Source organism: Pseudomonas sp. JUb42, assembly GCF_024807945.1.
Taxonomy (GTDB): domain Bacteria; phylum Pseudomonadota; class Gammaproteobacteria; order Pseudomonadales; family Pseudomonadaceae; genus Aquipseudomonas.
Genome location: NZ_JANUFD010000022.1, coordinates 57,342 through 102,978 on the forward strand (window position 1 = coordinate 57,342; position 45,637 = coordinate 102,978).

Below are 45,637 nucleotides of genomic sequence, written 5' to 3' on the forward strand. Positions count from 1 at the left end.
CCCGCTGCCGGATAGACCACGGCCAGGGCATAACCCACTGCTACAGCGGCATCGACGGCATTACCACCGGACTTGAGCACATCGACACCGACATGGGTGGCCAGATGCTGAGCGGTGACCACCATGCCGTTTTCACCGGCAACCGGGGCTACGGAGGCCGCTTGAGAGGAGGAATAGGCAAGGATAAGCGCCGTCGCGATCAGCGACCGGGCAAGGGGCTCGAACTTCATGAGTCGATCTCTTCTTATGGTTTAAGTCAGGATAATCAGAACGGCATGAAGGATGCTTGTAACCCTGATGACTGCGGTCTTGAGCGGCATCCTTGCTGTCGAACGCTGATAACGTAACGTTTCAAAACAATTTTACCTAGAAGATTTTTGTCTCTGTGCTCACGTACCGACTGACAGGTCACACTGGCGATTACCGCTTCACCGGCTACATTTCGTGACAAAAGGTCTATTATTTTCAGGGCTTGTCGGCGTCATCGCGCGCCATGTCGTACGTACAGTGTCGATCCGCCAGGGGCCTTTGCCCGCAGAACGATTGAGATCGCGTACTTTTGCCAGTCAGCCTTCGGCCAAAGGGACAATTTCATGCTTGCACCCCCAGCGAACACGGCGGAGTCCACACGCATCAGGCTGTTGCACGCACTCAATCTGCTCGATACCGATCCCGAACCGGTCTTCGACCGTATCACCCGTTTGCTGGCCCAGACCCTGGACGTGCCCATTGCTCTGGTTTCCCTGGTCGACACCGAGCGGCAGTGGTTCAAATCCGCCGTCGGCCTGAACGTGCGCGAAACGCCGCGCGAGCTTGCCTTTTGCGATCATGCGATCCGTTGCAGCGAAACCATGGTGGTCGAAGACGCCACCCGTGATGAACGCTTCTCCGATAACCTGCTGGTGACCGGCGAGCCGCAGATTCGCTTCTATGCCGGCGCCCCTCTGCGTACCAACGACGGCTATGCCATGGGCACCCTGTGCGCCATCGATTCGCGCCCGCGCACGCTGAGTGTCGAGCACGCGCAGATTCTTGAAGATCTGGCGCAGATCGTCAGTCGAGAATTCCAACTACGCGAGGCGGCCCTGCTGTCGCGCAGCCAGTTGCGCGTCTCGGATCGGCAGATCAAGGCTGCCGAGCGCAAATTTCAAGAAGTCTTCGAGCAGGCCGGTTCCGGCATGGCCCTGGTCGCCCCGAATGGCGGCTGGCTGAAGCTCAATAAAGCCTTCAAGGGCATCATTGGCTACACCGATGAACAGATCAGTGGGCTGACCTTCCAGGACATCACGGTTGCCGAAGACCTTGAACTGGACCTCTCCAATCTCCAACGCCTGAACGCCGGCGAGATTGATCGCTACGAACTGGAAAAGCGTTATATCCGCCACGATCGCAGTATTGTCTGGGTGCACATGACCGTGACCCAGTATGTCGATGAAAACGGCAAGCCCGATTACTACCTGGCCGTCATCAACGACATCCAGGCGCGCAAGGAAGCGGAACAGGCCCGGGAAGAGATCACCCAGCAACTGGAACAGCGGGTCAACGAACGCACCCGCGATCTGCGCCAGCGCGAAGCCGAGCTGCGCGCCGTGCTCGAACACACCAACGATGCCTATGTGTGCATGGATGAAAAAGGCATCGTCACCGCCTGGAACCGCAAGGCCGAGCAGACCTTCGGCTGGGCGCGCAGTGAAGCCATCGGCGGGCAGATCGACAGCATGCTTAGCCCTCAGGGCAGCTACCAACCCCTGCGCGAAGGTATCCAACGTTACATGACCAGCCGCGATGCCCAGCAACTGGGGCGGCGCCTGGAATTTCCAGCGCAACGCAAGGACGGCAGCACCATTCCGGTGGAGGTGCATATCAACGCCATCCATGTGGAGAACAAAACCCTGTTCAACGCCTTCCTGCACGAGATTTCAGAACGCAAGCTCAAGGAGGTCAAACGCGAACGCGAGGCCTTGCAGGACGCCCTCACCGGCCTGCTCAACCGCCGCGCGATGATGGAAACCCTGCCAAAGGCGATCATTGCCGCTCGGGGGGAAAAGCGCTCGCTGGCCCTGCTGTTCATTGACCTGGACGGTTTCAAGGCGGTCAACGATGTGTTCGGCCATGATATCGGTGACGAACTGCTCAAGACCGTCTCCCAACGTCTGATCGACAACCTGCGCGGCAGCGACGCAGTGTTTCGCCTGGCAGGGGACGAATTCACCGTGCTGCTCGACCATGCCGAATCCCTGGACCACGCCCGCAGCGTTGCCGACAAGCTGCGCATCGCCATCAGCGCGCCGCTGCATTTGCGCGGCAATACCGTACATGTCCAGGCCAGCATCGGCCTGTCACTGTTCGGCAACAAGGACCCGCGCACTCCGGAACAACTGGTCAAGGACGCCGACAGCGCCATGTACCGGGCCAAGCGTGGCGGAAGGAATCAGGTGGAGGTGGCCTGAAATCGCTTTTCGTGGGAGCGTGGCTTGCCCGCGAATTATTCAATGCGGTGTGCCTCGCATTGTATATCGCTCGCTTCGCGGCAAGCCTCGCTCCAACGGTCATGACGGCAACATCTGCGCCAACCGCCAAATTGGAAAAACTGTACAGGCCGCCGATGCATAAGAAGTCGCCCCTGCCCAGGCGCTTTGCAGCCTGCGCTGATAACTCCAGTGCCAAAGAAAGTGTCTTTTGTAAAAAAATGTAGTGCTTTAAATATTTCACTACAAAACTATTGACGACGCTTCGTTCCCCTTGCATGATGCAGACGTCTTCCCACCGGAAGCATTGAAAAGAGCATCACCAGTGACTTCGACGAGCTGTCAGGTCACTACCGGGAATTTGTACTGCCCACAAGGCAGATTGATGAAGCAGAACCGGCCTGAACCGTCTGCAACGACGAGAATAGCTGGCGAAACGTCCTCAAGACGCTTGTGGCTGACCCTCAGTGTCACCCGCCGCCAACCCTCGCCTTTGCCTGACAGAACCCTGTAGTCACAAAACCAGTGCACTACATCGGTGAATGTTCAATCCGTCTTCTGCCCTCGACAAGCAACTACGTGTCGTCTCAATTTGCAGCGCCACGAATCAATTCAACGAGTGGTAAAGGGGCATGAACATGGAACTGAATCTGAACAACCAACCGACCGTCGACGAACTCGCTCAACTGTTCGCCAAGCAGAAAGACACCCTGGACGATCACGTTCTCTGGGTCTGCGAGGAAGGCGGCATTCACATCGACCGTCTGGCACCAAACACCGACGAAACCGAGCTGGAGCGGGTTCATCCGCGCATGCGTGCCCGTCTGCGCACCTACCGTCGGGGCAAGGGCTACGTCGGCAAGAAGGCCGCCGCTGACCACGAGTTCATGGGCCGCGTATTGCGCACCCTGCAAAGCGAATGGCCGGAAGCACAAAAGCAGTCCGAGGTTCGCATCCTCGACCGTTACTGCTGAGTGCCAGGCGTGACTATGTAGTCACTGAAAAATCCACTACAGAAATCGCCGACGGCCCCCGATCGGGGCACGAAAGCACAGGAACCAGCAGGTCGACGAGCCGTCCGCCTGCTTCTGCAAAGGTGCTGCCCACAAGGCAGATTGAAGAAACGGAACCACTGGCACAAGCGTTGTGTAGCAGCCGCCTACCCCGGCTACATGCAATGTCCAAGGCCCGGTTCTGCGCCATTACGGCGCCACGTATCCACTCAATCCGTAAACAAGGGGCAAGACCATGATCAATCTGAACAACCAACCGACCATCGACGAACTGGCACAACTCTTCGCCGCGCGCAAAGACACCCTGGACGATCACGTTCTGTGGATCTGCGAGGAAGGCCGCGTGCATATCGACCCGGTAGCACCCTGCTCGCCGGCCAGCGATTCGGGCAGCGTGCACCCGAAGATGCGCGCCCGCCTGCGCACCTACCGCCGCGGTCATGGCTACGTCGGCAAAAAGGCCGCCGCCGACCGTGAATTCATGGGCCGTGTCCTGCACACCCTGAAGTCCGAATGGCACCAGACCCAGAGCCAGAAAGACGTGCGGTTTGTTGATCGGTTCTGTTAATCCGGGCAACCGCAGACTCCGTTGGAGCGTGGCTTGCCCGCGAATCGAACACCTCGGTTTATCTGATGAACCGCGTTATCGTTCTTCGCGGGCAAGCCACGCTCCAACGGGTTATGCATTCGTTAGAAAAACGCCACCGCATAAATCCCATACAGACTCAGCCCCCCAACCCCCGCCCCCAGCAGCGCAATCTCCAGCAGCGGAGCCGACAGGCGTTCCTCACGAATACCGGTAATGCTGCGTCGGTAGCGCCAGCGCAAGCCCACCTGAATGCCCAGGCTCAATAACAGCGCGACAACTATGGGCAGCACCGCAAGAATGCCGAACTGAGGAATCCAGCGCAGGAACAGCGTGCAGGCCACCACCAGGGTCATCAGGGTGCGGCGCCAGGCCAGCAGGGTCCGCTCCGGTTGCAGGCCGGGGTCGTTATGGGCGACGAGTTCGGGCGTAGCGCGACGGTTCACGAGGCGCGATAAGTAAGGAAAGCGATCAGGCCCGCCGCTACCAACGCACCGCCCAGGGACAGGATCGGCACCAGCAACGGCAAAGGCAGGGGTTTGCGCTGACGCATGGCGCGCTCCACCCGCAGCCAGCGTACGCAGGCGCTGGCACTGAGCAGCAGGGCCAGGACCAACAAGGTCAGGGCCACGGCCTTGCGCAGCCCCGGGTCGAAGACCTCGGCGGTAAAGGCTTCAACGGCGATACCACCGGCCATCAGCGCCAGGGCGGTACGGATCCAGGCCAGGAACGTGCGTTCGTTGGCCAGAGTGAAGCGCGGATCCGGCTCGCAGCCGCCGCCCAGCAAGGCGCTGGAAATTTTGTCGCGATCAGGGGCCGTTGGTTTTGGGTGATCCTGTGAGTTCATGTCGCACCGCAGCTGGATAAAGGCTTATGCACATTTCGTTGGATAAGCCACGAAAAAGGCATTTGCCCACCAGTCTGCATGCCTGCGCGACATTAGTCGATGTCAGCGTCGCTCCCTGCAACGCCCCCGTCGCACTTGAAAATATCAGGGAATCAGCCGTTGCGCGCGCAGGGTGGCAAACACCTCGAAGAACGCCTCGTCACTGGCCTGATAGTCGAGGAAACCCAGCTTGCGGCTCTTGGACATGTCCGTCACCACTTCAATAGGACGGCCCAGGTCGGCATCGGTATGCCAAGGCGAGACCAACCGCTCCAGTTTCGGCTCGAGCAAGCCGTGTTGGGCTACCAGCCCGTCCCAGATCGGCTGATCATTGGCCATTTGCGGCTCCAGCGGCTGGATCTGGCCGTCGAACGGTGCCGCCTCGATGCCGAACCAGTTGGCGATTCGTCCCCACATCCAGCTCCAGCGAAAGACATCGCCGTTGACGACATTGAACGCCTGATTGGCGGCGGCCGGGGTGGTCGAGGCCCACAACAACTGTTTGGCCAGTTGGCGGGCATCGGTCATATCGGTAAGGCTGTTCCACTGCGCGGCAGAACCGGGGAAGCGGAACGGCCGACCGGTGGCGCGGCAGATCGAGGCATGCACGGCCAGAGTGGTCGCCATATTCATGGCATTGCCCACGGCGACCCCGGTAATGGTGTGCGGGCGATGCACGCTCCAGGTAAAGCCGTCGCGCTCGGCGGCGGCGAATACCTGGTCTTCCTGGGCGTAATAGAAATTCTCCACGTCCAGACGACCCTGCTCTTCGCGGAACGGCGTCTGCGGCAACGTACCTTTGCCGTAAGCTTCGAACGGCCCCAGGTAGTGCTTCAAACCGGTGACCAGCGCGACATGGCGCAGGCTGGCTTTGGGCCGCAGGGCGTCGAGAACGTTTTTCACCATCGCCGCGTTGACCCGAATATTTTCCGCCTCTGTAGCCTGGCGCGACCAGGTGGCGAGAAACAGGTGCGTCGGCGCGATATCGGCCAATGCCTGGCGCAGGGACTGCGGATCATTAAGATCAGCCGCTACCGGAATCACCGATGCTTCGACCTGGGGATGCCGTGCCAGACCGGCGACGGTCCAACCCTGCCCAACCAACAGCGCGCTGATTGCCCGCCCGACGACGCCGCTGGCGCCCACTACCAATGCAATATTCGACATGATTTGCCTCCCAACGAATTCAGGGCGCACCATAAAGGCCCTTTCACATCAGGCCAAGAAGGCACCAAAAGGTAACCAGACCCACATGCACCCCGGCACACCCGAAGAAAACTGGCTGGAAGACTGCGCCCCGCGCCGCGTACTGGAACTGTTTGCCACCAAGTGGACCAGCATGATCCTGCACACCCTGCATGCCCGCCACGGCGGCATTGCCCGCACGGGCGTATTGCAGCGCAGCCTGCCCGGCATCTCAAAAAAAATGCTCACCCAGACCCTGCGTGAACTGGAGGCCAGTGGCCTGATCCTGCGCCAGGTGCACGACACCGTACCGCCAGGGGTCGACTATAGCCTCTCGCCCTTGGGCCAGCGCATGATCGAACCCATCGAGATGATCTACGACTGGGCGCGGATCAATGCGGCAGCCCTGGATGACCTCAAGCCACGGCAGACATCGCGACGGGCGAACCAGAGAACTAGTGATTGAAACGGATTCCGTGGGGACGGATTTGTCCGCGAAGGCGGTATTTCGATTGATGGAGATGTGACGCCCGTGCCGGCCTCTTCGCGGATGAATCCGCTCCCACCTGCCCCCCTTATAGCCTGTCGCCTTATGGTTCGACCTTAAAGAACAACTCCCGCATCAACTCGAACAACGTCACCTTGACCGCCGTATCCAGCCCGGCCCAGGCCAGCCCCGTCGCAGCGCGGTGATCGCCCAGCGCCAACGGGCGGGCAACCACGTTGGGCGGCACCGCCAGGGCCGCATGGGCAGGTAGCAAGCCGACGCCCAGCCCCGCCGCAACCAGTGCCAGCATGGTGGTGAATTCGCCCAGTTCCGAGGTCAACGGCAACGCCACGCCCTGTGCGCGCAGGGCCTGCATCAGCTCGTCGTAGAAACCCGGCGCATAACGGCGCCCCAGCACCAGAATCGGCAGGGCTTGCAGGTCGTCGGCAAACAGACACTCCCGCTCCGCCAACGGATGCCCGACAGGCAGGGCCAGCACAAAGGACTCATGCAGCACCACTTGGGTCTGAATCCCGGTATAGACAGCAGGCAGGCGCATCAGGCCAAAATCCAGACGGCCTTCCTGCAGCGCTGCCGCCTGATCCGGGCCGGGCATGTCCTTGAGTTGCAGTTCGATACGGGGGAAGCGCTCGTGCACGCTGCGGATCAGCGTCGGCAATAACTCAGGCAATACCGACGAGACAAACCCCAGACGTACCCGGCCAATCTCGCCACGCCCGGATGCCCTGGCCATATCGGCGGCATGGGCGGCCTGATGCAAGGTTGCCCGGGCTTCCGGGAGAAACACTCGTCCCGCCTCAGTCAGGCTGACGGAGTGGCGATTGCGCTCGAGCAAGCGCACCCCCAACTCCTGCTCGAGGGCTTTGATCTGCATGCTCAACGCGGGCTGGACAACGGCCAGACGCTGCGCCGCACGACTGAAATGCAGCTCCTCGGCGAGCACGATAAAGGCGCGTAAATGCTTGAGTTCCATGCTCGCTCATCAATGGTTATCAAAATCCGTGATCACCCTATCATCAATGAACATTGGCCGTGAGCCTGAAACTAGGCTGAACTGGGCGGCACTCGAGCCTGTATGGCTCTTCTCAGGAGATCACTGCATGTCCAACGTTAGCGAGCGCTTTCGCCTCGATGGCCGACTGGCCCTGATCACCGGCTCCAGTGCCGGTATCGGCCTGGCCATCGCCCGTGGTCTGGCTCAGGCCGGCGCCCGAGTGGTGCTCAACGGCCGCACTGCACAAACCCTCGAAGCCGCTGCCGAAGTCTTGCGTGGTGAAGGCCTTGAGGTGCACACGCGGATTTTCGACGTCACCGACACCGATGCCATCCGTCACGCTGTCGCCGATATCGAAAAGCAGCTCGGCCCCATCGAGATTCTGGTCAACAACGCTGGCATGCAGCGCCGTGGCCCGTTGGAGGAATTCAGCGAGGTGCACTGGAGCGAACTAATGCGCACCAACCTGGACAGCGCCTTTCTGGTCGGCCAGGCCGTAGCGCGCTACATGATCAATCGCCAGCGCGGGCGCATCATCAATATCTGCTCGGTGCAGAGCGAACTGGCCCGCCCCGGCATCGCCCCCTATACGGCGAGCAAGGGCGCGTTGAAAATGCTGACCAAGGGCATGGCTGTGGACTGGGGTCCTCATGGCCTGAACGTCAACGGTATCGGCCCCGGCTACTTCAAGACCGAACTCAATGCCGCGCTGGTCGCCAACCCTGATTTCAGCAGTTGGCTGGTGCAGCACACCCCCAGCCGCCGCTGGGGCGATGTCGAAGAACTGGCGGGCGCCGCCGTGTTCCTCGCCTCGGACGCGGCCAGTTTCGTCAACGGCCATATTCTCTATGTCGACGGCGGCATCACCGCCTCACTGTAATTTTCGGAGTCAGTCATGAACGCAATTGTTTGCCACGCAGCCAAAGATCTGCGGGTTGAAGCGCAAGATGAATCTGCCCTGCCCGCTCCAGGCCAACTGCGGGTGCGTGTCGCCCGTGGCGGGATCTGCGGTTCGGATCTGCACTACTATCAGCATGGTGGTTTCGGTACCGTGCGCCTGCGCGAGCCCATGGTCCTGGGCCATGAAATCTCCGCGGTGATCGATGCCGTGGGCGATGCCGACAGTCCTTTCAAGGTCGGTCAGGCCATTGCCGTGTCGCCCTCGCGCCCGTGTGGCGGTTGCCGCTTCTGCCATCTCGGCCAGCCCAATCATTGCCTGAACATGCGCTTCTACGGTAGCGCCATGCCGTTCCCGCATATCCAGGGCGCGTTTCGCCAGAGCCTGATGATCGATGCCAGCCAGGCGCATATTCTCGCCGACGGCCTGAGCCTCGGTGAAGGTGCCATGGCCGAGCCGTTGTCGGTGGGTCTGCACGCCATTGCCCGCGCTGGCGGGGTGTTCGGCAAGAAGGTTCTGATCACCGGCTGCGGCCCCATCGGCAACCTGTTGATCGGCAGCCTGCGCGCCGCCGGAGCCGCCGAAATCATCGCCGCCGATCTCAGCGATTCGGCCCTGGCCTGCGCCACCCGCATGGGTGCCAGCAGCACCCACAACCTCGCGACAAACCCGCAGGCTCTGCAAGGCTACACCGCACAGAAAGGCTATTTCGACGTGATGTTCGAAGTGTCCGGCAGCGCCAAGGCCCTGCATGACGGCCTGCAATGCGTCGCCCCGCGCGGCGTGGTGGTGACCGTCGGCCTGGGCGGCGATGTTGCGCTGCCGCTGAACCTGATCGTCGGCAAGGAGCTGGACCTGCGCGGCACCTTCCGCTTCCACCCGGAATTCGCCCAGGCCGTGGACTTGCTCAATCGTCGGGTCATCGATGTGCGGCCGGTGATTTCCCACTCGGTGCCCTTCGGCGAAGCGGTCAGGGCCTTCGAACTGGCGGCGGACAAGAGCCAGGCTATGAAGGTCCTGCTGGATTTCGGCGTCGCCGACCGCTAAGGCTCTGACATCCTTGCCTGATCCTCTGAGGCGGGTTGTGTTTTGTGCGTGTCGCGCGCAGATTCGGGGTCTATACCGCTGCCCGGTGTGAGATCCATGACTGACCGCTTCGATGACGACCCGCACCTGTCCCGCCAGATGGTGGCGCTGCTGCAACAGCTCGCCCCCGTCGAGGGCTACAACCTCACGCCCCTGGCGGATGTGCGCCTGCTGCGCTCCAATCGCCCCCTGAGCCGCACCCCGGTGCTCTACGACCCTGGCATCGTCATCGTCTGCCAGGGCCGTAAACGCGGCTACTGGGGTGACGAGCTGCTGGTCTATGACGCCCGGCATTATCTGGCCGTGGCCGTGCCTGTGCCCTTCACTATGGAAACCGAGGCCAGCGCCGAGGAACCACTGCTTGCCATCTACCTGCATCTGGATTTCACCGTGGCCGCCGAGGTGCTGTTGGCGCTGAGCGAACAAGGCAGCGATGAGCATTACGAGCCCAAGGGCTTGTATGCCTCGCCCATGGAGAAGCCGCTGGAGCAGTCGGTGCTGCGCCTGCTGGAAGTGCTGGGCTCGGAAGTGGAAAGCCGGGTGCTGGGGCCGGCGCTGGTGCGGGAGATTTACTTCCGGGTGCTGACCGGCGCCCAGGGCGGTTCTCTGCGCGCGGCCCTGGGTCGTCAGGGCCAGTTCGGCAAGATCTCCCGGGCGATCCGCAAGATCCACACCTGCCTGGGTGAGGCGCTGGACGTGGAGCAACTGGCCCGGGAAGTGAACATGAGCGTGCCGACCTTCCACGCGCACTTCAAGAATGTCACCCAGACCTCGCCCATGCAGTATCTGAAATCCACCCGTCTGCATCAGGCACGGCTGCTGATGCTGCGCAAAGGCCTCAACGTCTCCACTGCTTCGCTACAGGTCGGCTACGAAAGCCCGTCGCAGTTCAGCCGCGAATTCAAGCGCCTGTTCGGCCTCACACCCAGCGATGAAGTCATCCGTATGCAACAGTCCTTCGCCTTGCCACCGCCGGCCGCGGCGTCGATTTATGTGTCGTCGCATTAACGGTAAGGCTATTACCCGAATTGGAACGATATGTGGGAGCGAATTCATTCGCGAAGGCGGTTTTACAGGCGACAAAAATGCGCCGGACGTACTGCCCTGTTCGCGAATGAATTGGCTCTGTCCGCGTTAGGTGTTGCAGTTAGTGATTTATCGAGTGGATTCAGTCAGTTGCAGCGCCATCATTCTCGAATCAGGCTCAAATGTTGTGGGAGCGGATTCATCCGCGAAAAGGTCATGATCGTGCAGACTTCTTCGCGGATAAATCCGCTCCCACAAAATCCGCGATACTTCGTACGCAACACGTAACGCAGACAGAGCCAATGAATTCGCTCCCACTGAATGCGCTTCCACAGGATTTACGCGCCCCTGCCAACGATATGCAAAGAGTGCTTATGCCTGCTCAAACACGGAAACGCGAAACCAGCGTCTGCAGATGCGTGCCCAGTCGCGCCAGCTCAACACTGGAGGCCGCCGTCTTGTCACTGGCCGTCGCGGTCTGTTCCGACACGTCGCGCACGCTGATCACACTGCGGTTGATGTCGTCGGCCACGGCGGTCTGCTCCTCAGCAGCGGTTGCAATCTGCTGGTTCATCGACTGGATAGCCGCCACGCTGCGGGTGATGCTTTCCAGGGATTGCCCGGCCTGACGAGCCAGTTCGACGCTGCTGTCGCTCAGGGCACGGCTGTTTTCCAGAGTGGTGGAGACCTGCTGAGTACCCGATTGCAGGCCGGAGATCAGCCCCTCGATTTCCTCGGTGGACTTCTGCGTGCGCTGAGCCAGGCTGCGCACTTCGTCAGCCACCACGGCAAAACCACGCCCGGCTTCACCGGCACGGGCAGCTTCGATGGCGGCGTTAAGGGCCAGCAGGTTGGTCTGTTCGGCCACCGACTTGATCACATCGAGCATGCTGCCGATCTTGTCGCTTTCGCGCTTGAGTTCGCTCATGGCATGGGTCGAATGGCCGACTTCCGTGGCCAGGCGATCGATCTGGGCAATGGCCTTGTTGACCACGTCGTCACCGGCACGGGCTTCACGATCGGCACCGGCTGCGGCCTCCGAGGCCTGTTCAGCGTTGCGCGCCACTTCCTGTACGGTAGCGGTCATTTCGTTCATGGCCGTGGCCAGTTGATCGGTTTCGATCTTCTGGGTATTGACCCCGACACTGGTCTGCTCGGTCACGGCCGACAACTGCTCGGCGGCGCTGGAGATCTGCGTGACGCCATCACGAATGCCGCCGATCAGACCGCGCAAATTAGTGGTCATGCCATGCACACTGGCCTGCAGTTTGCCCAGCTCATCACCGCGCTCGGTGCGAGCGTGCTCGGTCAGGTCACCGGCCGCGACACGCTCGACCACCAACAAGGTTTCATTCAACGGCGTGACGATCTGCCCGGTAATCAACATGGCCGCAATAACGCCCAGCAATAGCGCCCCGATGGCCGCACCAATCAGGATGTAGCGAGCCTGTTGGGTATCGGCTTCGCGCCACTGAATCTGGTTTTGCGTCATCTTGTCGCTGAGCGACAGCATCGCGACCATATCGTCGCCCAGGGTCTTGGCCGCCTGCTCACTGTCCACTTGGGCAGCGCGGAACTGGTCAGCCGTCGAGCGATAACCGACCAGGGCCTGGTCCAGACGCGCAGCGCCATCGGCCAGCGATGGCGGCAAAGTGTCGGCCAGTTTCTTGATATTGGCCCGTGCTGCGTCGATGGCCGCCAAAGCGCCGGGGTACATGGAAATCTTGCCGCTGTAGGTGAAGCCGCGCAGGGCGAAACGCGCGCCCTGGAACAGACGTTCCTGCTCGACCACGGTTTTCTCCTGGATTTCCCGCTGCAACAGGGCATCCGGGTCGGTCGGCAGCTTGGCCAGACCGCTGTTCATCTGCTCAAGTTCGGCAGCACCAGCGTCGGCATATTTACCAAAGACATCGCGGGTAGCTTCACGGCTATCAATCGCCTGACGGTATTTACCGAAGACGCTGCGGTAATCATTGAGCTGCTTCTGCGCCTCGCTCAGTAATTTAAGGTCTTCAGGAAACGCCAACTGGGCCTGTAGTTTACTGAGGTGCGGATCGAGGGCATCCATGATCTTGACCACAGCTGTCGCATGTTCGGCGTCGTAATTGAGGGTGTAGGACAAGCGCGCGACCCGCAGGTCGCGGTACATTTCCGCCATCTTGGCGATACTGACCAACTTGTCGCTGCGACTGGTCAGCGCACTCAGGCTGCTCCACCCGGTCAGGCTTATCATCAGGGTCAACAACAGAACCAGAGCAAAACCGAATGCCAGCTTTGCACGCACACTGATATTGCCCAGCACACTGCCTGCGGGACGAGCCATGGGTGAATCTCCAGAAAACGCACGATGAACGACTACCAGCCAGGCGCACCTCGGCGCCTGTCACAACTGGACATGTTCTCGCTGCATCGGCCATGGGCGACGTATCTTGAAGGCCCGTCCGATATTTCATGAAGACAAATCTTGTTACTTATTCAGCAATTACCAGTGCGCTACGCGGCTTGAACAGCCAGGTAGCGACTGCACAGGCAGCCAGTAACACACAGGTGCCGAGAAAAACCACGCGCATGCCAAAATGCCCACCCAGAAAGCCGCCGGCCAAAGGCCCCAGCACCTGGCCGACATATTGACTGGAGGTGGAATAACCGAGCATGCGCCCGGCCACGTTTTCCGGCACGGCATGACGGATGATCGCGGCGATGCACGGCAACAGTCCACCCAGGGCCAGCCCCATGAGAAAGCGCAGCAGCACCAGTTGCCATTCCTGAGTGACGAAGGCTTGGGGGATCAACAATAGCGAGGCCACGGTCAGGCACCCGGTAACCACTGTCCAGTGACCAATCCGGTCGGCCAGCTTGCCCAGGCGAGACGCTGAAATGATACTGCCCAGCGCCGTGGCCGACATCACCAGCCCCGCCGCCACCGTCACCTGCTCGGCCTTGAGCTGGATCAGGTAGACGGTGATGATCGGCTCGATGGACATCACCGCGAACATCAGCAGACTGGGCACCACCAGCATGATCAGCACCGGCCTGCGGTCACTGATACCGGCCCAGACACTGGCCCTGGCGGCAGCCTTGTGCTCTTTGCTGCGCGGCGGCCGGGGCGCTTCCTTCATCAGGAACAGCGTGGCAAGGAAGGTCACGAAGATCGCCGCCCCGGCCAGAAAAAAGGTATTGCGAATGCCAATCAGCGGCGGCAGCGAGCCACCGATCAAGGGTCCGGCGAGATTGCCTGCCATGATCCCCGACGAGAGCATGCCCAAAGCCCAGCCAGATCGCGCCTTGGGCGTCTGGGTAGCAACCAGGATGGTCGCGCCGGAGGCATAACCGCCCAACAGACCGGCCAGCAGACGCAGCAGCACCAGTTGCCAGACATTCTCGGCCAGGCCGATCAGCGACATCGCCACAGCCATGCCCAGGCTCGCGCGAATCAGCATCAGCTTGCGCCCGTAACGATCCCCCAGACGCCCCCACAAAGGCGCGGTGAAGGCTGCGGAAAGAAAGGTGGCACCAAACGCCACGCCGGACCACTGGGCAATTTCAGCCGGGTCGCTGACCCCCAGTTGCTCGACATACAGCGGCAGAAACGGCAGCAGCAAGGTCATGGCGATGATCGTGGTAAATGAGCCCAGGGCACAGACCGCCAGGTTGCGTTGCCAATGCTGCTCGACGGGGTTCAAGTCCGGTGCTGCGCTCATGAATGCTCTCCAGGGATGCAAGCCGGATACGCTAGCGCTTTGCCTTCCATAAATAAAATTCATGTTTTTTATGCAGTGCATAACACCTAGGAATATCAACAAAGCGTCGTTGGAGCCGGGCTTGCCCGCGAAGACATTGTGTCAACCTCAGGAGATGTGTCGAATATGCCTGCCTCTTCGCGGGCAAGCCCGGCTCCCACAATAAATCGTCGAAATTCCTCTAAGATGTGCAACTCGGACAGCCAAGGAATAACAACAATGAACTACTCCAAACCGTCCCCCATTGCCGTCGTTGGCGATCGTTGCGGTGAAGGTGCCGTGTGGTCGGCGGCGCAAAGCGCGGTATTTTGGGTCGATATCAACCGCTTTCTGATTCACCGCCTGGACTATCCGTCCCGGCAGTTGCAGACCTGGGTCTTCGACGAACCGGTGGTGGCCCTGGCACTGACGGAAGATGACCAGCGCCTGCTGGTGGCCCTTGGCTCCAAGTTGATCTGGTGGTGGCCGCACACCGACGAACGTCTGGATCACGGCTTTACCCTGCCCGCCTCGCCCCAGGCACGATTGAATGACGGGCGCTGCGATCCGCTGGGCAATTTCTGGGTCGGCTCGATGTTCAACAATGTCTCCCCTGAAGGCGAGAGCATTGGCGGCAGCGGCAAGCCGGGAGTGTTGTACCGCATCAGCGCGGACGGCACGGCCAGCCCTAGGGTTGATGGTTTGCAGATATCCAACACCCTGTGCTGGAGCCCGGACCGCACGACCTTCTATTTCGGCGACAGCCCGACCAACGAAATCCGCGCCTACAGCTACGACGCCGAGAGCGGCGATATCGGCCCCGGCAGGGCTTTTTTCAGCGGCTTCGAGCGCGGCGAACCGGACGGTTCAGCCATCGACCGCGAGGGTTATCTGTGGAATTGCCGCTACGGTGGTGGTGGCATCGCCCGGATCGCCCCGGACGGGCAACTGGACCGATTCATCGAAATGCCCACCCTCAACCCGACCACCTGCGTGTTTGGTGGGCCGGACCTGAGCACGCTGTTTATCACCTCAGCCGCCAACGACACCCTGCCAGGGGATCGCCTGGCGGGATCGTTGTGGATGATCGAGACGGATGTGGCGGGGTTGCCGGAGAATAAGGTCAAATTGACAAGCTGACAGAGCCTGTGGGAGCGAGGCCTGGTCAGGCCTTTAGTCATCCAACCCTTTCGGCGCAGCCGCCGCGCCCTTGCCCGGTTTACCGCCCTTCTCCGCTGCGGCAGGCTTGGCTTCCGGAACCGCAGCCGGTGGCGGCGGTGCCGAGGCCTGTTTTTCCGTGGCCGGCAACTGGTCGATGGTGTTGAACAATTCCTTGGGTTCGATGGCGCCCGCGTGCTCCATTTTCTTTTCGCCATCCTTGCCGACGAGGATGATCTTGGTCTGGGCACCGGCGCCCAGTTTCAATTCACGAATCAGCGCCATGGTCGACTGTGCATCGAGGTCCTTGCCGTTGCGCTGGCCGATGGTGTTGATCACGGTGTAGAGGACCATGTTGCGCTCATCGAAGGCCTTGCGATTGTCCGGTTCGGCCAAGGCCTTTTTCAGGCTGACCAGGGTGGGATCCACCGTGCTGGGGGCAATCACGATCAAAGGACGAGAACGACCCCGATCCTGATTCAAGGGGGAATCGCTGTCGGCCGCCAGTAGAGGACCGGCAAACGCCAGGGCGGTGATCAGCGTCAGTGATCGCATGAACATGGGGATCTCCTTTTCGTCTTCTTGGTTGAAGCATTGCGCATTGTGAACAAAGCGCCAGCTTCAGACTGCAAAACCAGCCGATATATCCCGACACTAAACCAGCCGAGGCGTTAACGGAACATCGGCGCTGTATCGGCCAGCGATTTCAGGATAACTTGGCGCACCGTCGTTACAGGAGTTCCCCCATGATCGATAGCCAGGCCGTCCTTACCGTGTTCATGGTGTATATCGCCGGGGTACTGATTCCGGGCCCAAATTTTGTGGCCGTGGTGCACAAAGCCGTGTCCGACACGCGACAACAGGCGCTGGCACTGGTGGCGGGTATCGTTGTGGTCAATGTGTTCTGGGCCAGCTGCGCCATCGGCGGGATCAGCGTGGTGTTCGCCGCGTTCCCCTGGGCGGCATTGACCATCAAACTGCTGGGCGCCGCCTATCTGATCTGGTTCGGGCTGCGCCTGCTGCTCAAGGCCGGAACAGGAGCCGCTGCAACGCCTGCGCAGGCCGCCGTCGGCAGTGCCGGCCGCGCCTTCATGCAGGGTGTGATCACCAATATCGGCAACCCCAAATCCATGGCGTTCTTCGCGGCGGTATTTTCCTCGGCAGCACCGGCCCATGCTTCGCCGGGAACCTTTCTCTCGATGCTGGCGGTGGTGGCCATGGTCTCGTCGAGCTGGTACACCCTGGTCGCCGTCGCCCTGTCACAACCGACCGTGGCCGCTGCCTATCGCCGCAGCAAGAAAACCGTCGACCGGCTATGTGGCGGCCTGATCGTGTTTCTGGGCATCCGTCAGTTGGCTCACTAGGCCGATCAGATGGCCTGCTGAGCCCTGGCCGTCAGCCAGACTTCCAGATCGCTGGCCGACAATGGCCGGGAGAACAGGTAGCCCTGGGCCACATGGTAGCCCTGGCGCTTGAGAATCTGGTATTGCGCCTCGGTCTCGATGCCCTCGGCCACCACCTTCAGGCTCAGGCTTTCGCCGATGTGAATCACCGCATCGCTCAAGGCCTGGCTGGTCGGGTCGTTTTCCAGGTCCATGACGAAACTGCGGTCGAGCTTGAGCTCGCGGATTGGCAAGCGGCGCAGGTAACTGAGGCTGGAGTAGCCGGTGCCGAAATCGTCCATGGCCAGGCCGACGCCCAGGGCATGCACTTCATTGAGCACATTGAGTGTGCTGGGGTGGATGTCCATCAGCACGTTTTCGGTCAGCTCCAGCGTCAGGTCACTGGCCGCAAGCCGGTAGTGCTCAAGCGTGCGGGCGATCATGCCGGGCAGCTCGATATTGTGGAAGTTGGTCGGTGACAGGTTGACCGAAATCATCGGCACCACCAGACCCCTGCTGCGCCAGGCCGCCAGTTGCCGACACGCCTCGCGAATCGCCCACAGCCCCAGGTCCCCGATCAGGCCGCATTCCTCGGCCAGGGGAATGAAGCGCACCGGGGAGATTTCGCCGAACTGCGGATGGGTCCAGCGCGCCAGGGCCTCGACGCCGTGCAGGGTGCGCCCCTGCATATCGACCTGAGGCTGGTAGTGCAGGCGAAACTGGTTGCAGGACAGCGCTTCGCGTAACGCCTGCTCCAGCGCCTGACGCTCCTGGGCCTTCTGGTTGAGCTCATGACTGAAGAAGCTGAAACGCCCGCGACCGGCCTTCTTGGCCTGATACATCGCCATATCGGCGCGATGAATCAGCACGCCCATGTTGTCGCCGTCGTCGGGAAACACACTGATGCCTATACTGGCCGATGGCGACAGGGTCTTGCCTCCAATGCGACACGGCTCGCCGAGGGTCAGTTTCAGGTGCTCGACCACATCGGTGACATGCCGACTGCCGCACTTGGGCAGGATCATCACGAACTCGTCTCCGGACAGGCGCGCGACAATGTCATTCTGACGCCGCTCGAAACACAGACGCTTGGCGACGACCTGCAACAGCTCGTCACCCGCCGGATGGCCCATGGAATCGTTGACCTGCTTAAAGCGGTCCAGGTCGATGAACAACACGGCCAACTCCGTGTTATTGCGCTTGGCATCGCTCAGGGCGTGCTCGGCATTAGCGTGGAGCAGACTGCGGTTGGGCAGCTCGGTGAGGCTGTCGTAGAACGCCAATTGGCTGATGTGGGCGCGGATCTTCTCCCGCTCCAGCGCCAGGGCGCATAACGGCACGATGACATCGACCAGCTGCTGATGAAATGCCGAGGGGCCACGCACGTCTTTGTAATAGAGCGCCAAAGTGCCGATGGCCCGGCCTTCAGTGCTCATGATCGGCGTCGACCAACAGCTTTTCAGACCCAGCGGCAGCACCACACTCTTGTAGTCGCGCCACAACGGGTCATTGGCGATATCGGTAGAAATCACCGGCTTGCCACGAAAGGCTGCCGTACCGCAGGCGCCGACTCCTTCGCCGATTTTCAGGCCATCGATCTGGCGGCAGTAGTCACTGGACAGGCGTGGAGCGGCCAGGGTGTGCAGACGGTCCTGCTCATCGATCTGCAACACCGAGGTGATGACATCCGGCGCAATCCGTTCGATCTCCCGGCACGCCAGCTCCATCAGGGTTTCCAGGGGCTCTTCCCGGACCATGGCGCTGAGCATGCGATGCTGCAGCACTTCATGCATTTTCGAACGCGAGATATCGGTGAGGATCCCCACCGCATTGGTGATGAGACCTGCGCTGTCGCGGATCGGGTTGATGGTCACGCTGCACCAGATGCGCTCGCCACTCTTCACATAGGTCAGTTCCTCGGCCTTGATCGGCTGACCGATGCTCAACAGTTCCCGAGCCCCGTCGCGCACTTCCCGGGACAGATGCGGCGCCAGCAAGGTATCCGGGAACTGGCCGCGCACCTCATCCAGTGAATAGCCGAACATGCTTTGGAAACCGGCGTTGACGTAGACGATCCGCCACTGGCTGTCGGTGATGATGATCGAGCTGTCGGTCTGATCGGTCACCAGTGACAGCAGGCGCAGGCGTTCGCGCTCTGCATGCTGTTCGGTGACATCCTTGATAAAGGCGGTGTAGAGAATCTGCCCTTCGCTGACGATGCGCGAGATCGACATGGCGCCCCAGCGCTGGCCTCCATCGCCGCGCATGATCGGCACGTCGCGGCTGACACCGACGTACTTGTCGATGCCGGTGACACGATTGTGGTTTACGTAGGCGTCGTGATGGGGGCGAATATCGTGGGGGATGAGCACATTGACGTTATGCCCCAGCACTTGCTCAGGGGACAGCGCCCACAAGCGTTCAGCGGCCGGATTGAACAGCACCACGTTATTGTCGGCGTCGATGACCACGACGCCATCGATGGCTTGTTCAAGGGTCTGAACGAAAATTCCGGAAAGACTGCTGGTAATGCCCATGAGACTGGACCACGTGCGAGTAAGACCGCTGAAGGGCCGGACACCAGCACCTTCGTTGCCCACCTAATAGCACAAAGCCATGCCCACGAGAAGTTCTCTGAGACTAAAGCGTCATTGCGTCACGTCGCCCCGCCGCTGATGCACATGAGCATGTCGCGGCTAGTCCCGGGTGCGCCACATCACCGGCCACGGCGACGGGTTGCCCGCACAACTGCTCATCATCGCAAACGAGCGTGGGCGAAAGCCTTTGCCGTCGTAGCGCCAGCTCTGACTCGCGCCGCAGTCACCAATGCCGCGACCCTTGTCATGGCTGCTCAATACACCAGTATCGGCGTCGTACTCGACATAGCCGGTCAATTCATCGGCCATGTCCTCGCCGGGGAATTCGTCGACGTCGAGCAATTCGGCTTTTTCCGGGTTGGCCGCCGACGTCTGATACAGGGCGTAGCTGCAGTTATAGGCGGCACAACTGGTCTGGATGATCACCAGCACAGTGCTGTCGTTGAGCGCATCGACGGTCACACTGGGGTTTTCATCGGCATCGTGATCGGCATCCCAGTCAGCCCGGGTCGCCTTGAGCACAGCGTCGCCGATGCGCTTCTGCTCGGCCTCACTGAGGGCCCTGGCCTTGATAAAGGGCGCCAGTTGCGGCGCCAACGGGGCCGGCGGGACGCTGCTGTCAGGCTTGTTGCCGCGCTTGAGCAAGGCGCCCTGGGTGCCGACCCGCTCCTGCACCGCATCGACTAACAGGAGCGACGCGCTGAAGCCATCCAGGGAGGTACTGCCTTCGTCGTCCTTGTTGGTCATGGACAAGCGCGTGCCATTGCGCAGTTCATCGATCAGCGCCTGCGCCTGTGGCCCGCTGGCGACCCAGTTATCGGCATCATCGCCGCCACCCTTTTGCAGCGTACTCTTGAGCGGCTTGCCATCAAGCAAGGGCTGTTCGGTGGCCGCGCCGGTCATGGCAATGGACAGCTGCACCTCACCCTGCGGCCCGGCATCGCGGTCGATGCGCAGGGACAACGGCGCGTGCTCCTGATCCTCTTCAGCGGAAATCGCGGTGCAGTGGCGCGTGTTGTCACACACCACCACCCAATTCTTGATGTCCTTGTACAGCGGCACTTCTTCCGCCGCCCAGGTGACGGCGGGCAGCAACAGCAGGGACAACAGGGTGGCTTTGCGAATGAAGGTCATGATGCGGCCTGAAGAAAGTCCTGAAGTGGCGGCACTTTACCGTGCCACTATCTGGCTGAGTAGTCGTGCGCCCAGCTGTTTTATCCGTGCGGGTGGGCGTGGGCCGGGGATCCCTATAAAATCCCTGCTCTTTCAATGCTGCATCGGGATGATCAAACCGTGGATCTGGACGCTGAACTCGCTCAATGGCCCGCCCTGCAAGAGCGCCACGACTTTTCCGGATTGCTGCTGGGCAACGGCGCGAGCCAGGCGGTGTGGAAAAACTTTGCTTACGATTCCTTGTTCGATCTGGCCCAGACCACCCGTAACAAGCCCCTGAGCACCAGTGAAATGAGCGTGTTCCGGGTACTCGATACGCATAACTTCGAGCCGGTGCTCAGCGCCCTGAAAACCGCCATGCAAGTCAATGCCGCCCTGACCATCAGTTCGGCTTCACCGCGCAATCGCTACTTTGCCATCAAGGAAGCACTGATTCACGGCATCCGCTCGGTGCACATACCCTGGAAATTGATGCAGGAAAGCACTCTGGCCCGGCTCAATCAGGCCTTGCAGCAGTACCGCAACCTGTACTCGACCAACTACGACCTGCTGGCCTATTGGGCGGTGATGCACGATCCGCTGCCATTCGATGACCTGTTCGACGAAGACACCGGCTTCAGCCCGCGCCCGGCGACGGCGCAACGCACCCGCCTGCTCTACCTGCACGGCGGCATGCACCTGGTGAAGAACCTCGACGGCACCACACGCAAGCTGCCCTCCTCCGGCAGCACGCTGCTCGGCAGCTTTGCCATCAATGCCCTGGACGACGTGCCGACCTTCATCAGCGAAGGCCGCAGCGCCGAGAAGCTGAAGATCATTGGTCATTCCGGGTACCTGTCCTGGTGCCATAGTCAATTGGCCACGCATCAAGGCGCGCTGTGCATCTTCGGTCAGGCCCTGGGTGCGCAGGATCGACATATCGTCGACGCCATCCGTCAGGCGCGGCCGCAGACCCTGGCCATCTCCATCTACCCACGCAGCCCGGCGTTTATCGCCCATCAGAAAAAACACTACCGTGAACTCTTTGCTGACATGCAGATAGAGTTGCTGTTCTTCGACGCCAAGACTCACCCCTTGGGCGCCCCGGACTTGAACGTGCCGGTGGAGCATTTGAAACTAAGGTGAGCCAATCAAGAGGCAGCGCTGAAAATATCCTGCCTCTTGTTCATTTATCCAAGTAATCCAGGCACCTGCGCTAATCCTTTGACGTCAAAAAAGCCTATCTTCCCTAAGCACATGACAGGCCTCTAGAATCAGGGGCGGCTTTTGCCATTAATAGCAAATAGCCATTGATTTATTGAGTTATGCAGACCGCTTGGCAAGACCAGAACACCAAACGTGCACATCTGTAAAAATTGCCTATCTTTGGGTTATTCGGATGTATTAGAAAAAAGGGTGACGTCTCAATGAACACAATGAAAATTGAAGATCTATTTCGTGATTTGCACAGTCTTCCGAGCATTCCAAAGGTCGCCCAGGACCTGATCCTGCAATTCGATAATCCTTCGTCCAGCCTGGAAAGCGTTGCCCGCAACATTGAGAAGGACCCGGTCATTTCCGCGAAGATCCTGCGCCTGGCCAACTCGGCCCGGTTCCGAGGCTCGCGCGAATCTTCCAGCATCGAAGACGCGGCCATGCGTCTTGGCTTCAACACCCTGCGCACCCTGGTCCTGGCCTCTGCCGTGACCGGTGCGTTCAAGGCCAGCCCAAGTTTTGATCTCAAGGCGTTCTGGCTGAAAAGCTTCCAGGTTGCCGGTATCTGCCGCATGCTCGCCCGGCAAACCGGTGCCGATGCAGAAATTGCCTTCACCTGCGGCGTGATGCACAACATCGGCGAACTGCTGATCCAGACCGGCGCTCCAGAGGTTGCTGAACGCATCAATGCCTCCGCCAAGGCCGGTACTGTCGGCCATGTGGCCAACGAGACCCTGCAACTGGGCTTCGGTTACCCGGAAGTCGGCGCCCATCTGGCCAAGCTCTGGCACCTGCCGAACGTCATCGTCGAAGCCATCGCCCACCAGGCGCACCCGTCCCAGGCTCCAGACAACGCTGCGCAGCCGCTAATCGTCGCCCAGGCCACGACCATCTCTGACGCCATCGAGAGCCATGGCGGCGCGACGCAGGAAGCCCAGCAAGCCGTCACCGGCCCGCTGATGGACGGCATCGACCTGAACATTCTGTTCCAGGGCCTGCCGGCCGTGCTGGAAGCGGACAAGGCATTTGCTGAGTTGTTGAACTGATGCGGTCGTGACGATCCGTAGGAGCTGCCGCAGGCTGCGAAAGTGGTGTTGAGCCATTCGCAGCCTGCGGCAGCTCCTACCAAGTAACCTTGATCCCGGAAAGGGTCATTTGACCAACCCCGCCACCAACGCCTTATTGAACACCTCAGGCTCTTCCATCTGCGGTGCGTGCCCCATGCCGGGGAATTCCATCAGTTGCGCCCCCGGAATCATCCCCGCCACCTGCTTGCCCAACACCTTGTAATTGCCGATCTTCGCCTTGACCTCAGGCGAAGCGATGTCACTGCCGATGGCCGTGGTGTCGGCATCGCCGATCATTAACAGCGTTGGCACCTTGAGTTGGGGAAACTCGTAGAACACCGGCTGGGTGAAGATCATGTCGTAGATCAGCGCCGAGTTCCACGCCACTGCCTGATGCCCTGCCCCCTTGTTCAACCCGGCGAGCATGTCGACCCACTTGTCGAACTCGGGCTTCCAGCGGCCGACGTAATAAGTGCTCTGCTCGTATTTGCGAATGCCCTCGGCGCTGAGCTTGAGTTCGCGCTCATACCATTGATCGACGCTACGATATGGCACGCCCAGGGCTTTCCAGTCCTCAAGACCGATGGGATTGACCAGCACCAGTTTGTCGGTCTGCTGCGGATACTGCAGCGCATAGCGGGTGGCGAGCATGCCGCCGGTGGAATGGCCGATGATTGCGGCCTTGTCGATACCCAGGGATTCAAGCAAGGCATGGGTATTGAGGGACAGTTGCTGGAAGCTGTACTGGTAGTTGGCCGGTTTGCTCGAGGTGCAGAAACCGATCTGGTCCGGCGCAATCACCCGATAGCCCGCGGCACTGAGGGCCTTGATGCTGTCCTCCCAGGTAGCGGCGCAGAAGTTCTTACCATGCAGCAGCACCGCCACACGACCATTGCCGACGCCACTGGGCGCGACGTCCATGTAGCCCATTTCCAGAGCTTGCCCCTGGGACTGGAATTTGAATGTATGCAATGGATGAGGGTAACTGAAGCCCTCGAGCTGCGGGCCATAGGCCGCAGTGTCGGCCATGGCCGCAGGTGTTGCGCAGGCCAGCAGCAGGCTGGCGATGATCGTCTTGTACACGGGCGGCGCTCTCCAGAAAAGCCGTAGCGCGCCGCCCGATCGGCGCCGGGTCAGGCGCCGGGGCGGCAGGTACGGAAAATATCCAGCTTGGGCTGGTAAACCGAGGTTTGTACACCAAACAGGCCAAGTACCGAATGAAACATGTAGTCGTGGCTCAAGTCCTTGTCGTCACGCTTGGCCTGCAGACAGCCACGGTCCACAGCAGCATTGCTCAGGGTCGAGTTGCCGAACCACATCACCATCGGCACATGCACCTGGGCTTCAGGGGCGATTGCATAAGGCGCGGCATGCAGATAGACACCATTCTCACCCAGGGATTCGCCATGGTCAGAGACATAAATCATTGAGGTGTCGAGCTTGTCCTGGTTCTGTTGCAGCAGACCGATCACCTTGGCCAGGAAGTGGTCAGTGTAGAGGATGGTGTTGTCGTAGACATTGACCAGTTCTTCCTTGCTGCAACTGCCCAACTGGTTGGTGTGGCAGACCGGCTGGAAACGCTCCATGGCTTTCGGATAGCGATCGAAGTACTCGGGGCCGTGGCTGCCGTCCGAGTGCAGGACGATGATCGCATTGTCCTTGAGGCTGTTGATGTAGTCCTGCAGACCGACCAGCAAGGACTCGTCCAGACAGTTGCTACCGTCACAGAACTCGCTCGGCTGAGTCTTGGGAATGTCCTTGTTCGGCACACGCAAGCAGGTGCCCTTGCAGTCGCTGTTGTTCTCCAGCCACAGCACCTGCACGCCGGCACGCTGCAGCACATCCAGCAGACCCTCGTAGGTCTTGCCTTTCTTGTCGCTGTAGTCGGTGCGCGGGAACATCGAGAACATGCACGGCACCGACACGGCAGTCGAGGTACCGCAGGAATGCACCTGGGTGAAGTTGAAGATATCGAGTTTCTTCAACTCCGGATTGGTCTCGCGCTCATAGCCATTAAGCGAGAAATGATCGGCCCGGGCCGTCTCGCCGACGACGAACACCATCAGAGTCTTTTTCGGCCGGGCCAGGGTCGCAGCGCTCAGGGTGGCATCTTCACCGATGCTCTGGATCTTGACGTTTTCCTTGATAGCGAATCGCGCCTTGGTCAGCTTGCTGGCCGCATAGATGTAGTTGGTCGGGTTGATGAAATGGGTCAGCTTGTCTTCCTGACGGAAGATCGGCGCATAGGTCGAATAGAACGCCCCCACCGACACCGCCACTACCACGACGCAACCGACACAGACCAACAGCTTGTTCAGCAGGCCACGAAAAAACGGCCGATAGGTCACAGGCGTCAGCCAGATGACAATCACCGGCAACACGCCCAGCACCAGCAGATAGCCGAACAGTTTGGCGCTGAGCAACGCGGTGGCTTCGCCGGGGTTGGTTTCCAGAACGTTCTGCATCATCACCGTATCGATGGCGATGCCGTAGTCATTCATGAAATAGGCGGCGGCTGCCGAGCACAGGGAGATGATGCTCAGCACCGGCTTGAGCAGTGCACGGAACGAGACCAGCGTCAGCAGCAGGGAGAAAGTCGCCCAGAGAAACAGCCCGAAGGACAGCTGAAAGGCCAGGGCTTTGATCCCCTGCAACTCCATCAGGCTGCTCAGGGCTTTCCAGGTTGCCAGGTTGTACAACACCACCAGGGCCAGAGAAAACAGCAGGACCATGCGGGTGGAAGTAATGCGCTTGAACATCCAGATCTCCAGTACCGGAATGCGGGCGAGCACATTTCCTTGTGCCCAGCCAACCGTCAAAGGCGCCGCCGAACATACCCCGCACACGCAAAAACACCGCCACAGACAAATGCTCCCGCCGATATCGACCGGGGGAGCGGTCGTATCGAAGGAGCAAAAGCTGGACGGTGCAGCGAGACGGGTTACGAATGAACGCCGATCAAAGCCGATAACTTACAGGAGTGTTTGTCAAAAATATGTAATACCCAATGGCCTTCATTGCTTGAACAAAACCTTGTTCCAGACATACCGATAAGTTCGCGCCGCCGGCGGCGGATTGCACTGGCCATTATCGGCATCGTCCCCCACCAGAAACCATTCGGCCCGGGAGGTATGCCCGACCTGGCGGGCCTTGGGCATCAGAAAGCAACGCTCCAGGTCGCGGGCGGGCACCAGCGCGAAGGCCTGAGGGTGATTGCGCAGGTACAGTGCGGCCTGATCCGTGGTCGAGCCCTGCATGAAGCCGAAATGGACGATCGGCTGGCGGGCGAACAACCAATGCCCTTCGCGCCACCCGGCCAGCACCAGATCGGCACCGCCGGACATCTGCGCCGCATCCTCCATCAGCTCATCGTGAGGATTGCGTCCATCCTTGATTGGCTCGATAAAGCCCCGGGCAAACCAGGCGCAGAACCACAGCGCCACCAGCACCGGAAAGACCCGACGCAGCCCTGGCCAACGGGCAAACCAGCGCTTGAGCAGCCAGGGCAGCAGAGGCGCCGCCACCAGCACCAACGCAGGCAAGGCCGGGAAGATATAAATCTTGCGCTTGCCGGTGCTCAGGGCAAAAAACACCAGCACCAGCACCACCCAGCCCAACAGCACCAACACCCGGCCGTCATGCTTGAGCAACTGCCTGCGCCAGGCCGGAACCAGCCAGGGCAGCGCCAGCACCAGTGGCATCCAGTATTGCGGAATAACATTGGTCAGGAAGTACCAAAACGGCTCCTTGTGCTCCCACGCCCCGGCGTAGCGGTCGGCGGTCTGGTGCAGCAGAATGTTCTTCAGATAGGCGATCGCGTCAGCATCGCCATTCAAGGCCACGCTGACGCCAAGCGGCAACAACCAGACCGACACCGCTGCCAGCAAAGCCAGCAACCCCAACGCCCAGCGCCCTGCCTGCCCCGGCATCACGACGACGCCACGCCAGCCCTTGCGCACCGCATAGGCATAAGGGATCAGCATCAGGATCGGCAGAAACCCCACGCCCTTGCTGATGATGCCCAGGCCCATGGCCGCACAGGCCACATAGAACCAACCCCAGGCCGGGCCAAGCAATAGATGACGAACCATGCCGTACAGGCCAAGGGCGATCCACAAGGCCAGAAAACTGTCGATCTGCCCGACCCGCAGGATGCTGTAGGTCTGGTACGTCGCCAGAAACAGCAGCGCGGCGATCACACCAATCCGCCGATTCCACAGGCGCGTGCCCAGGTCGTGCAGGCAGGCTGTGGTGACTACCGCCGAGAGCAGCCCGGGAATGAACAGGGCAATCTTCGGCAGGCCGGTCAGCCAGGTGAACAGCATGATCATCCACATGAACAGCGGCGGCTTGTCCGGATAGATTTCGGCCGCACGATGGGGGATAAACCAGGAACCGTCCTGCAGCATCTCCAGAGCCACGCCGAGAAAGCGTTCCTCATCGACATTGTAAGGCTGGCGCAGGCCCAGACCGGCAGCCATCAACAACAGCGCCAGCAACATCAGGGCCCAGCGCTCCAAGTTCAGGGAATACTCACCCCGGAAAAAATACTTAGGCACCGGGTTCTTCCTGCTGGTTCTTCTGACGCGCGATCAACTGCAGATTGCGCAGATAGACAATAAAACCGAAGGACTGCCCGGCAATGAATACCGGGTCCTGCCGGTAGATGGCATACGCCAGCAGCAAGGCGCTGCCGATAATGCTCAAGTACCAGAAGCTCACCGGAATGATGCTGCGCTTTTTGTATTCACTGTATAGCCATTGCAGGACAAAGCGCCCGGTAAACGCCAGTTGCCCGGCGAAACCCAAGGCCAGCCAGAGGCTTTCACGACTGAAGTTCATGGCTGCACCTCCCGTGGCACGGCATCCAGGCGGGTACGGCGGATCAGCCACCAGACTCCAGCCAAATCAAGGATGCCGACCAGCGCGCGGTCGAGGTTGCCGTACTTGGACACCCCGGCCTGGCGATGGCGATGATTGACCGGATGCACGCGCATCTCGCCCTGATGGCGGCGGATCAGCGCGGGAAGGAAACGGTGCATGTGATCAAAATACGGCAGGCGCAAAAAGGCCTCACGCTCGATCAACTTCAGGCCGCAACCGGTATCCGGCGTCGCATCCTTGAGCAGCCGGCTGCGCAGGCCATTGGCAAAGCGCGACGCCCAACGCTTGCTGGCGCTGTCGCGGCGATTGACCCGATGCCCTGCCACCAGTTTGATTCCGCCAGCCTGCCCTTCGCTGCCACGTACCAGGGCGAGCATGCCGGGGATGTCCGCCGGATCGTTCTGCCCGTCACCATCGAGGGTCGCCAGCCAGTGCCCGCGAGCAGCCTTGGCCGCGTGATAGACCGACGTGCTCTGGCCCAGGGAGCGCTCGTGACTGAGAATGCGCAACTGGCTGAAGCCACATTCTTTCAAGGTGCGCAGCTCGGCCAGGGTTTCATCGGTACTGCCGTCATCGACGACTATTACTTCGTAGAATTCATTGGCCAGAGCGGTGCGGATTTCCTGCAACAACGGCGGCAGATTGCTCGCTTCGTTCTTTGCCGGAATCAACACGGAAACATAAATAGCGTCGTTCATGGGTTACCTGAATAAAGGTTCTGGCTGTCGTTGCTGTCAATCACCAGCATCAAACGTTATAGAAATCCCGATACCACTCGACAAAGTTCGTGACCCCTGCCTCCACACTGATAGCGGGACGAAAGTCGATCAACTGCGCCAGTTCGCTGACATCCGCCCAAGTCCGCAGCACTTCACCCGGTTGCATGGGCAACGGGTTGATCGTTGCGCGAAGTCCAAGGGCGCCTTCGATACACTCGATAAAATGCAGCAACTTCACCGGTTCGCCACGACCGATGTTATAGAGCTGGCCCGGTACAACTTGCCCGTCCGCTGCAAGTGGCGGACGCAGGCGCAGGCGCATGATGCCCTCGACAATATCGTCGATATAAGTGAAGTCACGGGACATCTCGCCACCGTTGTACACATCGATGGGCTGCCCCTCGAGAATGGCCTTGGTGAACTTGAACAACGCCATGTCCGGCCGCCCCCATGGGCCGTAGACCGTGAAGAAACGCAGGCCGGTCATGGCAATGCCGTACAGATGGGAATAAGTGAACGCCATCAGTTCATTGGCGCGCTTGGTCGCGGCATACAGCGACGCCGGGCGCTCAACGGTATCGGCGGTGGAGAACGGCATGTGTTCGTTGAGGCCATACACCGAACTGCTGGAGGCGTAGACCAGATGCTCCGGCCGGTACTGACGGCAGGCTTCAAGGACGTTGAGAAAGCCGCTCAGATTGGACTCGGCGTACACCTGAGGCTGCTCAAGGGAATAACGCACACCGGCCTGGGCGGCAAGATGAATAACCTGGGCGAAGGCATTGCCCTTGAACAGCGCGAATAAAGCGTCCTTGTCGGCAATATCAACTTTATGAAAACTGAAATTTGAATAATTCGCCAACTTGCTCAGGCGCGCCTGTTTAAGTTCGACGCTGTAATAGTCGTTGAGATTATCGATACCGACCACATCCACGCCTGCCTCGCACAAGCGTCTGGCCAGATGAAAACCAATAAACCCCGCAACGCCGGTGATTAATACCGTCATGCCTTCCCCGTCGGTACGCCGTGGCGTCCGATATAAAAACTCGTCAATAAAAGAATGCAAGACAACTGTTCAGAAACAGCGCAAAGACTGCTGAAACAACTGTAAAAATTGTGTCACTGATTTATGACGTTTGAATGAAGATTAGAGGGGGTTGAGATGACAGATACCGACCTCACCGAACACAAAATAACTTTGCGAACTGGAACGCTATTTAAATGTGGGAGCCGCCTTGGTGGCGATGGCGGCCGATCAGTCAACGACGCTGTTGCGAGCGCTCCGCACTCGATCGCCACCAAGGCGGCTCTCACATCCAATCACCAGGCTTGTGCTCAAACACCACCTGCCCTACCTCTGCCAGGTAATCAACCCCACCTCCAACGGCACCGCCAACCCAGCGCTGGCATCAGCAATTACTCGCCCTGTGTAGTCCTCAGCCGGGCGATCATCAGGTACTTCGCCACGGTAGACCGACAAGCCATCGGCGTGGGCAGTCGGGTCAAGGCGCAGGTCCCAGGCTTGAGCCGGGCTGCCGTCGCGAGCTTCGGCGTAGAGCTGCACCCGCAGGTATACCGGCGACAGCCCCGCCAGGTCCATGCTCAGGCTGACCCGGTGGCGGCCGTTGCCGGGGGACATTTCCAGGGTCTGGAAGCGGATGGCTGGCCAATGATTGTGCAGTTCCTCCCGGACCTGGGTCAGTTGCCGGGCCAGGCGGCTGTGTTCCTGGATGCGTTGCTGGTAAGCCAGGGCAGCGGGCAGGTAGTAATGTTCGGTGTATTCGCGCACGGCACGGTCGGCGGAAAACTGCGTTACCAGGGTCGCCATGCTCGCGCGCATGCGGCGGATCCACTGGCGTGGCACGCCCTGCCCGTCGCGCTCGTAGAACGCCGGGACCACCTGTTGTTCAAGCAGCGCATACAGCTGATCGGCGTCCTGTTCATCGTATTGCGGACCGTGTTCGGCACCGTCACCAATGCCCCAGCCAACCTCTTCTGTGCAGGCTTCGGCCCACCAGCCGTCAAGCTGGGACAGGTTCAGGCCGCCGTTGGCGAGCACTTTCATGCCGCTGGTACCGCTGGCTTCCCACGGCCGACGCGGTGTATTGACCCAGACATCCACGCCCTGCACCAAGTGCCGCGCCACGCGCATGTCGTAGTCTTCGAGAAACGCCACCTTACCGCGCACATCCGGACGTTCGATGAACAGTTGCCAGTCAGCAATCATCTGCTGGCCGACCTTGTCCGCCGGGTGGGCCTTGCCGGCCAGTAGCAGCTGCACGGGGCGCCCCGGCTGATTGAGGATGCGCACCAGGCGCTCGGGATCGCTGAGCAGCAGATTGGGCCGTTTGTAGGTGGCAAAGCGTCGCGCGAAGCCCAGGGTCAGCACCTCGGCGCTGAACAGACCGCCCAGTGCCTCGATATCGTCCAGGGTCGCGCCATGCACGGCAGCGCTACGCGCCAGATGGGTGCGGACGAACTCGATCAGCCAGGCCCGGGCCTGTTGACGCAAACGCCAGAGATAGGCGTCGTCAACCTGCTCCAGGGTTTCGCTGACCCGCAATTCGCTCATGCCCAGCCAGGGCAGTTGTTCGCCATGCAGGGCCTGCCAGTGTTCCTCGGCTTCCCGGGAGATCCAGGTCGGCAAGTGAATGCCGTTGGTGACATGGCCGATGGGAACCGCCGCCAGCGGCCAACGCGGAAACAGATTATGAAAGATCTGCCGACTGGTCGCGCCGTGCAACTGGCTGACGGCATTGACCGCACCGGCGCAACGGGTGGCGAGAAATGCCATATTGAACGACTCGCTGCTGTCCTCGGGGTTCTGCCGCCCCAGGGCCAGAATCGCCGACAGAGGCTGACCCAGCTCATGCTCGATGTACCGCCCCAGGTACTTGCCGATCAGCTCGCAGGGAAAACGGTCGAACCCCGCCTCCACCGGTGTGTGGGTGGTAAACAGGTTACCGGCACGGGTGGCGGTCAGGGCCACGGCGAAATCCACCTGATGGGCCTGCATGTAACTGCGTGCCCGCTCCAGCATGGCAAAGGCCGCGTGGCCCTCATTGAGATGACAGACCTCGGGCGTATACCCCGCCGCTTCCAGCAGACGCCAACCGGCAATGCCGAGGACCATCTCCTGGCGCAGGCGCATTTCCAGGTCGCCGCCGTACAGCTCACTGGTGATCAAACGGACTGGCGGCGGATTGGCCGGGTCATTGCTGTCCAGCAGCAACAGGCGGTTGCGTCCCACCACCGCCTGCCAGCCACGCAGCCACACGGTCAGCCCCGGCAGCTCCACCGCCAGACGCAACAGGCTGCCATCCGGACGCAGCAGCGGCTCCACCGGCAGTTGGCGGCTGTCATTGACCGGATACAGCGCCTGTTGCACGCCATGCAGGCCGACTTCCTGACGGAAATACCCGTGCTGCCAGAGCATCCCCACCGCCACCACCGGCACGCCCAGGTCGCTGGCGGCCTTGAGCTGATCACCGGCGACGTTGCCCAGACCGCCGGAATAGATCGGCAACGCCTCGCTGAGCATGTACTCCATGGAGAAATACGCCACCCGGGTCAGTGCGGCGGTGTGCGGCCGTTTCTCGAACCAGGTCGACCGGGCCAGCAACTGCCGATGCTCCTCGGCCACCTGACGAACGCGGCCATGAAAATGGCTGTCAGTGAGCAGCACGTCGATGCGCTGCTCCGAGACCGCGTTGAAGACCAGGCAGGGGTTATGGGTCAGTTCCCACAGGGGATTGTCGAGGGTACGCCACAGGTCGTCGTTGAGACTGGACCAACGGATGGATTGATCGAACGCCAGCTGACGCAGGGTCAGATAGCCTGGGTCACTGTGATTGTCCTGGTTTGCCATGGTCGTTCCCCAAACACATCAGATTGAAATCTATGTGGGAGCGAGGCTTGCCCGCGAAGACAATATTTCTCGCAGCCAGTATTTACCGGATGTACCGGCCTCTTCGCAGGCAAGCCACGCTCCCGCGCTTCACCGTCCGTTCAGGCATCCGTAAACAACTGCCCTCGACTCTGCCCCCTGGCCAGTGGCGGCGGGCTGTCCGGCTGGCTGAAATCGTCGGTCCAGTGCCAGTTGCGGATCTCCGGCATGTCCTGGAAATGCTCGCGGATATAGGCGTCATGACGGCGCAGTTGGCTTTCGAAATAACTGATGGCTTCCAGTGCCTGTTGACGCAGGTGCGGAATGTGTTCCAGGGCATCAATGGCCAACTGATAGCGGCTCATGCGATTGAGCACCACCATGTCGAAGGGTGTCGTGGTGGTGCCGCGATCGGAGAAACCGCGCACATGAAAGCGCGCTTCGTTGGCCCGGCCATGAACCATGGAATGAATCACCCAGGTCGAGCCATGGAAAGCGAACATCACCGGCACTTCACGGGTGAACAGCGCCTCGAAGGAGGCGTGATCCATGCCGTGGGGGCGGTCCTGAGGGCTGGACAGAATGCCGAGGTCGACCACGTTGACCAGGCGCACGCGGATGCCGGGCACATGTTTGCGCAACAGCCAGGCCGCCGCCACCGCCTCGGTGGTCGGCACGTCCCCGGCACAGGCCAGTACGATGTCCGGGGTGCCGCCGTCGTTGCTGGCGAAGTCCCAGATCGAAGCACCTTGGGAGCAGTGCTTGAGGGCAGCGTTGAAGTCCAGCCACTGGAAATCCGGCTGCTTGCCGCAGGTCACCACGTTGACGTAGTTGCGGCTGCGCAGGCAGTGGTCGAAGACATTGACCAGGCAGTTGGAATCCGGCGGATAGTAGACCCGTACCACGTCGGCCCGGCGTTGCAGGACATTATCGACAAAGCCGGTGGACTGGTGGCTGAAACCGTTGTGATCGTTGCGCCAGGCATGGCTGGTAAGAAGGATATTCAACGACGCCAGGGGCCGGCGCCACGGAAATTCCCGGGCCTGCTGCAACCATTTGGCATGCTGAGTAACCATGGAATCCACCACCTGGGCAAAGGCCTCGTAAGTGGACCACATGCCATGGCGCCCGCTGAGCAGGTAGCCTTCCAGCCAGCCTTCGCACAGGTGCTCGCTGAGCACTTCCATGACCCGGCCATCCCGGGCGAGATGTTCATCCAGCTCCAGCAACGGCCCACTGGCCGTGCGCTCGGTGGCCTCGAACACCGCATTAAGACGGTTTGAGTTGGTTTCGTCGGGGCCGAACAGGCGGAAATTGCGCGGGTTGGCGCGAATCACATCACGCAGGTATTCACCCAGTTTGCGCGGCGCCTCGGCGATCACCTGGCCAGGACCGGGCACTTCCAGACCGTAGTGGGCGAAGTCCGGCAGATCCAGGGCGGTCAACACCCGCCCGCCATTGACGTGGGGCACGGCGCCCATGCGCAGGGGTGCCGGCGGGGTCAGGGCTTGCAGCTCGGGGACCAGCGCACCATTGTCGTCGAACAAAGTCTCGGGCGAGTAGCTGCGCAGCCAGCGCTCCAGCAGGACCAGATGGTCGGGGTTCTCTATAACGTTGGCCAGCGGCACCTGGTGGGCGCGGAAGGTGCCCTCCACCGGCACGCCATCAACTTCCTTCGGCCCGGTCCAGCCCTTGGGGCTGCGCAGGATGATCATCGGCCAGCGGCCCCGGGCGACATTGCCAAAGTCCCGGGCGGCGCGCTGAATATCACCAATATCGCCATAGGCCCGGTCGAGGGCGGCGGCAAAGCGTTGATGCATGCCCGGCAGGTCGTCCCCGGCGACGATGATCGGCTCATAACCGCGACCACGGTACAGGTCGAGCAGATCGCTGTCGGCCATTCGCGCTTCCACGGTCGGTCCGGAGATCTTGTAGCCGTTGAGATGCAATATCGGCAGCACCGCACCATCGCGCAGCGGGTCGAGAAAACGAATGCTTTTCCAGCTGCCCTCCAGTGGGCAGGTTTCGGCCTCGCCATCGCCAATCACACAGGCCACCAGCAGGTTGGGATTATCGAAGGCCACGCCGAAGGCATGCACCAGGGCATAACCCAGTTCACCGCCCTCGTGCAGCGAGTTGGGCGTGTGCGGCCCGCAGTGGCTGGGCACCCCGCCCGGCGTGGAGAAACTGCGGAAGAAGCGCAGCATGCCATCGCCGTCGGCGCCGATATCGCTGTGCACTTCGCTGTAGGTGCCTTCGAGCCAGGCGCAGGCATTGAGGGTCGGGCCGCCATGACCGGGGCCGGAGATATACACCACCTCGCAACGTTGCTCGCGGATCAGGCGGTTGAGGTGCACATACAGGAAGTTCTGCCCGGCCGAGGTGCCCCAGTGCCCGAGCAAACGCGGCTTGATATGCTCGGCCTGCAGCGGCTCGCGCAACAGAGCGTTGGCCTTGAGATAGATCTGCCCCACGCACAGGTAATTGGCCGCGTCCCAGTAGCGTTGCATGTTGCGCAGCAGCTCAGGGCTCAACGGGCCTGCCTGGGCTGCAGGTGGCACTGGCGCGGTGGACGCCAGATCGGCGCTGGAGAGCAACGGATTGAAGATGTACATGACGACTCCTTTGAAGGGCGTAGTAAAAACTTCAGGTGCCGGACAGCTTAGCCGCTGTGCGGTCTTTGCAGAGCGCATACCCTGTGGGAGCGGATTCATCCGCGAAAGCGATGATCCTGACCATAAAGATGCAGCGGATGTACGGGCTTCTTCGCGGATAAATCCGCTCCTACAGTTACGCAACCTCAGTGTCTGATCGCTCGTCAATTCAACGACCGACGCAGCCGCGACAGCGCCACGCCAAAGAACAGGCTGCCAATCGCAGCAATCGCCAACAGCTGCGGCCAGACAATGCCAATGGACGCGCCGCGAAACAGGATCGCCTGGCTCAACTCGACAAAATGGGTGGTCGGCGCCGCCAGCATGATCTGCTGGACCCGCTCGGGCATGCTTTCCCGTGGGGTCATGCCGCCGGAGAGAATCTGCAACGGAATCAGAGTCAGGATGATCAGCAGGCCCAGCTGCGGCATCGACCGCGCCAGGGTGCCGAAGAAAATACCGATGGAGGTGGTGGCGAACAGGTGCAGCGCCGCGCCGGCGAGAAACAGCAGGAACGAGCCATTGATCGGGATCTGCAACCACTGCCCCACTACCAGACGAACCGACAGCGCTGCCGCCACTAATACCACCAGGGCCATCGACCAGACCTTGGCCAGCATGATCTCGAAAGGTGTCACCGGCATGACCAGCAGATGCTCGATGGTGCCGTGCTCACGCTCGCGGATCAGCGCGGCGCCGGTGAGGATGATCGAGAGCATGGTGATCTGATTGATCACTTCGTTGATCGCGCCGAACCAGGTCGCCACCAGATTGGGGTTGAAGGCCATATGCACCACGGCATTGGCCTCATCCGGCTCGACGCCACGGTAATGGCGCAGGAACTCCGCCACTTCGGTACCGATGATCTGCTGGATATACCCGGCGCCGGTAAAGGCCTGGCTGATCTGGGTGGCATCGACGTTGACCTGGATGGTCGGCTGCCGCCCGGCCAGAACATCCTGTTGCAGGCGCGGCGGGATATCCAGGGTAAAGGTGTAAACCCCGGAATCCATGCCATGGTCGATCTGGCCGTAATCGATGTCCACTGGCTTGAGAAAGTACGGCATCTGGAAGGCGTTGATGATCTGCAGCGACAGCGGCGAGCGGTCTTCATCGATCACGCCGATGGTAGCGCGATGGGGCGATTCCGGGACCTTGGTCGCCGCGGAATACACACCAATGGTGAAGGAAAACACGATCAGCAACAGCAAGGCCGGGTCGTGATACAGGCTGCGCAATTCCTTGATGCCCAGTTGCAGGATATTGGAGAACATCTCAGTCCTCCTGCTGCTTGAGGCCGACGACACTGAACAGCGTCAACAGCGGGATAGTGAGCAGCAACGGCAGGAAATACAGGTACAGGTCGCCCATGCTCAGGGCCTTGGAAAACACCCCGCGACTGATGGTCAGGAAATGCCCCGTGGGATAAATATTACCGATCAGCGCACCCATGCCTTCCAGGGATGACACCGGGTTGAGCAGCCCGGAAAACTGCACCGCAGGCAGCAAGGTGGCAATGGCAGTGCCGAATATCGCCGCGATCTGACTCGACAGAATCGACGACATCAACAGGCCCAGGCCGGTGGCACAGATCACGTAGAGCAGCGCACCGAGGGTCAGTGTCAGCAGGCTGCCCTTGACCGCGACGCCGAACACCAGCAGCGCCAGGACCAGCATCACCAGAAAATTGATCATGCCCAGAGCGATATAGGGCAGTTGTTTGCCCAACAGGAACTCCAGACGGGTTACCGGGGTGACATACAGATTGGTGATCGAACCCAGCTCCTTCTCCCGCACTACGCCCAGAGCGGTGAGCATCGCCGGAATCAGCATCAGCAACAGCGGAATCACCGCCGGAACCATGGCCGGCAGGCTCTGCACATCGGGGTTGTAGCGGTACCGCAGGGCAATATCCACAGGCCCGCTATCGACACGCCCGGTGGTTTCGAACAGCCGCTGCTGCAACCAGGCGCCATGGATACCGGCGACATAGCCACGAATGGTCTCGGCACGGGTGGGCATGGCGCCGTCGATCCAGAAGCCGATTTCCGGGTGGCTGCCGCGATCCAGGTCACGACCGAAACCGGGGGGAATCTCCACCGCCAGGCTGATCTCGCCGCTGCGCAAACGCTGGTCGAGATCGTCGTAGTCACGCAGCGCGGCTTTTTCCGTGAAGTAACGCGAACCGGCGAGGTTAAGCGCATAGCCCTGGCTGGCGCCGCTGTGATCGCGGTCGAGTACGGCGTACTTGAGATTTTCCACGTCCAGATTAATGCCGTAGCCCATGATCAGCATGAGCAGGCCGCTGCCGATCAGGGCCAGAGTCGCGCGCAGTGGGTCGCGACGCAGCTCCATGCTCTCGCGTTGGCTGTAACTGAACAGGCGCCTCAGGCTGAAACGGGCGGTATTGACGTTAGTGTTCGTTGCATTCGCAGGTGCCGCGACCTCGACAATGGCCTGTTGCGGTGGCGCGACATCCTGCAGGTAGGCGATGAAAGTTTCTTCGAGCGTCGGCAGACCACGCTTGGCCATCAGCGCCTGCGGCGTATCGCTGTCCAGTACGCGACCGGCATGCATCATGGAGATACGGTCGCAGCGCATGGCCTCATTCATGAAGTGGGTGGAGATAAAGATCGTCACCCCCTCCTCCCTCGATAACTGCACCAACAGTTCCCAGAAACTGTCCCGAGCCACCGGATCGACGCCGGAGGTGGGCTCGTCGAGGATCAGCACTTCCGGACTATGGATCACCGCCACCGCCAGGGACAACCGCTGACGCACACCCAAGGGCAAGTCGTTGGGCATCTGGTCGGCCACAGCACCGAGATCAAAGCGCTCCACCATCGCCTGCACGCGCGGCCCGCGTTTCTCGGTGGGCAGGTGAAACAGCCGGGCGTGCAGCTCCAGGTTCTGCAACACGCTCAGTTCGCCATACAGGGAAAACGCCTGGGACATATAACCGACCCGGCGTCGTGTCTCGATATCTCGCGGGTCCACGGGCTGGCCAAACAGCAGCGCCTGGCCCTCACTGGCCGGTTGCAGGCCGGTGAGCATTTTCATGGTGGTGGATTTACCGCAGCCATTGGAGCCGAGGAAGCCGAAAATCTCGCCGCGTTCGATACGGAAGTCGACGTGATCCACCGCGACGAAATCACCGAAACGACAGGTCAGGCCATGGGCCTCGATGGCCGGTGCCGAGTCCTGGGGCTGACGTGGCGGGATGCTCAGGGCCTGATGCCCGCGGCGTTTCTCTTCCGGCAGCAGGGCGATGAAAGCCTGCTCCAGGCTGTCGCTGGCGGTACGTTGCAGCAGCTCGGCGGGGCTGCCGGTGTCGAGGATCCGCCCGGCATCCATTGCCATCAACCAATCGAAGCGTTGTGCCTCGTCCATATAGGCCGTGGCGACCAGCACGCTCATGCCCGGCCGATTATTACGAATACGTGCGATCAGGTCCCAGAACTGACTGCGCGCCAACGGATCGACGCCCGTGGTGGGTTCATCGAGGATCAGCAGATCCGGGTCATGGATCAAGGCACAGCACAGCCCCAACTTCTGCTTCATGCCGCCGGAAAGCTTGCCTGCCGGACGCTCACCGAAGCCGTCCAGGCCGGTGCTGCGCAACAGTTCATCGATACGCCGCCGACGCTCAGCCACGCCTTGGCCGAACAGACGAGCGAAGAAGTCGAGGTTCTCGAATACGGTCAAGGTTGGATAGAGATTCTTGCCCAGGCCCTGGGGCATATAGGCGATACGCGGGCAGACCTGGCGGCGATGGCGACTGTCAGCCATATCGCCGCCCAGCACCTGCACCGTACCGGACTGGATCTTGCGAGCCCCGGCGCTCAGCGCCAGCAGGCTGGACTTGCCGACGCCGTCAGGCCCGATCAGGCCGACCATGCAATTGGCCGGGATCGCCAGGCTGACGTCCTGCAAGGCACTGGCCTTGGCATAGTGCAGGCTGACCTGCGTCAGTTGCACCACCGGCGCGTTATCGTCGGTCATTGCGGCACGTTGATCTGAAGCTGCGCAGGCCAGTTGGCGCCACCGTCCAGTTTCAGATAAGCCACTCCGGGCAGGCCGGTCTTGACCTGATTCAAGTGTTTTTCCAGCAACTGCCGGTCAATCCGCGCCTTGATGCGAAACATCAGTTTTTCCCGCTCGCTGGCGGTTTCCACCGCCTTGGGGGTGAACTGAGCGACGCTGGCGACATAGCTGACTCTGGCCGGAATCACATATTGCGGGGCGGCATCGAGGATCAGCCGCACATCGGCACCCAACGCCACGCGCCCGGCCTGAGCGGTAGGCAGGAAAAAAGTGATGTAGACATCGTTGAGGTCGACCAGATTCAGCACCTTGCCACCCGCCGCGAGGACTTCCCCCGGCTGCGCCACACGGTACTGCACCCGCGCCTGACGGTCGGTCTTGAGCTGGCTGTCGAGGATATCGGCCTGCAGGCGTTCGACTGCAGCCTTGAGCGCCTCGACACTGGACTGGGCTTCGATGACCTGGGACTTGGCGGCGATGATCGCCGCCTTGGCCGACCACACCTGTGCCCGCGCGGAGGCTACGCCCGCTTCCTTGGCCTGCTGCACGGCGAGGTCGTCGTCCAGTTGCTGGCGGGCCACGGCGTTGTATTGAATGAGCTGATCGGTGCGGCCATAGCGCTTCTGTGCGGCAGTCAATTCGGCGACCCGCTGGTTGACCGTGGCTTCGGCAGCGTTCTTTTCGTTCTCGCGTTGCTCGACCACGGCCTGGGCGGTGAGCACGGCGTTGTCGGCTTGACGCACCTGAGCCTGGGCCTGATTCAACTGCGCCTGCAGGACCTGGATATCCATGGTCGCGAGGACTTGCCCTGGCTGAACGAAATCGCCCTCGTCCACTGCCACCGTGAGAATCCTTCCGGCCAGTTTGGTGGCGACATCAATCTCGGTCGCCTCGATGCGGCCATTACCGCTGGCAAAACCCTCGCCAAGACCGGTCGGCCGCAGCTCCATCCAGATCCACACGGCAAGCACGACAACAACCGCTGCTGCCACGGCATAGCGGATCCAGGTTTTCTTGCTGACCGGGGCCATTCACACGTCCTTGGTTTTCAATGCAGCGAGGCCGATGGGCAGGACTTTGGTTATAACAGTCCAGCCTCTCCCCGCCATTGATCCAGGTCATCTTTTGCGAATGCACCGGCTGGACTCGGGCCTGCTCCCCCTTAAAGCTTGTATTCGGTATCGGTGCGCTCCAACTGCCGAATCAATGCATTCCAGTGCCGCGCCACGCCGGGGCTGTTGCCGTCCTTGAAGGCCTTGGCCTGTTGTTCGACCTTGGCCACCACCTCGGCGGGCGGGAAGATCAGTTCGGCATTGCCTGCGGTTTGCGCAGCAATCTGGATATTGCAGGCGTATTCGAGGAAGTGCAGTTGATGGAAGGCATGCTCGACACTGACACCCGCCGTCAGCAGACCATGGTTGCGCAGGATCATCACGCTCTTGTCGCCCAGATCCGCCACCAGACGTTCGCGCTCGTCAAGGTCCAGGGCCACACCTTCATAGCCGTGATAGGCCACACGTCCGGAGAAACCCAGGGAATGCTGGGAAATCGGCAGCAGACCGTCTTTCTGCGCCGACACGGCAATCCCGTCGCGGGTATGGGTGTGCAGCACCGCCTGAAGATCCGGCCGCGCGGCATGGATTGCGCTGTGAATTACGTAGCCGGCGTGATTGATGCCGAGGCCGGTCGGGTCGTCGACGATCGTGCCATCGATATCGACCTTGACCAGGTTGGAGGCGGTGATTTCATCGAACAGCAGGCCAAAGGCATTGATCAGAAAGTGCTCGTCCGGCCCCGGTACGCGTGCCGAAAAGTGCGTGTAGATATGGTCGGTCCAGCGTTTCTGCGCCGCCACCCGGTAAGCCGCCGCGAGCTTGACCCGCACCTCCCACTCTTCGGGTGAAACCCGGTCACGCACGTTGCCGTCCTGATGGGCGGGCAGATTCAAAGCGCTGACATTACTCACGAAGCATTACTCCTGTAGGGGGCCGATTGGGCTGATGGAGCAAGACTATGCGCATAAGAAAACGATTAAAAAGCACATTTACTTCTAAGCTAATTATTAAAAAATAGAATATTAAAAATGGAAGTCATGCTTAGATTGCCAGCCCGACCGCCCACCACGCGGAGGTAATCCCAACCTTGGTGCGTGTGTGGAGCTGGCATGAACGCGTTATCTTCTCGATCCTCGTTGCTCGACCTTGAGGCTGATGTGCTGATCATCGGCGGCGGCCTGGCCGGCACTTGGGCCGCCGTGGCCGCCGCCCGTGCAGGCAGCAGGGTGATTCTGGTCGACAAGGGTTATTGCGGGACCAGTGGTGTGACCGCCACCGCAGGCCCCGGCCACTGGTGGGTGCCGCCCGAAGGTCGCGAGGCGGCCATCGACAAGCGCCTGGGCACCGCCTTCGGCCTGGCGGATCGCTCGGTGATGGCCAACGCCCTGGATACCACCTGGCGCAGCCTGCCGAGTATCAACGACTACTACCCCTTCCCCCGCAACGAACAGGGTGTGCTGCAGTATCGCGGCCTGCGCGGCCCGGAGTACCTGCGCGGCATGCGTCGTCTGGTGCAGGACAGCGGTGTGACCATCCTCGATCACTGCCCAGCCCTGGAACTGCTGCGTGACGATCATGGCGTGGTGGCCGGTGCCCGCGGCTGGCGTCGTCAGGCCGGGGGTGACTGGCAGGTGCGGGCCGGGGCGACGGTCATCGCCAGTGGTGGCTGTGCCTTTCTTTCGCATTTGCTGGGCAGCCATAGCAATACCGGCGACGGCTACCTGATGGCCGCTGAAGCCGGGGCCGAACTCTCGGGCATGGAGTTTTCCAACTACTACGGGATCGCGGCGGCAGGCAGCAGCATGAGCCGCTCCATGGTCTACACCTTCGGCGACTACTTCGACGCCGCCGACCGCCAATTGCCGATAAGTCAGGGGCCGGGCTTTACCGAAGAACTGGCCAGGGCCCTGCTGCAAGGCCCGGTCTACTGTCGCCTCAATCGCGTACCGCAGCAGATCCGCGCGCAACTGCCCAGTGTGCAGCCCAACCTCATGCTGCCGTTCGACCGCCAGGGCATCGACCCTTACACCCAGCGTTTCGCAGTGACCCTGCACGCCGAGGGCACCATCCGTGGCGTCGGCGGCTTGCGCGTCATTGATGAGGATTGCCAAACCAGTGTTCCCGGCCTGTTCGCCGCCGGAGATGCCGCCAGCCGCGAAGGCATCGCCGGGGCCACCTCGGGCGGTGGCGCGCAGAACTCGGCCTGGGCCTTGTCCAGCGGCCAGTGGGCCGGCACCGGGGCCGCACGTCTGGCCCGGCAACGCAAAACCACCCAGGGACCGTTACAGGGCCTGGGGCTGGAAGCAGGTAAACAAGGCCCGCAACTGGACAGCACAGCACTGATTCGGCAGATCCAGGCCGAAGTGCATCCTCTGGACAAGAACCTGTTCCGCAGCGGCGCTCAGCTTGAGCGTTCATTGCAGGTACTGGATTCGGTGTGGGATGCCGTACGACACGGCGCGTTCAGTGCTGACAATCCCTTGCGCGCCCGGGAAACCCAGGCCATGGCAGCCACCGCCCGCTGGTGCTATCAGGCCGCCGAACAGCGCCGGGAAAGTCGCGGCATGCATCAGCGCAGCGACCTGCCGGGCCATGATCCACGCTTTGATGCGCACCTGCGCATCGGTGGCCTCGACCACGTGTGGACTCGACTCGATGCCCTGCCTCACACCCAGCCCCTGCCCGAGAGCGCCCTGCCATGATCGAACTGATCTACTCCGACCTGTGCAACGGCTGCGGCCAGTGCGTCACGGTGTGCCCGACCAATGTGCTGAGCCCCGGCCCGCAAGGCGTACCGCTGATTGCCGAGCAGTCGGCCTGCCAGACCTGCTTCATGTGCGAGCTGTATTGCGCCCAGGATGCCTTGTATGTCGACCCGGACTGCGCAACGCCCCGCAAACCCGACCCGCAGAAAATCCGCGCCAGCGGCCTGCTTGGCCAGTACCGGCGGGACTCGGGATGGGATGAATGGGCCGATGATCCACGCCACGCCAATGAGCATTGGCGCATGGACGGGATTTTTGCCCTGGCGCGGGGGGCGGGCTAAACAGCAATACCCAGGCAGAAACATCGACCCGTGGGAGCCGGCTTGCTGGCGATGGCGGCAGATCAGTCACCAAAGCTATTACGAGGGCTTCGCACTCGATCGCCACCAAGGCGGCTCCCACAAGACCTCATTTCAATCCAAAGAATTGCGTCGCACTTAGTAACCTACGCCCTCACTCCCTCCCGCTCCTGACTGAACCACGCGTCGATATGCTCAGGCGCAATCGGTCTCGAGTAGAAATAGCCCTGCACCAGCGTGCACCCGAGACTGGTCAGGGCATCGAGCTCATCGCGGGTTTCCACGCCTTCGACGATGCATTCGAGCTGCATGTCCAGGCTCAGGGCCACCAGGGATTTCACTATCTTGTAGCTGGCCGGGTTTTCATGCAGGCCGGTGACGAAACTTCGATCGATCTTGATCTTGGTAAAAGCCAAGGAGTGCAACTGGCTGAGGCTGGAAAAACCGGTGCCGAAGTCGTCCAGGGAAATACCGCAGCCCAGGGCACGCAAGCGATTGACCGCACGCTGCACTTGGGCCAGGTCCTGCATCATCGCCGTTTCGGTGATTTCCAGGTCCAGCCGCCGTGGGTCGAAACCGCTTTCGAAAATGACCTGGACAATCTCCCGCGCCACATCGTCCGAGGCGCAATCGTGGGCCGACAGATTGAACGACAGGCGAACATCCTCCGGCCATTCACGCGCAGCCAGCAGCGCCTTGCGCAGCAACGGCGGCGTCAGGCGATTGATCATGCCGATACGCTCGGCCACCGGAATGAACCGGTACGGCGAGACGTCCCCCAGTTTCGGGCTATGCCAGCGCGCCAGGGCTTCGAACGACACGGTGCGCTGACTCGGCAAGTGGATCACCGGCTGAAAAACCAGGCTGAATTCCTGTTCGATATCAACCCGGCGCAAGGCCTGCTCGGTAACACCGTCCTGCAATAACTGGCGATGGTGGTCGACGGTAAACATCGACAGCGTGCCGCGATTGTTGCGCTTGCTGTGATACAGGGCGTAATCAGCGTACTCGAAGGCTTCGGCGGCGTTGGAGGCCATGTCCGGGAAGGTGGCGATGCCCAGTGAGCAACTGATCTGCACTGGCAAGTCGGTGAGCATGAATGGCGTCGCCAGGGCAATACAGACTCGCTCGCCGAACTGGATCAGCGTCTTGTCACTGGCGTCATTACCCAGGATCAGGGCGAACTCATCGCCGCCAAGCCGGGCCAGATGCATGCCCGGTGCCAGCAGCCCGAGCAGGCGCTGGCCGACCTGCTCCAGCAGGTGATCGCCTACGCGGTGGCCATATTGATCATTGACCGGCTTGAAGCCGTCCAGATCAATGATGCCCACGGCAAGCCGGGTATTGCCGGCCTGGGCCCGGACCATTTCACGGTCCAGGGTGCTGAAAAACTGCCGGCGATTGGGCAGCCCGGTAAGGCTGTCCTGATTGGCCAGGCGCAGGTTTTCGTCGCTCAGTTCCTGAGTCGTGGCCTGGGCGTCGATCAGGCGAATAAAGGCACGGTAATGGTTGTTGAGAATCACCAGCATGGCGACGGACACCAGTGCCACATTTAACGCCATGGCGATAAAGGTGCTGTCGCCGGTAGCCGAAAAGAACACCACGAACACCACGTTGACGATCAGTGCCGTGGTCTGGGCGGCCGGACGCAGGTGCATCATGCTGAAGATCACGCTGATGACCGTGATCGCCATGTAAAAGGCCACATGGGACTTCGCGTAGGCGTCGCCATAGGGAAACAGCGCCAGCGACCAGAGGGTGAAGAGAATTGAAATGGGCGCAACCAGCTTATTGGTGCGGGTCAGGCTGCGCAGGATATGTTCGGTGCCGGGGTCGGTATCGCGGGCATACAGCCACAGCCAGGCCCGACCGCCGCAGATCAGCGTCAACAACGACGGCACATAGATCACCAGCCAGTTCGGCGCGGAGCTCATATGGGTAAAGGCCAGCGCCCAGGTATTGACCAGCAGAATCAGGTACATCAGCGGCAACTGGCGCGACAGCGCGATGTATTGAGCCTTGAGCAACCGAGGATTGTCGCTCGGCAGCGCCATAAGCGCCTGCCACTTCTTGAGCAGTCCGGTCTTTATCAAGATGACCTCTCTGGCCTTGTCAATGGAGCCCGGCCTGCGTGCAAGCGCCCGTACACATTCTTGGAAGGTAGACAGCGTACTGGCTATTTAGTGTCAACGACGACAAAAAACACAGACAGAGTCCGGCCATTGCCTGTTTGTCGGCAGGAAAAATGGATTCTGAAGAGAGGAAGTCATGACTGTGGTGCCGGGGTTTTGCGGGGAGAAGCCCGACCCGCGAAAAGCGGCCCCCCCCGGGGGGTATAAAAAAACCCAGGGCACAATGGCCCCCCCGCACAAACCCAAGTGGGGAGCGGGG

The 45,637-nt window shown here is 60.9% G+C and carries 35 protein-coding genes and 2 pseudogenes (1 of these 37 running past the window's edge); 13 read left to right on the plus strand and 24 right to left on the minus strand.

From position 1 onward, the window contains the following. Nucleotides 1-230, minus strand: the 5' portion of a protein-coding gene (ggt, locus tag M2401_RS31990; protein WP_259110317.1) for a gamma-glutamyltransferase. Its footprint begins 1,498 nt before the window's first position; the window shows 230 of its 1,728 coding nt (coding positions 1-230); it begins with the start codon at nt 228-230; the stop codon falls past the left edge of the window. 363 nt (nt 231-593) lie between these two features. Between ggt and M2401_RS31995 the strand changes: the two genes are divergently transcribed. The 3 genes from M2401_RS31995 to M2401_RS32005 all read left to right on the plus strand — a co-directional run bounded on the left by M2401_RS31995 (nt 594) and on the right by M2401_RS32005 (nt 4,049). After that, entirely contained in the window at nt 594-2,450 is a 1,857-nt protein-coding gene (locus M2401_RS31995; RefSeq protein ID WP_259110319.1) for a PAS domain S-box protein, read from the plus strand. A 656-nt stretch (nt 2,451-3,106) separates the two neighbouring features. Continuing rightward, the gene (locus M2401_RS32000; protein ID WP_259110321.1) at nt 3,107-3,442 is read left to right on the plus strand and encodes a hypothetical protein; all 336 of its coding nucleotides are present in this window, start codon (nt 3,107-3,109) and stop codon (nt 3,440-3,442) included. Between the two features lie 277 nt (nt 3,443-3,719). Continuing rightward, a complete protein-coding gene (locus tag M2401_RS32005) occupies nt 3,720-4,049 on the plus strand; it encodes a hypothetical protein (RefSeq protein ID WP_259110398.1) in 330 nt (109 codons plus the stop codon). 122 nt (nt 4,050-4,171) lie between these two features. Here M2401_RS32005 and M2401_RS32010 read toward each other — a convergent pair whose 3' ends face one another. The 3 genes from M2401_RS32010 to M2401_RS32020 all read right to left on the minus strand — a co-directional run bounded on the left by M2401_RS32010 (nt 4,172) and on the right by M2401_RS32020 (nt 6,120). Next, nucleotides 4,172-4,513, minus strand: coding sequence for a DUF202 domain-containing protein (locus M2401_RS32010; protein WP_259110323.1), 342 nt, complete (start codon nt 4,511-4,513; stop codon nt 4,172-4,174). Beyond that, complete coding sequence (locus M2401_RS32015; RefSeq protein ID WP_259110326.1) at nt 4,510-4,914, minus strand: YidH family protein; 405 nt, start codon at nt 4,912-4,914, stop codon at nt 4,510-4,512. The genes M2401_RS32010 and M2401_RS32015 overlap by 4 nt, the downstream gene beginning before the upstream one ends. Before the next feature lie 144 nt (nt 4,915-5,058). Next, the gene (locus M2401_RS32020; protein WP_259110328.1) at nt 5,059-6,120 is read right to left on the minus strand and encodes an SDR family oxidoreductase; all 1,062 of its coding nucleotides are present in this window, start codon (nt 6,118-6,120) and stop codon (nt 5,059-5,061) included. Between the two features lie 85 nt (nt 6,121-6,205). Here M2401_RS32020 and M2401_RS32025 point away from each other — a divergent pair, with 85 nt between their 5' ends. After that, nucleotides 6,206-6,604, plus strand: a complete 399-nt coding sequence (locus M2401_RS32025; protein WP_259110331.1) for a helix-turn-helix domain-containing protein — start codon at nt 6,206-6,208, stop codon at nt 6,602-6,604. Nucleotides 6,605-6,728: 124 nt separating this feature from the next. On the opposite strand, the gene M2401_RS32030 is transcribed toward M2401_RS32025, so the two are convergent. Further along, the gene (locus M2401_RS32030; protein WP_259110333.1) at nt 6,729-7,619 is read right to left on the minus strand and encodes a LysR family transcriptional regulator; all 891 of its coding nucleotides are present in this window, start codon (nt 7,617-7,619) and stop codon (nt 6,729-6,731) included. Nucleotides 7,620-7,746: 127 nt separating this feature from the next. Between M2401_RS32030 and M2401_RS32035 the strand changes: the two genes are divergently transcribed. From M2401_RS32035 to M2401_RS32045, 3 genes are all read left to right on the plus strand, one after another. After that, nucleotides 7,747-8,520 carry a glucose 1-dehydrogenase gene (locus M2401_RS32035; RefSeq protein WP_259110336.1) on the plus strand — a complete coding sequence of 258 codons (774 nt, stop codon included), beginning with the start codon at nt 7,747-7,749 and terminating at the stop codon, nt 8,518-8,520. 15 nt (nt 8,521-8,535) lie between these two features. Beyond that, entirely contained in the window at nt 8,536-9,585 is a 1,050-nt protein-coding gene (locus tag M2401_RS32040) for an L-idonate 5-dehydrogenase (protein WP_259110339.1), read from the plus strand. A gap of 96 nt (nt 9,586-9,681) precedes the next feature. Continuing rightward, complete coding sequence (locus tag M2401_RS32045; protein ID WP_259110342.1) at nt 9,682-10,632, plus strand: AraC family transcriptional regulator; 951 nt, start codon at nt 9,682-9,684, stop codon at nt 10,630-10,632. A gap of 400 nt (nt 10,633-11,032) precedes the next feature. Here the strand turns inward: M2401_RS32045 and M2401_RS34885 are convergent. The 3 genes and pseudogenes from M2401_RS34885 to M2401_RS32055 form a co-directional block, all read right to left on the minus strand. Next, nucleotides 11,033-12,085, minus strand: a pseudogene (locus M2401_RS34885) (methyl-accepting chemotaxis protein); the annotation flags it as partial. A 21-nt stretch (nt 12,086-12,106) separates the two neighbouring features. Further along, a pseudogene (locus tag M2401_RS34890) lies at nt 12,107-12,973 on the minus strand (methyl-accepting chemotaxis protein); the annotation flags it as partial. A 148-nt stretch (nt 12,974-13,121) separates the two neighbouring features. Then, a complete protein-coding gene (locus M2401_RS32055) occupies nt 13,122-14,351 on the minus strand; it encodes an MFS transporter (RefSeq protein ID WP_259110346.1) in 1,230 nt (409 codons plus the stop codon). Between the two features lie 258 nt (nt 14,352-14,609). Between M2401_RS32055 and M2401_RS32060 the strand changes: the two genes are divergently transcribed. Further along, complete coding sequence (locus M2401_RS32060) at nt 14,610-15,509, plus strand: SMP-30/gluconolactonase/LRE family protein (RefSeq protein ID WP_259110348.1); 900 nt, start codon at nt 14,610-14,612, stop codon at nt 15,507-15,509. Between the two features lie 33 nt (nt 15,510-15,542). On the opposite strand, the gene M2401_RS32065 is transcribed toward M2401_RS32060, so the two are convergent. Next, a complete protein-coding gene (locus M2401_RS32065) occupies nt 15,543-16,088 on the minus strand; it encodes a DUF4174 domain-containing protein (protein ID WP_259110350.1) in 546 nt (181 codons plus the stop codon). Nucleotides 16,089-16,273: 185 nt separating this feature from the next. On the opposite strand from M2401_RS32065, the gene M2401_RS32070 reads away from it, so the two are divergent. Beyond that, entirely contained in the window at nt 16,274-16,891 is a 618-nt protein-coding gene (locus M2401_RS32070) for a LysE family translocator (protein WP_259110352.1), read from the plus strand. A 5-nt stretch (nt 16,892-16,896) separates the two neighbouring features. Here M2401_RS32070 and M2401_RS32075 read toward each other — a convergent pair whose 3' ends face one another. Further along, nucleotides 16,897-19,446: an EAL domain-containing protein gene (locus M2401_RS32075; RefSeq protein WP_259110354.1), complete on the minus strand. Its 2,550-nt coding sequence runs from the start codon at nt 19,444-19,446 to the stop codon at nt 16,897-16,899. A gap of 159 nt (nt 19,447-19,605) precedes the next feature. Further along, entirely contained in the window at nt 19,606-20,640 is a 1,035-nt protein-coding gene (locus M2401_RS32080) for a DUF1176 domain-containing protein (protein WP_259110356.1), read from the minus strand. Nucleotides 20,641-20,775: 135 nt separating this feature from the next. On the opposite strand from M2401_RS32080, the gene M2401_RS32085 reads away from it, so the two are divergent. Both M2401_RS32085 and M2401_RS32090 read left to right on the plus strand, forming a co-directional pair. After that, entirely contained in the window at nt 20,776-21,804 is a 1,029-nt protein-coding gene (locus M2401_RS32085) for a DUF4917 family protein (protein ID WP_409034015.1), read from the plus strand. A 290-nt stretch (nt 21,805-22,094) separates the two neighbouring features. Further along, entirely contained in the window at nt 22,095-22,919 is an 825-nt protein-coding gene (locus M2401_RS32090; protein WP_259110400.1) for an HDOD domain-containing protein, read from the plus strand. 105 nt (nt 22,920-23,024) lie between these two features. Here M2401_RS32090 and M2401_RS32095 read toward each other — a convergent pair whose 3' ends face one another. The 12 genes from M2401_RS32095 to M2401_RS32150 all read right to left on the minus strand — a co-directional run bounded on the left by M2401_RS32095 (nt 23,025) and on the right by M2401_RS32150 (nt 41,093). Further along, nucleotides 23,025-23,969: an alpha/beta fold hydrolase gene (locus M2401_RS32095; protein ID WP_259110402.1), complete on the minus strand. Its 945-nt coding sequence runs from the start codon at nt 23,967-23,969 to the stop codon at nt 23,025-23,027. Between the two features lie 104 nt (nt 23,970-24,073). After that, the gene (locus M2401_RS32100) at nt 24,074-25,699 is read right to left on the minus strand and encodes a phosphoethanolamine transferase (protein WP_259110361.1); all 1,626 of its coding nucleotides are present in this window, start codon (nt 25,697-25,699) and stop codon (nt 24,074-24,076) included. Between the two features lie 255 nt (nt 25,700-25,954). Then, the gene (locus M2401_RS32105) at nt 25,955-27,442 is read right to left on the minus strand and encodes a glycosyltransferase family 39 protein (protein ID WP_259110404.1); all 1,488 of its coding nucleotides are present in this window, start codon (nt 27,440-27,442) and stop codon (nt 25,955-25,957) included. A 49-nt stretch (nt 27,443-27,491) separates the two neighbouring features. Then, nucleotides 27,492-27,782 carry a lipid-A-disaccharide synthase N-terminal domain-containing protein gene (locus tag M2401_RS32110; RefSeq protein ID WP_259110364.1) on the minus strand — a complete coding sequence of 97 codons (291 nt, stop codon included), beginning with the start codon at nt 27,780-27,782 and terminating at the stop codon, nt 27,492-27,494. After that, complete coding sequence (locus tag M2401_RS32115) at nt 27,779-28,522, minus strand: glycosyltransferase family 2 protein (RefSeq protein WP_259110365.1); 744 nt, start codon at nt 28,520-28,522, stop codon at nt 27,779-27,781. The genes M2401_RS32110 and M2401_RS32115 overlap by 4 nt, the downstream gene beginning before the upstream one ends. Before the next feature lie 49 nt (nt 28,523-28,571). After that, nucleotides 28,572-29,549 carry an NAD-dependent epimerase gene (locus M2401_RS32120; protein ID WP_259110367.1) on the minus strand — a complete coding sequence of 326 codons (978 nt, stop codon included), beginning with the start codon at nt 29,547-29,549 and terminating at the stop codon, nt 28,572-28,574. 345 nt (nt 29,550-29,894) lie between these two features. After that, nucleotides 29,895-32,411: an alpha-glucan family phosphorylase gene (gene glgP / locus M2401_RS32125; RefSeq protein ID WP_259110368.1), complete on the minus strand. Its 2,517-nt coding sequence runs from the start codon at nt 32,409-32,411 to the stop codon at nt 29,895-29,897. 140 nt (nt 32,412-32,551) lie between these two features. Beyond that, nucleotides 32,552-35,044 (minus strand): phosphoketolase, encoded by a 2,493-nt coding sequence (locus M2401_RS32130; RefSeq protein ID WP_259110370.1) that lies wholly within the window; start codon nt 35,042-35,044, stop codon nt 32,552-32,554. A 203-nt stretch (nt 35,045-35,247) separates the two neighbouring features. Continuing rightward, entirely contained in the window at nt 35,248-36,357 is a 1,110-nt protein-coding gene (locus M2401_RS32135; protein WP_259110372.1) for an ABC transporter permease, read from the minus strand. A gap of 1 nt (nt 36,358) precedes the next feature. Then, entirely contained in the window at nt 36,359-39,085 is a 2,727-nt protein-coding gene (gene rbbA, locus M2401_RS32140; RefSeq protein WP_259110375.1) for a ribosome-associated ATPase/putative transporter RbbA, read from the minus strand. Next, entirely contained in the window at nt 39,082-40,158 is a 1,077-nt protein-coding gene (locus tag M2401_RS32145) for an HlyD family secretion protein (protein ID WP_259110378.1), read from the minus strand. Before M2401_RS32145 ends, rbbA begins: the two co-directional genes overlap by 4 nt. Nucleotides 40,159-40,289: 131 nt before the next feature. Beyond that, entirely contained in the window at nt 40,290-41,093 is an 804-nt protein-coding gene (locus M2401_RS32150; RefSeq protein ID WP_259110381.1) for a class II aldolase/adducin family protein, read from the minus strand. Nucleotides 41,094-41,291: 198 nt separating this feature from the next. Here M2401_RS32150 and M2401_RS32155 point away from each other — a divergent pair, with 198 nt between their 5' ends. Beyond that, nucleotides 41,292-42,884 (plus strand): FAD-binding protein, encoded by a 1,593-nt coding sequence (locus M2401_RS32155; protein ID WP_259110384.1) that lies wholly within the window; start codon nt 41,292-41,294, stop codon nt 42,882-42,884. Beyond that, nucleotides 42,881-43,228, plus strand: coding sequence for a ferredoxin family protein (locus tag M2401_RS32160; protein ID WP_259110387.1), 348 nt, complete (start codon nt 42,881-42,883; stop codon nt 43,226-43,228). The genes M2401_RS32155 and M2401_RS32160 overlap by 4 nt, the downstream gene beginning before the upstream one ends. A gap of 164 nt (nt 43,229-43,392) precedes the next feature. On the opposite strand, the gene M2401_RS32165 is transcribed toward M2401_RS32160, so the two are convergent. After that, entirely contained in the window at nt 43,393-45,324 is a 1,932-nt protein-coding gene (locus M2401_RS32165) for a putative bifunctional diguanylate cyclase/phosphodiesterase (protein ID WP_409034019.1), read from the minus strand. Nucleotides 45,325-45,637 lie beyond the last annotated feature (313 nt).

Bases quoted from the DNA above. Each gene is read 5' to 3' on its own strand.
- M2401_RS32000 (WP_259110321.1), top strand. From the start codon at position 3,107: ATGGAACTGAATCTGAACAACCAACCGACCGTCGACGAACTCGCTCAA.
- M2401_RS32020 (WP_259110328.1), bottom strand. From the start codon at position 6,120: ATGTCGAATATTGCATTGGTAGTGGGCGCCAGCGGCGTCGTCGGGCGG.
- M2401_RS32055 (WP_259110346.1), bottom strand. From the start codon at position 14,351: ATGAGCGCAGCACCGGACTTGAACCCCGTCGAGCAGCATTGGCAACGC.
- M2401_RS32145 (WP_259110378.1), bottom strand. From the start codon at position 40,158: ATGGCCCCGGTCAGCAAGAAAACCTGGATCCGCTATGCCGTGGCAGCA.
- M2401_RS31995 (WP_259110319.1), top strand. From the start codon at position 594: ATGCTTGCACCCCCAGCGAACACGGCGGAGTCCACACGCATCAGGCTG.
- M2401_RS32075 (WP_259110354.1), bottom strand. From the start codon at position 19,446: ATGGGCATTACCAGCAGTCTTTCCGGAATTTTCGTTCAGACCCTTGAA.
- M2401_RS32025 (WP_259110331.1), top strand. From the start codon at position 6,206: ATGCACCCCGGCACACCCGAAGAAAACTGGCTGGAAGACTGCGCCCCG.
- M2401_RS32080 (WP_259110356.1), bottom strand. From the start codon at position 20,640: ATGACCTTCATTCGCAAAGCCACCCTGTTGTCCCTGCTGTTGCTGCCC.
- M2401_RS32045 (WP_259110342.1), top strand. From the start codon at position 9,682: ATGACTGACCGCTTCGATGACGACCCGCACCTGTCCCGCCAGATGGTG.
- M2401_RS32060 (WP_259110348.1), top strand. From the start codon at position 14,610: ATGAACTACTCCAAACCGTCCCCCATTGCCGTCGTTGGCGATCGTTGC.
- M2401_RS32070 (WP_259110352.1), top strand. From the start codon at position 16,274: ATGATCGATAGCCAGGCCGTCCTTACCGTGTTCATGGTGTATATCGCC.
- M2401_RS32040 (WP_259110339.1), top strand. From the start codon at position 8,536: ATGAACGCAATTGTTTGCCACGCAGCCAAAGATCTGCGGGTTGAAGCG.
- M2401_RS32090 (WP_259110400.1), top strand. From the start codon at position 22,095: ATGAAAATTGAAGATCTATTTCGTGATTTGCACAGTCTTCCGAGCATT.
- M2401_RS32105 (WP_259110404.1), bottom strand. From the start codon at position 27,442: ATGTTGCTGGCGCTGTTGTTGATGGCTGCCGGTCTGGGCCTGCGCCAG.
- M2401_RS32130 (WP_259110370.1), bottom strand. From the start codon at position 35,044: ATGTACATCTTCAATCCGTTGCTCTCCAGCGCCGATCTGGCGTCCACC.
- M2401_RS32115 (WP_259110365.1), bottom strand. From the start codon at position 28,522: ATGAACGACGCTATTTATGTTTCCGTGTTGATTCCGGCAAAGAACGAA.
- M2401_RS32160 (WP_259110387.1), top strand. From the start codon at position 42,881: ATGATCGAACTGATCTACTCCGACCTGTGCAACGGCTGCGGCCAGTGC.
- glgP (WP_259110368.1), bottom strand. From the start codon at position 32,411: ATGGCAAACCAGGACAATCACAGTGACCCAGGCTATCTGACCCTGCGT.
- M2401_RS32035 (WP_259110336.1), top strand. From the start codon at position 7,747: ATGTCCAACGTTAGCGAGCGCTTTCGCCTCGATGGCCGACTGGCCCTG.
- M2401_RS32095 (WP_259110402.1), bottom strand. From the start codon at position 23,969: ATGGCCGACACTGCGGCCTATGGCCCGCAGCTCGAGGGCTTCAGTTAC.
- M2401_RS32085 (WP_409034015.1), top strand. From the start codon at position 20,776: ATGCTGCATCGGGATGATCAAACCGTGGATCTGGACGCTGAACTCGCT.
- M2401_RS32065 (WP_259110350.1), bottom strand. From the start codon at position 16,088: ATGTTCATGCGATCACTGACGCTGATCACCGCCCTGGCGTTTGCCGGT.
- M2401_RS32015 (WP_259110326.1), bottom strand. From the start codon at position 4,914: ATGAACTCACAGGATCACCCAAAACCAACGGCCCCTGATCGCGACAAA.
- rbbA (WP_259110375.1), bottom strand. From the start codon at position 39,085: ATGACCGACGATAACGCGCCGGTGGTGCAACTGACGCAGGTCAGCCTG.
- M2401_RS32100 (WP_259110361.1), bottom strand. From the start codon at position 25,699: ATGTTCAAGCGCATTACTTCCACCCGCATGGTCCTGCTGTTTTCTCTG.
- M2401_RS32155 (WP_259110384.1), top strand. From the start codon at position 41,292: ATGAACGCGTTATCTTCTCGATCCTCGTTGCTCGACCTTGAGGCTGAT.
- M2401_RS32120 (WP_259110367.1), bottom strand. From the start codon at position 29,549: ATGACGGTATTAATCACCGGCGTTGCGGGGTTTATTGGTTTTCATCTG.
- M2401_RS32110 (WP_259110364.1), bottom strand. From the start codon at position 27,782: ATGAACTTCAGTCGTGAAAGCCTCTGGCTGGCCTTGGGTTTCGCCGGG.
- M2401_RS32135 (WP_259110372.1), bottom strand. From the start codon at position 36,357: ATGTTCTCCAATATCCTGCAACTGGGCATCAAGGAATTGCGCAGCCTG.
- M2401_RS32030 (WP_259110333.1), bottom strand. From the start codon at position 7,619: ATGGAACTCAAGCATTTACGCGCCTTTATCGTGCTCGCCGAGGAGCTG.